Annotated in this window: 52 protein-coding genes (1 of these 52 running past the window's edge); 21 read left to right on the forward strand and 31 right to left on the reverse strand. The window is 34.9% G+C overall.

The window, feature by feature from the left end; genetic code table 11:
- The 9 genes from dnaA (at position 1) to F8M42_RS00045 (ending at position 10,279) form a co-directional block, all read left to right on the forward strand.
- Positions 1–1,416 carry a chromosomal replication initiator protein DnaA gene (dnaA, locus tag F8M42_RS00005; RefSeq protein WP_182187401.1) on the forward strand — a complete coding sequence of 472 codons (1,416 nt, stop codon included), beginning with the start codon at positions 1–3 and terminating at the stop codon, positions 1,414–1,416.
- Positions 1,417–1,659: 243 nt separating this feature from the next.
- Complete coding sequence (dnaN, locus tag F8M42_RS00010) at positions 1,660–2,778, forward strand: DNA polymerase III subunit beta (RefSeq protein ID WP_182187402.1); 1,119 nt, start codon at positions 1,660–1,662, stop codon at positions 2,776–2,778.
- Positions 2,779–2,860: 82 nt separating this feature from the next.
- Positions 2,861–3,967, forward strand: a complete 1,107-nt coding sequence (recF, locus tag F8M42_RS00015; protein WP_182187403.1) for a DNA replication/repair protein RecF — start codon at positions 2,861–2,863, stop codon at positions 3,965–3,967.
- A complete protein-coding gene (locus tag F8M42_RS00020) occupies positions 3,968–4,876 on the forward strand; it encodes a DUF721 domain-containing protein (protein ID WP_182187404.1) in 909 nt (302 codons plus the stop codon). It begins immediately after the preceding gene.
- Positions 4,876–5,133 (forward strand): extracellular matrix regulator RemB, encoded by a 258-nt coding sequence (gene remB, locus F8M42_RS00025; protein WP_182188555.1) that lies wholly within the window; start codon positions 4,876–4,878, stop codon positions 5,131–5,133. Before F8M42_RS00020 ends, remB begins: the two co-directional genes overlap by 1 nt.
- Entirely contained in the window at positions 5,134–6,096 is a 963-nt protein-coding gene (locus tag F8M42_RS00030) for a glycosyltransferase family 8 protein (protein WP_182187405.1), read from the forward strand. It abuts the gene before it with no gap.
- A gap of 248 nt (positions 6,097–6,344) precedes the next feature.
- On the forward strand, positions 6,345–7,514 hold the full coding sequence (sucC, locus tag F8M42_RS00035) for an ADP-forming succinate--CoA ligase subunit beta (RefSeq protein ID WP_182187406.1): 1,170 nt from the start codon (positions 6,345–6,347) through the stop codon (positions 7,512–7,514).
- 21 nt (positions 7,515–7,535) lie between these two features.
- On the forward strand, positions 7,536–8,438 hold the full coding sequence (gene sucD, locus F8M42_RS00040; RefSeq protein ID WP_182187407.1) for a succinate--CoA ligase subunit alpha: 903 nt from the start codon (positions 7,536–7,538) through the stop codon (positions 8,436–8,438).
- A 227-nt stretch (positions 8,439–8,665) separates the two neighbouring features.
- Complete coding sequence (locus tag F8M42_RS00045) at positions 8,666–10,279, forward strand: peptide chain release factor 3 (protein ID WP_182187408.1); 1,614 nt, start codon at positions 8,666–8,668, stop codon at positions 10,277–10,279.
- A gap of 76 nt (positions 10,280–10,355) precedes the next feature.
- Here F8M42_RS00045 and F8M42_RS00050 read toward each other — a convergent pair whose 3' ends face one another.
- From F8M42_RS00050 to rhaB, 10 genes are all read right to left on the reverse strand, one after another.
- The gene (locus F8M42_RS00050) at positions 10,356–11,228 is read right to left on the reverse strand and encodes an aldose 1-epimerase family protein (RefSeq protein ID WP_182187409.1); all 873 of its coding nucleotides are present in this window, start codon (positions 11,226–11,228) and stop codon (positions 10,356–10,358) included.
- A 212-nt stretch (positions 11,229–11,440) separates the two neighbouring features.
- Positions 11,441–12,766 carry an AMP-binding protein gene (locus F8M42_RS00055; RefSeq protein ID WP_182187410.1) on the reverse strand — a complete coding sequence of 442 codons (1,326 nt, stop codon included), beginning with the start codon at positions 12,764–12,766 and terminating at the stop codon, positions 11,441–11,443.
- A 1-nt stretch (position 12,767) separates the two neighbouring features.
- Complete coding sequence (locus tag F8M42_RS00060; protein ID WP_182187411.1) at positions 12,768–13,913, reverse strand: acetyl-CoA C-acyltransferase; 1,146 nt, start codon at positions 13,911–13,913, stop codon at positions 12,768–12,770.
- Between the two features lies 1 nt (position 13,914).
- On the reverse strand, positions 13,915–14,463 hold the full coding sequence (locus F8M42_RS00065) for a biotin transporter BioY (protein ID WP_196596286.1): 549 nt from the start codon (positions 14,461–14,463) through the stop codon (positions 13,915–13,917).
- Positions 14,456–15,025 (reverse strand): hypothetical protein, encoded by a 570-nt coding sequence (locus F8M42_RS00070; protein WP_182187412.1) that lies wholly within the window; start codon positions 15,023–15,025, stop codon positions 14,456–14,458. Before F8M42_RS00070 ends, F8M42_RS00065 begins: the two co-directional genes overlap by 8 nt.
- Before the next feature lie 218 nt (positions 15,026–15,243).
- Complete coding sequence (locus F8M42_RS00075) at positions 15,244–15,561, reverse strand: L-rhamnose mutarotase (protein WP_182187413.1); 318 nt, start codon at positions 15,559–15,561, stop codon at positions 15,244–15,246.
- 28 nt (positions 15,562–15,589) lie between these two features.
- Complete coding sequence (locus tag F8M42_RS00080; protein ID WP_182187414.1) at positions 15,590–16,873, reverse strand: MFS transporter; 1,284 nt, start codon at positions 16,871–16,873, stop codon at positions 15,590–15,592.
- Between the two features lie 138 nt (positions 16,874–17,011).
- Positions 17,012–17,830, reverse strand: coding sequence for a rhamnulose-1-phosphate aldolase (rhaD, locus tag F8M42_RS00085; RefSeq protein ID WP_182187415.1), 819 nt, complete (start codon positions 17,828–17,830; stop codon positions 17,012–17,014).
- Between the two features lie 33 nt (positions 17,831–17,863).
- Entirely contained in the window at positions 17,864–19,099 is a 1,236-nt protein-coding gene (locus F8M42_RS00090; RefSeq protein WP_182187416.1) for an L-rhamnose isomerase, read from the reverse strand.
- 20 nt (positions 19,100–19,119) lie between these two features.
- The gene (gene rhaB, locus F8M42_RS00095; protein ID WP_182187417.1) at positions 19,120–20,544 is read right to left on the reverse strand and encodes a rhamnulokinase; all 1,425 of its coding nucleotides are present in this window, start codon (positions 20,542–20,544) and stop codon (positions 19,120–19,122) included.
- A 317-nt stretch (positions 20,545–20,861) separates the two neighbouring features.
- On the opposite strand from rhaB, the gene F8M42_RS00100 reads away from it, so the two are divergent.
- A complete protein-coding gene (locus F8M42_RS00100) occupies positions 20,862–21,617 on the forward strand; it encodes a DeoR/GlpR family DNA-binding transcription regulator (RefSeq protein ID WP_182187418.1) in 756 nt (251 codons plus the stop codon).
- A gap of 23 nt (positions 21,618–21,640) precedes the next feature.
- On the opposite strand, the gene F8M42_RS00105 is transcribed toward F8M42_RS00100, so the two are convergent.
- Entirely contained in the window at positions 21,641–22,345 is a 705-nt protein-coding gene (locus F8M42_RS00105) for a flagellar brake protein (protein WP_182187419.1), read from the reverse strand.
- Between the two features lie 95 nt (positions 22,346–22,440).
- Positions 22,441–23,310, reverse strand: a complete 870-nt coding sequence (locus F8M42_RS00110; RefSeq protein WP_182187420.1) for a LysR family transcriptional regulator — start codon at positions 23,308–23,310, stop codon at positions 22,441–22,443.
- A 130-nt stretch (positions 23,311–23,440) separates the two neighbouring features.
- Here F8M42_RS00110 and F8M42_RS00115 point away from each other — a divergent pair, with 130 nt between their 5' ends.
- The 3 genes from F8M42_RS00115 to F8M42_RS00125 all read left to right on the forward strand — a co-directional run bounded on the left by F8M42_RS00115 (position 23,441) and on the right by F8M42_RS00125 (position 27,818).
- Complete coding sequence (locus F8M42_RS00115; RefSeq protein ID WP_182187421.1) at positions 23,441–25,183, forward strand: ABC transporter ATP-binding protein; 1,743 nt, start codon at positions 23,441–23,443, stop codon at positions 25,181–25,183.
- Positions 25,180–26,925, forward strand: a complete 1,746-nt coding sequence (locus F8M42_RS00120; protein ID WP_182187422.1) for an ABC transporter ATP-binding protein — start codon at positions 25,180–25,182, stop codon at positions 26,923–26,925. The genes F8M42_RS00115 and F8M42_RS00120 overlap by 4 nt, the downstream gene beginning before the upstream one ends.
- Before the next feature lie 74 nt (positions 26,926–26,999).
- Positions 27,000–27,818: an undecaprenyl-diphosphate phosphatase gene (locus F8M42_RS00125; protein WP_182187423.1), complete on the forward strand. Its 819-nt coding sequence runs from the start codon at positions 27,000–27,002 to the stop codon at positions 27,816–27,818.
- Between the two features lie 122 nt (positions 27,819–27,940).
- Here the strand turns inward: F8M42_RS00125 and F8M42_RS00130 are convergent, their stop codons facing one another.
- Positions 27,941–28,486, reverse strand: a complete 546-nt coding sequence (locus F8M42_RS00130; RefSeq protein WP_182187424.1) for an NADH peroxidase — start codon at positions 28,484–28,486, stop codon at positions 27,941–27,943.
- A gap of 868 nt (positions 28,487–29,354) precedes the next feature.
- On the opposite strand from F8M42_RS00130, the gene F8M42_RS00135 reads away from it, so the two are divergent.
- The 3 genes from F8M42_RS00135 (at position 29,355) to F8M42_RS00145 (ending at position 32,606) form a co-directional block, all read left to right on the forward strand.
- Positions 29,355–29,927: a DUF3793 family protein gene (locus F8M42_RS00135; protein WP_229711367.1), complete on the forward strand. Its 573-nt coding sequence runs from the start codon at positions 29,355–29,357 to the stop codon at positions 29,925–29,927.
- A 16-nt stretch (positions 29,928–29,943) separates the two neighbouring features.
- A complete protein-coding gene (locus F8M42_RS00140; RefSeq protein WP_182187425.1) occupies positions 29,944–30,390 on the forward strand; it encodes a flavodoxin in 447 nt (148 codons plus the stop codon).
- A 218-nt stretch (positions 30,391–30,608) separates the two neighbouring features.
- Positions 30,609–32,606, forward strand: coding sequence for a methyl-accepting chemotaxis protein (locus tag F8M42_RS00145; protein ID WP_229711368.1), 1,998 nt, complete (start codon positions 30,609–30,611; stop codon positions 32,604–32,606).
- A gap of 155 nt (positions 32,607–32,761) precedes the next feature.
- Here F8M42_RS00145 and F8M42_RS00150 read toward each other — a convergent pair whose 3' ends face one another.
- Positions 32,762–33,259 (reverse strand): hypothetical protein, encoded by a 498-nt coding sequence (locus F8M42_RS00150; protein WP_182187426.1) that lies wholly within the window; start codon positions 33,257–33,259, stop codon positions 32,762–32,764.
- A 125-nt stretch (positions 33,260–33,384) separates the two neighbouring features.
- Complete coding sequence (locus tag F8M42_RS00155; protein ID WP_182187427.1) at positions 33,385–35,091, reverse strand: methyl-accepting chemotaxis protein; 1,707 nt, start codon at positions 35,089–35,091, stop codon at positions 33,385–33,387.
- Between the two features lie 301 nt (positions 35,092–35,392).
- Here F8M42_RS00155 and larE point away from each other — a divergent pair, with 301 nt between their 5' ends.
- Entirely contained in the window at positions 35,393–36,202 is an 810-nt protein-coding gene (gene larE, locus F8M42_RS00160; protein ID WP_182187428.1) for an ATP-dependent sacrificial sulfur transferase LarE, read from the forward strand.
- 189 nt (positions 36,203–36,391) lie between these two features.
- Entirely contained in the window at positions 36,392–37,663 is a 1,272-nt protein-coding gene (gene uraA, locus F8M42_RS00165; protein WP_182187429.1) for a uracil permease, read from the forward strand.
- Between the two features lie 170 nt (positions 37,664–37,833).
- Here uraA and carB read toward each other — a convergent pair whose 3' ends face one another.
- From carB to F8M42_RS00205, 8 genes are all read right to left on the reverse strand, one after another.
- Complete coding sequence (gene carB, locus F8M42_RS00170; protein ID WP_182187430.1) at positions 37,834–41,061, reverse strand: carbamoyl-phosphate synthase large subunit; 3,228 nt, start codon at positions 41,059–41,061, stop codon at positions 37,834–37,836.
- 2 nt (positions 41,062–41,063) lie between these two features.
- The gene (locus tag F8M42_RS00175) at positions 41,064–42,131 is read right to left on the reverse strand and encodes a carbamoyl phosphate synthase small subunit (protein WP_182187431.1); all 1,068 of its coding nucleotides are present in this window, start codon (positions 42,129–42,131) and stop codon (positions 41,064–41,066) included.
- A gap of 115 nt (positions 42,132–42,246) precedes the next feature.
- Positions 42,247–43,536 carry a dihydroorotase gene (locus F8M42_RS00180; protein WP_182188559.1) on the reverse strand — a complete coding sequence of 430 codons (1,290 nt, stop codon included), beginning with the start codon at positions 43,534–43,536 and terminating at the stop codon, positions 42,247–42,249.
- Positions 43,520–44,482 carry an aspartate carbamoyltransferase catalytic subunit gene (locus F8M42_RS00185; protein ID WP_182187432.1) on the reverse strand — a complete coding sequence of 321 codons (963 nt, stop codon included), beginning with the start codon at positions 44,480–44,482 and terminating at the stop codon, positions 43,520–43,522. Before F8M42_RS00185 ends, F8M42_RS00180 begins: the two co-directional genes overlap by 17 nt.
- Positions 44,483–44,655: 173 nt before the next feature.
- Positions 44,656–45,282: a lytic transglycosylase domain-containing protein gene (locus tag F8M42_RS00190; RefSeq protein ID WP_229711369.1), complete on the reverse strand. Its 627-nt coding sequence runs from the start codon at positions 45,280–45,282 to the stop codon at positions 44,656–44,658.
- Positions 45,269–45,889 (reverse strand): dephospho-CoA kinase, encoded by a 621-nt coding sequence (gene coaE / locus F8M42_RS00195; protein ID WP_182187433.1) that lies wholly within the window; start codon positions 45,887–45,889, stop codon positions 45,269–45,271. The genes F8M42_RS00190 and coaE overlap by 14 nt, the downstream gene beginning before the upstream one ends.
- A gap of 18 nt (positions 45,890–45,907) precedes the next feature.
- Positions 45,908–46,738: a DNA-formamidopyrimidine glycosylase gene (gene mutM / locus F8M42_RS00200; protein ID WP_182187434.1), complete on the reverse strand. Its 831-nt coding sequence runs from the start codon at positions 46,736–46,738 to the stop codon at positions 45,908–45,910.
- 68 nt (positions 46,739–46,806) lie between these two features.
- On the reverse strand, positions 46,807–47,682 hold the full coding sequence (locus tag F8M42_RS00205; RefSeq protein ID WP_182187435.1) for a LysR family transcriptional regulator: 876 nt from the start codon (positions 47,680–47,682) through the stop codon (positions 46,807–46,809).
- Positions 47,683–48,151: 469 nt separating this feature from the next.
- Here F8M42_RS00205 and F8M42_RS00210 point away from each other — a divergent pair, with 469 nt between their 5' ends.
- Positions 48,152–49,465, forward strand: coding sequence for a threonine/serine exporter family protein (locus tag F8M42_RS00210; protein ID WP_182187436.1), 1,314 nt, complete (start codon positions 48,152–48,154; stop codon positions 49,463–49,465).
- Between the two features lie 61 nt (positions 49,466–49,526).
- On the opposite strand, the gene F8M42_RS00215 is transcribed toward F8M42_RS00210, so the two are convergent.
- From F8M42_RS00215 to F8M42_RS00250, 8 genes are all read right to left on the reverse strand, one after another.
- The gene (locus F8M42_RS00215) at positions 49,527–50,051 is read right to left on the reverse strand and encodes a YjbQ family protein (RefSeq protein WP_182187437.1); all 525 of its coding nucleotides are present in this window, start codon (positions 50,049–50,051) and stop codon (positions 49,527–49,529) included.
- Positions 50,052–50,060: 9 nt separating this feature from the next.
- Positions 50,061–50,744: a triose-phosphate isomerase gene (locus F8M42_RS00220; RefSeq protein ID WP_182187438.1), complete on the reverse strand. Its 684-nt coding sequence runs from the start codon at positions 50,742–50,744 to the stop codon at positions 50,061–50,063.
- A 30-nt stretch (positions 50,745–50,774) separates the two neighbouring features.
- Positions 50,775–51,620: a class II fructose-bisphosphate aldolase gene (locus tag F8M42_RS00225; protein ID WP_182187439.1), complete on the reverse strand. Its 846-nt coding sequence runs from the start codon at positions 51,618–51,620 to the stop codon at positions 50,775–50,777.
- Between the two features lie 15 nt (positions 51,621–51,635).
- The gene (locus F8M42_RS00230; protein WP_182187440.1) at positions 51,636–52,283 is read right to left on the reverse strand and encodes a class II aldolase/adducin family protein; all 648 of its coding nucleotides are present in this window, start codon (positions 52,281–52,283) and stop codon (positions 51,636–51,638) included.
- Positions 52,284–52,772: 489 nt separating this feature from the next.
- Entirely contained in the window at positions 52,773–54,149 is a 1,377-nt protein-coding gene (locus F8M42_RS00235) for a PTS galactitol transporter subunit IIC (RefSeq protein ID WP_182187441.1), read from the reverse strand.
- 22 nt (positions 54,150–54,171) lie between these two features.
- Positions 54,172–54,453 (reverse strand): PTS sugar transporter subunit IIB, encoded by a 282-nt coding sequence (locus F8M42_RS00240; protein ID WP_182187442.1) that lies wholly within the window; start codon positions 54,451–54,453, stop codon positions 54,172–54,174.
- Between the two features lie 4 nt (positions 54,454–54,457).
- On the reverse strand, positions 54,458–54,868 hold the full coding sequence (locus tag F8M42_RS00245; protein ID WP_229711370.1) for a PTS sugar transporter subunit IIA: 411 nt from the start codon (positions 54,866–54,868) through the stop codon (positions 54,458–54,460).
- Positions 54,869–54,966: 98 nt separating this feature from the next.
- Complete coding sequence (locus F8M42_RS00250; protein ID WP_182187444.1) at positions 54,967–56,913, reverse strand: BglG family transcription antiterminator; 1,947 nt, start codon at positions 56,911–56,913, stop codon at positions 54,967–54,969.
- Positions 56,914–57,203: 290 nt separating this feature from the next.
- Between F8M42_RS00250 and F8M42_RS00255 the strand changes: the two genes are divergently transcribed.
- Together F8M42_RS00255 and feoB are read left to right on the forward strand one after the other, a co-directional pair.
- On the forward strand, positions 57,204–57,434 hold the full coding sequence (locus F8M42_RS00255) for a FeoA family protein (RefSeq protein ID WP_182187445.1): 231 nt from the start codon (positions 57,204–57,206) through the stop codon (positions 57,432–57,434).
- Positions 57,427–57,671, forward strand: partial view of a ferrous iron transport protein B gene (feoB, locus tag F8M42_RS00260; RefSeq protein ID WP_182187446.1) — the 5' portion only. It continues 1,813 nt past the right edge of the window; only the first 245 of its 2,058 coding nucleotides appear in the window; the start codon lies at positions 57,427–57,429; its stop codon lies off the right edge, out of view. Before F8M42_RS00255 ends, feoB begins: the two co-directional genes overlap by 8 nt.

Raw genomic sequence — 57,671 nt, forward strand, 5'->3', positions numbered from 1 at the left:
ATGGAGACCGCACAATTACATGCTACTTGGGAAGAAATTCTAAAAAAATTAGAAAACTCACTCTCTCAAATGGTATGCGATACATGGCTAAGACCTATAAAACCAATAAACCTCACTACTACTTCATTAGAATTAGGAACTCCAACAGATTTTTCCAAAGACTGGATAGAAAAACATTATATGCAGCTCATAATAGATGCCAGTTATGAAGTAACAAAAGCTAAATTAGACATAATAATAACCAGTTTTCATTTTCAAGATGAAACCCCTGAAGAAGCTGAACCTCAAATACCGCTTATATATCCCACAAATTCTCCTGCCCATAAGGAAGAAACTTCCACAATAAATTCACGACCAAATATATCTCCTCTGCCAATAACTCCTGGTGATTCATCCTCTTTAAATCCCAAATATACCTTTGAAACATTTGTCACCGGCAACTCAAATAGATTTGCACACGCAGCCGCCTTGGCAGTCGCGGAATCACCAGCTAAAGTCTATAACCCATTTTTTATGTACGGCGGTGTTGGTCTGGGAAAAACTCACTTAATGCATGCTATCGGACACAAAATATTAAAAAATAATCCTGATATGCGCGTTTTATATATTTCCAGCGAAAAATTTACCAACGAACTGATAAATTCCATTCGCGACGGAAAACCAGAAGCTTTCCGACAAAAATATAGAAATATCGATGTTCTGCTCGTTGATGATATACAATTTTTATCAAAAAAAGAACATACACAAGAAGAGTTTTTTCATACTTTCAATACACTGCATGATGCTAATAAGCAAATAATAATATCAAGCGATCGTCATCCACGTGAAATCCAAACACTTGAAGATCGTCTGCGCTCACGTTTTGAATGGGGACTTATCACCGATATTCAAGCACCGGATCTTGAAACTCGAATCGCAATATTAAAGAAAAAAGCCTTATTGGAAAACTTAACCGTACCAAACGACGTAATGGTATACATAGCCAGCCGCATTGACAATAATATTAGAGAACTTGAAGGCGCACTTACTCGTGTAATGGCTTTTGCTTCACTAAATAAACAAGTAATAACCAAAGAACTCGCAGCAGAAGCCCTAAAAAATGTTTTCACCAATAATGAAAACCGTACTGTAACTTTAGAATTAGTACAAGAAATCGTGTCATCATATTTCAAAATCGACATATCTGAATTAGTAGCTAAAAAAAGAACCAGAAATCTGGCTTTTCCACGTCAAATAGCTATGTATTTATGCCGTGAATTAACCGATGCATCCCTGCCGCGCATTGGTGAAATATTCGGTGGCAGAGATCATACCACAGTTATACATGCCAATGATAAAATAAGCCAGGAAAGAAAAACTAATCACAAATTAGATAATACCATCAAAGAATTAATAAGCCGTATACAAAATATATAAGCTTAATTATCCACAAAATGTGAATAATTCATGTATAAGATGTAAAATAAATGTGGATAAAAATAATAATCCCCATAATTTGTTAATATGTGGATTACCTATATCAACTTATCCACACATTATGAACAACAAAAAATCTTACTACTCAACAACAAACTATACTTATCAACATTATCACAGCCCCTATGACTATTACTACTAACCTTATATATGTATATAATAATAATAAATAAGGAGAACAAAATGAAATTTACCTGCCCTAAAAATGAAATCACCAAAGCTATACAAATCAACACAAAAGCCATATCAAACAAACCACAAATGCCAATATTATCAGGCATATATATTCACGCAGAAAACAATACCCTAAGCATAGAAACAACTGATTATGATATAGGCATCATTTGTAAAATAACAGCAAATGTACAAGAAGAAGGAGCCATTGTCGTTCCTGGCCGATACTTTTCTGATGTAATAAAAACACTTCCAGGAGATACAATTGAATTATCATCAAACAATGAACAAAATACTATAACAATAAAGTCTAACACTGCTAAATTTAACTTATTAAGTATGTCTGCCACTGATTTTCCCAAGATACAAAAACTTGAAAGTGACAACAATATAACCATCAGAAGTAATATTCTTACAGATTTGATAAGAAAAACATCTTTTGCCTGTTCTTCAGAAATGGTACGCCCAATATTTACCGGTTGTCTATTGGAATTAAACAATATTGAATTAACAATGGCAGCAACTAATACCCATCGTTTAGCGGTCAAAAAAGAAATAATGGACAATAATGATATTACAGTTTCTTCAAAATTAATCATTCCAGCAAAAATATTAAATGATTTATCATCATTATTAAATGCTGACATTCCAATAAATATTGATATTACTTATTCACATAATCAAATCAGTTTTACTTACGAAAATATTTATATTGTCTCCCGCTTAATAGAAGGACAATTTCCTGATTATACCAATGTAATCCCTCCAAGTTTTGATACTGTAGCTACAATTCGAACACATGATTTGCAAGAAGCTATTGATCGAGTATCATTAATATCCCGATCCAATCAATATAATATAATAAACCTTGATTTTACAGCAGAAAATCTTCTATTATCATCAAATAACCCAGAAATCGGCAAAGCTGAAGAAAATATATCAATCAAATTAAATGGACAGCCAATAAATATATCTTTTAATGCTAAATATATACTTGATGTGTTAAAATATATAGATACAGATGAATTGAATTTTTCTTTTAATCAACCAACTACTCCGGCATCAATAAAATCAATAAATGATGATATGTTCATTTATGTAGTTACACCTGTACGACAGAATAAATAAAAAAATTGCTTTTTGTGTAATTTTTGTTATTAAACATCTTTACACAAAAAGCAATTTTTTATAATTTTATTAGGAAATAACAATGCTTATAAATACTTTATTATTGAAAAATTTTCGTAATTATAAAGATCTTAAATTAGATTTATCACCATCATTAAATATATTTACTGGTGATAATGCTCAGGGAAAGACAAACATAATCGAATCAATTTATTATGCTGCCCTGGGAACATCGTATAGATTAAAAAATGATAACGATTTAATACATTGGCAGGAAGAAAAGGCCGCAATAAATATATGTTTTTCCAGGATAGACATAAAGAACAATATAAAATTTTTATTGACAAGGGGAAAAAGGAAACAAATCATATTAAATGGCGGAGTTATTCGTCAAAAAGATTTACCTGGGACGATAATGATAGTTTTATTTTCACCGGAAGATTTGATGTTAATAAAAGGATCACCAGCTTTACGCCGTAGATTTTTGGATATAGAATTATCACAGACAAATATATTTTATTATACTAACTTGGTAAAATATAATAGAGTAGTCACCCAACGAAATAATTTATTAAAAAAGATAAGGGAAGATCGACGGCTGTTGAATCAGCTCGATATGTGGGACAATCAGTTAATAGACAGCGCCGTTTTTATATGGAAAAGTCGATTTACTGCCATAAAAAAAATAGCTGTATATGCTGCTGAAATGCAGCAGGTTATATCTGATAATAAAGAGGAACTTAAGATTAATTATAAGATAAATAATATAAATAAATATAATGTATCAGACGATTTAAAAACTATTTTTAAAAATAATTTAATAAAAAACAAAGGTATTGATATAAAAAGAGGAACTACAAGTATTGGACCACATCATGATGATTTAGAATTAGAAATAAACAGCATCGATTTAAAAAATTTCGGTTCGCAAGGTCAGCAAAGGACAGCTGTTCTTGCATTAAAGTTAGCTGAATTAGAATATATGAAAAATATATCAGGACAGTATCCGATATTACTGTTAGATGATGTAATGAGTGAACTTGATGAAAAACGTCGTGAAAAAATGGTCAAATTTTTCCAAAATAAAAACATTCAGACATTTATTACAGGCACTGATGCAGTGATGTTTAGTAAAACAGCGGCTGTAAAACTTTATAATGTATCGGCGGGACAAGTAGAGGTGTTATAAATGATAAGAAGAAATAGTAAATCATTTGATTTTAAATCCGTAGGTCAAATAATTCCCAGGGCTATAAAACATCTTTCCAAAGCACCGGAGTATAAATTTTATCTTATTAAATTTTATTGGGAAAATATTGTTGGCAAAGAAATAGCAGCACATGCAATACCAAAAAATTTTGCCTTTGGTGTATTGTATATTGGGACATCCAGCAGTGTATGGGCTAATAATCTTTTATATATGAAATATGATATTTTGAATAAAATAAATACTATATTAAAATATAAAATAATAAAAGATATAAAATTTACTTATGGTAAAGCAGGAAGTAATAAAGAAATACCAGTTAAAATACTGCAAAAAAATGATATGAAAAAATTGCTTTCGGAAATTAATTTAACACTAGCCGAACAAGATAGTATAGATAAATGTTGTCGAAATATCAGGGATGAAGAGCTGGCAAAAAGAATAAAAAAAATTATGTCTACTCATAAAAAAATTGATAAAATAAAACTTATGCATGACTGGCATGAATGCAAGAAATGCCGGTCTTTATGTCCTGCACAGGAAGAATATTGTGATAATTGTAAGAGAATAAGAAAATCGCAAGAGGCTGTGCAGATACGTAAAATATTGATGACAAAACCGTGGGCTCGATATGCGGAAATAAATAGATATGTAAATTGCTCCAGAGAAATGGTAAATGATGCCAGAACGAGCTTAGTACAAAAATTGGCAGCGGATTTAAATATATCATCATATGATGATATACAGGTAAAAACATTGGTAATGCTTTATCGGGCTTTACCACCGGAACAAATTAATAATAAATTGGTGAAGGAAAATATAAATAAATTGAAATATGATTTAAAATATGATGAAATGAGAAAAATAACAAAAAAAGGGAGAATTAAGTGATGTTTTTGCATATTGGTTGTAATATATCCATACCTTTAAAAAATATAATTGTCATATATGATATAAAGAATAATGAAAATAATGAATTCATCGCTGCGATGAGAGATAAACATAAAGTGGTGGACGTATCACAAAGTTCTCCTAAATCATGTATTGTGACAGAAAAAAATATATATTTGTCATCAATTTCCTCAATAACGCTTTATAATCGTTCTTTTATTAATGAATTTTCAAAGGAAAACGGAGATTTTTCTTAGATGGTTAATAATGAAATAATACATATAGCACTGGGGGTCGATGATAAATATTTTGCTTATGCTGGTATTTTAATGACTTCTATTTTATTGAATTCATTTGATAATGAAATAATTTTTCATGTTGCAGTCAATGGTATGCTGTCTGATGAAAATATTAACAGGAAAAATAAATTTAATAATATTTATAAAAAAGCACAAATAAAAATATATGATTTATCACAGCAGATAAAAGACTTGCCAAATTTGTCCGCATATACAGATAAAAGATTTAATAAATCAATATTATTGCGGATATTCATCCCGAAAATATTACCTGATACTATAAAAAGAGTAATTTATCTCGATGCTGATATGCTTTGTATTGATAATATTAATTTTTTGTGGAAACTTGATATACCATATGAGTATATAATAGCAGCATGCCCATATAAAGAAAAAAATGGACAGGAACAAATAAAAAGATTAGGATTGCAGACTGATAAATATTTTAATTCTGGAATGATGATGATAAATTTACTGGCTTGGAAAAAATATAATATAACAGAAATAATCAGTGATTGTTATAAAAAGTTTTATGAATTTTTTCTTTTGCCTGACCAAGATGCTATAAATGTTGTTTTACAAAATAAAATTTATACTATTTCATATAAATTTAATCGTATGATTGCAGCAAATGATCCAACTCTGGATTTACGGGAAAAAGGTGATATTTTGTTGCATTTTGTAAATGACAGTAAACCTTGGATAAAGGGAAATACACCTGAAATGGAAAGATTATACAAATATTATGTAGCAAAATCACTTTGGTCTGATATTAAATTTATTGAACCGGAAACTTTAGAAATGATGCTTTTGGCTGGAAGAAACTATGAAGAGAAAAGAGATTTTGAAAGAGCGGCATATTATTATGGAAATACAGCAAAAAAACTGATGATAGAGCACTTGAAATATAAATATGAATAATAGTAATATAGAGTTACATTTATTTTATACATCTATTTAATTGTGTTATAATGATAAGAAATAAATTATAACAATATATATTTGGTAAGAATGCTGCCGATTAATTGAATTGGAAAGATCCTTTTAATTAAAAGTTTTTAAAATATAGTGTTTTATTATAGACTCTTTGAGTATTTACTATTTTGATAATAGTCAGATAATTTTTTTTGTTATTTGATTAATTAAATTTTATAGATTGGGGTGTTTAAATGAATATTCATGAATATCAGGGGAAAGAAATTCTTCGCTCCTACGGTGTTTCTGTTCCTGTAGGAAAGCCGGCTTTTTCGGTTGAAGAGGCAGCAAATGTAGCCAAAGAACTTGATTCAAAGGTAATTGTTGTTAAGGCACAAATTCATGCTGGAGGACGCGGTAAGGCTGGTGGTGTAAAAATTGCCAAATCAATTGATGAAGTAAAAAATTATGCCAAGGAATTATTGGGAAAAGTTCTTGTAACAAAGCAGACAGGACCTGAAGGAAAAAAAGTAAATCGTCTATTGGTCGAAACCGGCTGTAAAATAAAAAAAGAATTATATTTGAGTTTTACAGTTGATCGCACCACAGCTCAGACTGTTATGATAGGTTCTGAAGCAGGCGGAATGGAAATAGAAGAAGTAGCTTCATCTACTCCAGAAAAGATATTAAAAGAATATATTGATCCATTTATTGGTTTAGCACCTTTTCAGGCGCGCCGTATGGCGTTCAGACTTAATATAGAACCTGCTCTTGTTAATAAAGCGGCTGCTTTAATGATGGGATTATATAGAGTTTTCGTTGATAAAGATTGTTCCTTGGCAGAAACAAATCCGTTTGTTTTAACTGAGGACGGTAATGTTATGGCACTTGATATTAAGCTTAATTTTGATGATAGCGCTTTGTATCGGCATAAGGATATAACAGAATTAAGAGATGAAAGCGAAGAAGACTCCAAAGAAAGAGAAGCTGCTGCTTTAGGCCTTAATTATGTAAATTTAGGTGGCAATGTGGCTTGTATGGTAAACGGTGCCGGATTGGCTATGGCAACCGTAGATATAATTAAACATTATGGTGGAGAACCAGCTAACTTTTTGGATGTCGGCGGGCAGGGTTCAGCTGAAGATGATGCTAAAGCTTTTAAGATAATGACCGAAGACGGTCAGGCAAAGGGAATTTTTGTTAATATATTTGGTGGTATTAATAAATGTGACATAATTGCTGAAGGGATAATAGAAGCAAATAAAATGCTTGATTTAAAGATTCCTATAGTTGTTCGTCTTGATGGAACGAATGTAAAAGAAGGACGGGAAATTCTCAGAAAAGCTAATATTCCTAATGTTATAATGGTAGAATCAATGACTGAAGGCGCAAAAAAAGTAGTAGAATTAGTAAAAGATGCATAATTGACGGAGGTGGAATTTTTAATGGGAATTTTTATTGATAAAAATACTAAAGTTATAGTACAGGGAATAACAGGTAAGCAGGCCTTATTTCATACTGATAATATGCTTAAATATGGAACTAAGATAGTTGCTGGCGTAACACCAGGTAAAGGCGGTCAGGTAGTAGAAGGTGTTCCGGTTTTTAATACGGTAGCTGAAGCTAAGAAAAAAACTGGCGCTAATGCTTCGGTAATTTTTGTGCCGGCTAAATTTGCGGCTGATAGTATACTTGAAGCTATAAATGCTGAATTGGATACAGTTGTATGTATAACAGAACATATTCCTGTTCAGGATATGATTAAAGTACGTCATTATTTAAAAGGTAAGAAAACTCGCATGATAGGACCTAACTGTCCTGGTATAATGACCACTGATGAATGTAATATCGGCATAATACCTGGATCTATCCATAAAAAAGGACATGTAGGAATTATTTCGCGCTCTGGTACTTTGACTTATGAAGCAATGTATCAGATGACTAATGCTGGAATAGGACAGACTACAATAATCGGTATAGGCGGTGACCCGGTAAAGGGAACGGACTTTATCGATGCATTGGAGGCTTTTAATAAAGATAATGAAACTGAAGCTGTATTAATGATCGGGGAAATTGGCGGTAATGCTGAAGAAGATGCAGCTGCCTGGATACATGCTAATATGAAAAAACCTGTGGCTGCTTTTATCAGTGGCCGTCAGGCTCCTCCGGGAAAACGCATGGGACATGCCGGTGCTATTATTTCTGGCGGCAAGGGATCTGCTGCCGATAAAATAAAAGCGCTGAATGCCGCTGGTATAGAAGTTGCTGATACAGTGGCTCATATGGGCGAAACTATGGTTAAGACTTTAAAAAAAGCCGGCATTTATGATGAATGTCACAATTGCTGACAGTTTATTATAAGTTAGTATAGATAATAATTAAGGCACAATAATTTTACTATAAATCTATAAAACTGTATTTAATACCAACTTTATAGATTTAGTTTAATTTTATTGTGTCTTTTTATATGATTAGGTGTAATGCAGTGCTTTTGTTATTTATTTATGATAAAATAGTAAAGTAAAATTTTAATAGGGAATATAAAAATGTTATATGAGTACAAAGGGAGATAGTAATGAAAGAGTTGCAAGATGAGATAAAGAAGCGCCGTACATTTGCAATAATATCGCATCCGGATGCTGGTAAGACAACACTTACAGAAAAATTATTGCTGTATGGGGGTGCTATTCATCTGGCAGGTTCAATAAAGTCAAGGAAAGCACAGCGTCACGCGGTGTCAGACTGGATGGAAATAGAAAAGCAGCGTGGTATTTCAGTAACATCCAGTGTGTTACAGTTTGATTATGGCGGATGTCGCATAAATATATTAGATACGCCTGGTCATCAGGATTTCAGTGAGGATACCTATCGTACTTTGATGGCGGTAGATAGTGCTGTAATGGTGATGGATGCAGCTAAAGGGATTGAAACTCAAACTAAGAAATTATTTAAAGTATGTAAGCAGCGCAATATACCAATATTTACTTTTGTTAATAAGTTGGATAGATTTGGTAAGGCACCGCTTGATTTGATGGATGAGATCGAAAATGTACTGGGGATAAGAGCTTACCCTATGAATTGGCCAATTGGGATTGACGGCAGGTATTGCGGTGTATATAATCGTATAAAAAATAATGTGGAATTATTTGCATCAGATGATAGTCATGGACAAAAAGAACGTGATTCGGTTGTATATTCGCTTGATGATGAAAAATTAATCGAAAATGTTGATACAGATATATATGAATCACTTATTGATGATATAGATTTGTTAAATGCTGCCGGTGAGAAATGGAATGACGAAAAGGTGGCTAAGGGTGAACTCACACCAATGTTTTTTGGCAGTGCCATGACTAATTTTGGGGTAAAAAATTTTTTGGAAGAATATTTGCGGTTAGCACCGTCACCTCAGCCTCATGAATCAACTAATGGCCTTATAATGCCTGATGATGATAAATTTTCAGCATTTGTATTTAAAATTCAGGCTAATATGAATCCGGCACATCATGACAGATTAGCCTTTATTCGTATTTGTTCAGGAAAATTTGAACGCAATATGCAGGTTTTGCAGGTAAGAAATGATAAGGTTATTAAACTTTCTCAGCCACAGCAGTTTTTGGCTCAAGACAGGCAAATAATTGATAACGCTTATCCTGGGGATATAGTCGGACTATTTGATCCTGGAATTTTTAGAATAGGTGATACTATTTGTGATGTAAAAAAGAAGTTTAGGTTTGCTGATTTTCCGGTATTTCCGCCAGAAAGATTTGCCCGCGTCGAAGCTAAAGATACGATGAAAAGAAAACAGTTTATCAAAGGAATTGCGCAGCTTACGCAAGAAGGGGCTGTACAATTATTTGAGCAGCCTGGTGCTGGTATGGAAAGTTATATAGTTGGAACTGTCGGTCAGTTGCAGTTTGATGTTTTGGAATATCGTTTGAAAAATGAATATAATGTTGATATAAATATTACGATGCAGCCGTTTGAAGTTGCCAGATGGTTAGAATTAAAAAATGGTATGGAAGTTACTCCAGAGTCGCTGCGTGGGGCCGATAGGGGCATGTTTGTTTATGATATGAAGAAACAGCCGGTTTTATTGGTCAGTAATGAATGGGCATTGGGCTGGATTATTGATAATAATCCGGATTTGCTGCTGCATAATGTTCCACCGGATAAACAAGAGGTATAGTTTTTGTATAATAATGGTATTTGAAAAATAAAGAACAAAGCTGTGAAGAGTTTTTCTGCAGCTTTGTTCTTTATTTTTAAAGATTTATTTCTATTTCATATTGTGTCGAAAAAGTACTGCCACCGGGTAAAGCATTACTAAAATCACGATCTTTTAGTTCCCCGGCAAAATTTTCCGCATCACAGCGTCCATACCATGGTTCCAGACAAATAAATGGGGCATTTTTATGAGCAGGTGACCATATACCTACTACAGGAGATTGAAAATGAATTGTCAAATATGGATCATTATCTTTATTGAGAAGTGCTATGGAATTTATTTGATAATTTTCTAAAATGTAAGCATCTTTATTAAATACATCTTTAGTAAATTGCCAGATACTGTCTTGTAAAATTAATGGATGAAATTCATCAGCTAATAAAGAATCCTTATTGACTAAACGATATGATAAAGATTTGTCAGTATTGAATTTTAAACGGCAAGTTTTTTCATTATCTGAAAAAGGACAGATAAATGCAGGATGGGCGCCAATTGAAAAATATAATAATTTTTTATCAGTATTGGTAACTTTCCAGGAAACAATTAATTTATTTTCTTGTAGTTCATATTCCTGGGTTAAATTAAATTTAAATGGATATATTGCATAAGATTGTTTGTCTTCGGTAAGCAAAAAAGAAAGTTTATTGTCCTTTTTTTCGATTAACTGAAATTCTTTGTCCCTGGCAAAACCGTGTTGGCTCATTTTATAAGTTTTACCATTATAACGATATTGCTGTTTATTTAAACGGCCAACAAAAGGGAAGAGTATGGGAGCGCTTCTTTTCCAGTAATCAGGATTACCAGACCATAAATATTCTTTGTTGTTGTGCAGTGAATAAAGAGATTTTAGTTCGGCACCTAAAGTATTTACTTTAATTTTTATATATTTATTTTGTAATTCATATAGCATTAATAAATGGCCTCCTATCATGAAAAATATAATTATAATATAAATTTATTATAATTATAGCATAATAGTAGTTAGAATAAAAAAAAGAGGCTGTATAATATGCTATTTTCTTTATCCGGCCTTGGGATGGCAGAAAATCGTGCGGCAGTGGCAGAGTGCAGCTTTATGAGGCTAATGTTGTTTAGGCGACAGTTTTTTTCTTTCTTGAATTTTCATAAAATCATCGATTGTAAAATTGATTTATCAAGTTTTCCACGATCATTTAGAGGGATTTTTTCTAAAAAATATATTTTTCCCGGAACTTCTACAGGATTAAAATTTTTCTGTATATATTGACGTATATGGTTTTTATTTATGTTTTTCCGGGGGATAATAAATGCTGCCAATTCAGCACCGCGTAATGAGTCTTTATATGGCAGAACAACTGCATCTTTGACTCCGAAAATTTTACGCAGATTTAATTGAATCTTGATACAGCTGATTTTGAAACCACCCTTATTAATCCAATTTTGCCGGCGTCCTTGAAATATCAGTTCTCCGTTTTTATTAATATAACCAAGATCATTTACAGTGTATGGCATTTTTAAACCAGTTACGTGATATTTCGTATTGACATAGATAATATTGTTTTTAGTGTAAATTTCCACACCTGGAAATGGTCGGCCAAGATTGCGGGAATCTCTATCTAAACTACGACATTCTGCATAGGTGATATAATTGAGCTCACTTGCTCCATAATAAAGAATAATTTGGGCATTAGTAAAATACTGATGCAAATTGTATAAATCTTTTTTATCTAATAATTGAGAACCGGTAAATATTAGATTTACGGTTACAATTTCCTTTTTACAAACCTGTAACAATAAACGTAATTTGCTGGGAACAAGATATAATACACTCACTTTACTGTCTGAAATAAGTTGAAGCCAACTGCGGCAATGAATAAAATTGCTGGTAATTATTTGCCCGCCTTCATATAAAACTGATAAGAAAGTATTCAGGTTTCCTGTAAAACTAAGGCTGCCTTGCAGAAAAACACGACTGTTTTTTTTTATTTTAAAAATGATATTTTGAATTGGGAAAAAATCAGCCCAGCTTGCATATGTCCTATACATTACCTTAGGCAATCCGCTGGAACCAGAGCTTAATACACCGAGGCAACAATCAATTTTTGGAATGATATTATCAAATATGAGAAAATTTTTTTCTAATCCTTTTGAGCCAAATTGTAAAATTCCCTGTAGATGATTTTTATTTATAATTCCTTGTATTTCTGATGATGATAAGCCTTTATGTAGTAATATAGGTATGTATCCTGCTGCTTGCACTGCAAAGAAAGAAATCACCTGCTGATAGAAATTTTGCGAAGAAATGAGCAGACGACTGCCAGATTTTAGTCCTGTGAATTTTATTTGTTGAAATAAAGTATCTGATTGTTGTTTTATTTGTCTATAAGTGTAACTTTCGTTGTCGATCTGGATAAAAATATCCGTTGGATGATTTATGTTTTTTTGTACTAGAAGCTGATAATAATCCATTTTATCTCCTACATTGTTCTATTAAAAAAGCTGCCCCCGTACCGCCTGCACCTGCTATAGCGGCAAGTCCGTACTTCCCTTGTGATATACATAGGCTGCGCATTAAATGTAATGCCAATATTGCACCGGATGCTCCATATGGGTGTCCATAAGCTAAAGCTCCGCCCAATTGATTATAATGTCCGGTAAGCTTTGGAAAACGTCGGGCAAATAATACATCAATGACGGCAAAGGCTTCGTTGAATTCGATGGAATCCATGTCATAATAAGATAAACTGTTATAAGTTAGAAGTGCGTCAGCGGCTCGCATAGCTCCGCGAGGACTTTCTTTTGGAGGTCCGGCTTTCTCTAGGGCATCTAAAAGACGAAAATTTGGTTTGATATTATTTTTTTTGCAATAATTTTCAGAACATAGAATAATAAAAGCCGCTCCATCATTGGTGTGGCAGGTATTTGCTGCTGTTATTGATGTGCCAGGTCCTAAAATAGGCGGCAGCCGATTCAATAACCGTTGGTTTATTTTGTCGTGCAGACCATTGTCTATTGACCAACCATTAATGGGCACGATATAGGATTCCAGTAATTTTTTGTCGCGCGCCAGACAGGCACGTTGATGGCTTTTAAGTACCCAATAGTCAAGCTCAGTTTTTTTTATCTGTTCAATTTGTACAACTCTTTCTGCCCCTTCCAGCATAACCATGGGTGAAAGTTCACCTGGTGAAAATTGAGCAGTTTTATAGCAACCGCCTGGTATCTGCATATAACGGTCGTCTTTTGTATCATAAATACGCAGTGGTTGTAGGGATGAACTTTCCATACCTCCGGCCAGAAATAAATCTCCATTTCCACAGGTGATTTTCATTCGAGCAATATCTATTGCAGCGGCAGAAGAAGCACATTGCATATCAATTGTACAGGCAGGCACATTATCAGAAATGCCAGCCTCCAATGACATGAGACGTGCTATATTGCCACCGGTACCGACTGCATTTCCGGCAAATATACCATCAATATTTTTAAGTTGGTATTTTTCAATTAGTTTTTGTAATACTTTTGCACCAAAATGTTCTGGTCGTATGTTGCGGAATTTTCCATTTTTAACTACTATAGGTGTACGAAGACCACCTAATATATATACATTTTTCATTTTAAATGTCCTTGGTAAATATTCTGTTGAGTTTTATACCAATCCAGGCAGCGGCAAAAGATTTTATGATATCACCAGGAATAAATGGAAATACCGCCATGACAAGTGCCTGCCAGATATTTATATGTAAAGACAGCATCATTCCTACAACTCCGCCAATATAAGTAATAGGGATACCAATGCATACTGCTGCAAGGAAGTAACGACGCAGTGAAATTAGATTGCCTTTTAATGAGCTGACTATTGGATATGCGACAGCGAATGCTAAAATAAATCCTCCTGTTGGACCTAAAATTTTTCCCAGACCGGCTGTACCACCTACAAAGACAGGTAATCCTACGATTCCAAGCAGAATATATCCTGAAATGACGATAAAAGTTTGTTTTGGTGTCAGCAGAAAAGCTGTTAAATTCATGACCAACGTAAGTGCTGTGACCATACCAGGGGTAAAAGGCAATGGAAAAGATATATATGCGGATACGCAGCATAGTGCAATACATACAGCCATTTTTGTTAAATTTCTTATAGAAAATAATGTCATTTTATCCATCAATGTCTCTCCTGTTTTTTGCTGGTTTGCCCATTATTAAATCAAAAACTTTCCTTTTTTTTGAGTATACTTCTACATGTTTTTTGTTTAATTGGTTCCAATAAAGCGACTGCCCGGCTAAAGCTGCATTATAAAAACGCATGGTAAGATCTTCAGAATCTATTACTGTATTTAATACTTCTGATAATAATAAAATACCTGGTATAATAGCATCAGGACCTTTATGTATAGGATTTTTGTCACCCATAGTTTGTACAAAATCAGTTATTTCTGTTGGTGAAAAAATTCGCCAGAATATGGCTGAAGCGGGGATATCGGTATTATTTAAGACAGTTCTTTGAGGTATGCAATGCAAAATAAGTGATGTTTCCAAACGTGCCTGCATGTTTCCTTTTTTCATGGTGCATGCGGTTTTTATAAAATGATGTCGTTTTTTTAGTATTGAAAGACCAGTTTCATTATATTTATTTTTTCCATATTGCCAATGCAGTTTTGCTATAGAAGAATTACTATATTGTTCTCCTTGCAATATAGTAAGTTGTTTGGCTAAGTCCATTAACATACGTATTCCTCCCTTAAAAATTTATTATACGAGTGAAAAACATTATAGTCAACCGTTTTACATTAACTGGTTTACTTAATATAAAAGCTGTTATTTGGGCAGACTTTTATAATATAAGGGGAAAATCGCATGAAATAAAAAACAGCCTATCAAGGTGATGCAATGATAGGTTGTTTTTGTAGGTATTTAAAATTGACAAATATGTGTTTAGTTAGATTTCAGGCAAGGAAAAATATTTGCTGCATCTTAGGCTGGGCTCCAGTTTGTGGGTCCATTTCCATAAGCATTACATCTTTCATATATTCATTCCATTTATCTACAATTGGACTGTCAGCTTGATATTTTTCAGCATAAGCGATACCTTTTTCGCATTCAAAATAACCAAAGACTTCATTACCGGTATTCCAGATGGTATAATTATTTATTCCTGCGTCTTTTAAAACTTGTTTCATTTCTGGCCAGATATTGGCGTGGCGTTTTTTGTATTCTGCCAGTTTACCGTTTTTTATTGTGGCTTTCCAAGCAAATCGTTCCATTTTTATATACTTCCTTTTTAATGACAGGTTATTGTACTTCATGTCCATAGCGTTCAATTTCAATCTGTTTAAGTGTTTTACCATTTGTATCAGGTGCCCATATAGTACCTACCAGCCAGCTGATAAAAGCAAAAGCGACCATAAGCATAGCTGCATATCTAAAGCCGAGAGAATTCATTATTACAGGTACACAAAAACCCCAGACGGCAGCTGCAATACGGGTGATGAAGAAAGTTAAACCTTGGGCTGTGGCACGATATTTGGTAGGAAAAAGTTCGGAACACCACAATTGATAAAAAGCCTGCTGTCCTGAACCGTTGTTTATACCGGCAAATATTGTAAACATAATGAGCATCCACATGCTGAGCATATCTGGCGGTAATACCCATACTCCCCAGCCAATGACATAGATACCGCCGATTATTGTGTATAAAAGACGGCGGCTTACTTTATCACCTAACTGCATAAAAATGAAATAAGTGCCTACAAATGAAATTACAAACGATCCGACTGACATTAGTTGGGACATACTGTTAGATAAATTACCTACATGTTCATATATATAGGGCATGAAAAATCCCCAGGTACTGGCACATAGATTCCATACTGAATACACTCCGCACAGAAATAAAACAGTTTTTAAATTTATACCGGATAATAGCGTGGAGTAAGATATTTTTTCTACTTTACCTTCGGCAAGAAGTTTTTCTTCGGCTAATTTGGCAGCACGCCAATCTTTTGATTCTGGCATTTTTAGACGTTGATACCATACCCAGGCTGCGACAATAATCAAATGACCAAATACGATTCGGCTGCCTATCATGCCATATTGATTTATCCAGGCTGAAATAAGTAAGACTACTGCCGGACCGAGGGCCCAGGCAAATTGAGCGGAACCGCAGTGTTTAGCCCGATTTTTGGCTGGGGCTTCTTCCGCAATTAAGGTCCAGGAAGCGACTATATCGGCACCTACACCAAGTCCTACGATAACATATCCGATTAGCAACATAGGATAATTAATACCGAAAACTATGAGAAGCATACCAATGATATAAATTAATAAATCGTAGGTATAGACGAATTTTCTGCCGTATTTATCACAAATTCTTCCGCCGATTAAGGCACCGACTGCTGCAGAACCAGCGTTTGAAGAAAGTGCCGCTAAAAGCCCCATCTGGTAGCCATCCATACCAAGATAGGCTTGCCATAAGCTTAACCCGGCAGCTCCGGCAACAATGGAACCGGCATCAATATAGCTGGTCATGGCAGCTAATATTGTTTTTTTCCAGGCAGAGGGTTCTTTATTGTCCATTATTAATCCCCATTTCTTTTATGAAATTATTAATATTTACTAAAATTATGAAAATAGAATAGTTAATAAATGCTGTGTTTATTTATATGGCTGTATGCAAAAATTATTTGATACAGTCATATAAATATTATTAAATGTTTAACTTAAAAAATTTTCATTGAGATGAATCTTAAAGGCTTCAGCTAAATCGCAAAAATTTTGGTTGCTGATAGTTTGTTTTTTTCCACCCATAGAGTGTACTTTAACTGATATTTCAGAAGCTTTTTCTATTGTATCCATAAAGCCGAAAGCTTCATCAAAATTATTACCGGCGCAAAATGTACCATGATGTGCCCAAATTACGGCATTATATTTTTTCATTAATTTGCCTGTAATATCGGCTATGGCTTTTCCACCGGGAACCATCCAGGGAATCACGCCTATACCTTCGGGAAATATAACAGGTACTTCTGTCATCATTTCCCATAATTCATGGGTAAATGTTTTACTATCCAAAGGTAAAATAAAAGTCAAAGCGATGGCATTTACCGGATGTGCATGATAAATAACTCTGTTTTTATCATTAGTTACAGTTTTTTTTATTCCATGGTTCATAAGGTGTGTAGGTAATTCACTGGTAGGTACGCCGCCATGTTCCAATCCCCAAATAATACTGTAATTTTTTCCTTTATCATCTATTTTTATGATTGCTATATTATCAGCCGGGCATAAAATCACATTTCTCATGTATTTTCCACTGCCGGTAACGAGAAAGTATTCTCCTGCTATATTAGGAACTTCGGTGCCAATAGGCTGCCAATTGGTTGCTGATTTTAATTCAGGCAATATTTTATTTATTTCATCATTTTTTATTCGATAACTGAGATTACCGCCATTCCTTTCGTGCCAGCCTTTTTTGAAAGCGTCATCTGTCAGGCGGATAAAATCTTGTATAAATTTTGCATCTGTAATAGGCATAGGTTGCTCCCTCTTTAATATGTGGTATAGTGATCAGCGATGGGAAAGAATATCATTTTCGTAACGTTTTATTTCTTTAAACCAGGATTTTTTCTGGGGAACATTTTGTATTTTACAATAATGATCCCAAACATCACCAAATGGATAGGTTTTGATTTCTTCCATTGAGGCCATAAGTTCTGTAAAATTACTTTCATCCTGCATTTTTTTCAAAGTTTTATGCGGCATTAAAAGAGCAAATAAAAGTGCTTTTTCCATGTTGCGCATTCCTATGACCCAGGCAGCGATACGATTAATGCTGGCATCAAAGAAATCAAGGCCAATAAATGTTCTGCCGAGAGCATCGCAGCGGACTAATTCCTTAGCTATTTCTTTTAATTCGTCATCAAATAAAATAACGTGGTCACTGTCCCAGCGTACCGGTCGGCTGACATGTAAAGCCAAGTATTTATTGAAGAGAAGCATTGTGGAAATTTTATCGGATACGGTTTCAGTAGGATGGAAATGACCGGTATCGAGCAGGCAAATTTTATTATTTTGTGCAGCATAGTTCATGTAGAATTCATGTGAACCTACAGTATAGGATTCTACACCAATGCCAAATACCTTACCTTCAATACTATCGACCATATATTTTTCATCATAATCAAGTTTAAATATTTCATCTAAAGAATTTTTCAAACGACTGCGTGGCCCCATTCTGTCGGCCGGTATGTCTTTATAACCATCAGGAATCCAGATATTGTTTAATGATGGCATTGATAATTCTTTGCCAAAATATGCAGCAATTTTACGGCTGGCTTTACAATGTTCTATCCAAAAATCACGAATAGATTTGTCAGGATTTGACAATGTAAGATTGTCAGATGCTTTAGGATGGGAAAATAATGTGGGGTTAAAATCCAGCCCAAGATGGTTTTCTTTGGCAAAATCTACCCAGGCTGCAAAATGCTTCGGTTCTAATTTGTCACGATCAATTTTTTCGTCAGTTATGGCATAAGAAGCATGGAGATTTAGTTTGTGGTTGCCGGGAATAAGTGATAAAGCTTCTTTGATATCACTCATTAATTCTTCAGGATTGCGGGCTCTGCCGGGATAATTACCGGTAGCTGATATTCCTCCGGTGAGTTGCGTAGAATCAAAACCGAGAACATCATCTCCCTGCCAGCAGTGCATGGATATGCGTACTTTTTTTAAAGTATCTATAGCCTTGTCTGCATCAACACCAATTTGTCCATAAGTTTCTTTTGCTGCATCAAAATTTGTCATTTTATACACTCTCCTGGTTATTAATTTTCAAAAGAAAATTCATCATTATTTACTTTCTTTACTTCAAAGGAACGCGCTATTATCATGCGAGCCTGAGGTAAATCAGAAAATTCTTTTGTTTTGAGCATTTGAACGGTAATATTACCAATTGCTGTAGCTTCTATAGGACCTGCATAAATGTTTTTTTTCGTATAATGAGCTGTAAGACGATTTAAAAATCTATCCTGGCAGCCTCCACCGACAACATATATAGATTTATAGGAATTATTGGTAATATCTTCGATTTGCTTAACTACAGTGCCATAGTATTTAGCCAGACTGTTGTAAATACAAAATAATAATTCACACTGTGTTTGTGGCTCTGGTTGATTGGTTCTGTGGCAATAATTGCTGACTGCTTTGATCATACTTTCAGGTGCCAGAAAAGAAGTGTCATTGACATCTACTATAGATTTAAAATAACGACCGATATATGCTAATGTAAAAAGTTCTTCATAGGTATATTTATGTTGAAATTCTTTCCTTATTGACTGCATCATCCATAATCCCATGATATTTTTAAGATAGCGATAGCGGTAATGATAACCACCTTCATTAGTGAAATTCAGCAGGCGGCTTTTTTCTGTGCAATCAGGAATAAGACGTTCAATTCCCATTAATGACCATGTACCAGAACTTATATAAATTGATTGATCGTTATTAGTGGGAACAGATATAACGGCTGAACCGGTATCATGAGTGGCCGGCAGGACAACTTCGCTGTTAAAGCCAATAAGTTTAGCAATATTGTCTTTGAACATGCCAACAGATTCTTTTGGTAAATGGAGCTTGCCAAAAATTTTTTTAGGGAATCCCAGCATATCAATCATTTTCCAATCCCAGTCTCGTTTATTGGCATTAACAAGTTGGGTTGTTGTTGCATTGGTGTATTCATTTTTTATTTGTCCTGTTAAAAGATAATTCAAATATTCCGGGATCATTAAAAAATGTTCGGCCTTTTTTAAAATTGATGATTGGTTTAATTTAATATAATATAAATGATAGATTGTATTTATCATCATTTTTTGTATACCGCTGCGTTTATATAATTCTTGTTCACTTATTATTTTATATACTTGATTATCCATGCCGTCAGTTCTGCTGTCGCGATAAGCAACGGCATCACCCAGCATGGATTTATTTTTATCCAAAAGAATAAAATCTACACCCCAGGTGTCAATGCCGATGCTTTTAGGTATTCGATTGAGTTCGCCGCATTTTTTTATGCCGGTCAAAACTTCATTGAATAATTTTTCTAAATCCCAGCAAAGATGACCGTTTTTATTTTTTAGATGGTTTTCAAAACGATAAATTTCTTCTATGCGTAATTTATCATTATCCATCCAGCCCAGAATATGGCGGCCGCTGGAAGCGCCAATATCAATAGCCAAATAGTATGATTTCACTAATAATACCTCATTCCGTTTGTTTATTTAATAAAATTAATATTTTCACATAATTTGAAATGATTTAATAGTAATATTATCTGTTATTTTGTTTGATTTTCTTTATTGATTAAATATTAATATTAAAATAACTATTTGTCAATATATTTATGTTGTTTTTTCTTCTTTTTTATTTGAAAATGTATTTTATCTAATGATTCAGTATTTGTGGCGCATTATATAATGATGTATAATGAAATAAATTGTTTAAAGCTATATTCATTGTATTTTTTATGTTGTTTTTTGTTTGATTTATCATATGAAATGAGGAGTATAATATGTTAGGGATAGAACGCCGTCAAAAGATACTTAGTAAAATACAACAAGAACGGAAAGTATATGTTAATGAATTAGCAGGCATATTTAACGTAACAGAAGAAACTGTAAGACGTGATTTGGAAAAATTGGAAAAACAAAAATTCTTACATCGTAGTTATGGCGGTGCGGTACTAAATGAGCATACTTATGATGATATTTCTTTTTCAAAACGGATAAATCTTAATCTTGGTGAAAAACAGAGGATCGCGCAAAAAGCCAGTGTTCTTATCAATGAAAAGGATTCTATAATGGTAGATGCCAGTACTACTTGTTTGGAAGTAGTGGAGCTGTTAAAAAATGAAAAAGATATAACGTGGATAACTAATTCGATAAAAATAGTTTATACATTGATTCATAGCAGCGCCAAAGTGATTGCCTGCGGGGGTACTTTGCGTAATCATTCTTATTCTTTGACCGGTGCAGATGCAATAGATATACTTAATAAGTATTGTGTTGACATTGCGCTTATTGGCTGCAAGGGAATATCAATGCAGCAGGGAATTACTGAATCTAATGAAGCAGAAAGTGTGGTAAAAAATAAAATGGTCGAACAAGCCAGAATAACGATTCTGCTTGCCGACCATTCAAAATTTGATAATAACGGTTTTGCTAAAACACTTGATTTTAAACAAATAGATTATTTGGTGACCGATGTGGAACCTTCGGATAAATGGGTAGATTTTTTAAAAAAGAAAGATATAAAACTTATATATTGATGATTTAAAATCTTTTAGGATAATCAGGTTTTTTGCTCTGCTTTTTTCTTAGCATTTTTTCTTATTTGAGCGAAAACGAAACGATTGATCTTTTCTCTGACTGGAAAAGCAATATCGATGAATTCTGTTCCAATAGAGTATAGATCCTTGGAATTTTTTACTTTTGAACAACGCATGACTTTGGCTTTTTGTCTGCATTTGTCGTTATCCAAAGAAATGAAATCAAGATTGATAATGATATAAGCTCCCGGTTTTATATAGGAATTGCTGTAAAAAGCCAGGCCACCGCCGCTTATATCAATAGTTTTAAAGGTATTTATCTGGATGGAAAAATTATTGGCAGTAAGTTCGGCGATTGTCTTTTTTTCATTTTTTTCAACTGTAAAAATAGTTATTGGGCGTTCCAATGATGCCCTGACAAATTTTCTGTTTTGTTCTCGCAGCAGTCTGTGAGGTGAACGGACACTCAGCGTAATTAAGTGTCCGTTTTTTATATAAGTGCACTTTTCCTGAAATACATAGCAGCATTCTTCAGTTTTCAATTTTACAGTGATGTCGTCATCTTTTTGGAAATGAAGGCTGGTTTTGTCATATTCTTCTGACAGACTAAAGTCAATCTCACTATTCATAATGAGTTTGATATTTGCCTTATAAAATATACTCTCATTATTACGGCTTAATTCAACGCTTAAGACTTTGTCCAAGACAGCTTTTATTTTATCAACCATGATAATCTCTCTCATCCATAAGAAATTTTTATTTAATACAATAATATAATAACATAAATTAAGGATGATTGACGAGTAGCAACGGAGAGATTGTATTATGATGCGGTAAAATATTCAATGAATTTTTCGGCTAAAAGAGATAAATATCTATCTTTCATCCAAATAGCGGTTATTTGTGTAGTTAAACTTTTTTCTTTGATAATTTTTATCCGTAGGTTTTCATGTGCAGCCAGGGTAACGGCAGAATGAGGTACAATAGCTACGCCATGTCCGGCGTTAGCCCAGAGTATGCTCGTCCGTGCATCGTCGTTTTTGCAAAAAATCAATGGTTTAAAACCATATTTTTCACAAGTATCATTGATAAGTTTTTCGAAACGACGGTAAATTATTAATGGTCGATTTTTTAATTCATCAATAGTAATGTTTGCTGAATTATTATTCCAATCATAGTTTTTATTCATGACAGCAGCCATGGGTTCTGCGGTGGAATATTTGCAGTTGAACAGAGAATTTTTGAATGGCGTGCGAACGATGCCGACTTCTATTATTCCTTTCATTAGAAGATCAATGAGAGTGTAAGTATTTCCTTCATGTATTTCGAATTTTACATCATTATATTCCTGATGAAATCGTGTCATACCTTTATTAAGCAGAATATTACCAGATGAAGATACTGTTCCAATGGTGAGTGTTCCACGGAAGCCATGTTTGAAATCATCAATTTCTTTTATCGTGGAATCAGTGAGATCAAGTATTTGTCTGGAACGGGCTGCCAGGATTTTTCCGGCATCAGTTAAAGTAATTTGCCGAGGTCCTCTTTTAAAAAGTTTGACGCCTAATTCATTTTCTAGAAGTTTTATTTGATGGCTTAAAGGTGGCTGGGACATGCAGAGTTTTTTTGCGGCAGCTGTAATTTGTCCCTCTTCGACTATTGTAAGAAAATAGTTCAATTGTCGTATATCCATTTTTTCTCCCATACTTTTAAAGTATAAAATACAGATAAAACAAATATTTTTAATATGGATTAGCTAATGATATAATCATACTAATAAAAGATGATATTGGCAATATATTAATGATTAAGGATCTGATGATGTGTTTAAATTGGCAGTTTTTCTTAAAGCGTATAAAAAGGAATGTATTGTGGGTCCTATTTTCAAGTTGTTTGAAGCCATATTAGAACTTATGCTGCCGACAATGATGGTGTTTGTTATAAATAATGGCGTGGCCAAACATGATCTTATATATGTACTTCATATGGGAGAATGGATGCTGGGAATGTCCGTTTTGGGTTTTTGCTGTTCTATGGTATGTCAATATTTTGCTGCACGTGCTTCGCAGGGGTTTGGGACTACCCTGCGAAATACGGTGTTCAATCACATTCAATCACTGTCTAATGCCGAGATTGATGGATTTGGTACGGCATCATTGATAAATAGAATTACCAATGACATTAATCAACTGCAGCTGGCAGTGGCGATGATGATCAGGCTGGTGGTAAGAACGCCTTTTATCTGCATTGGTGCAATAGTAATGTCGATGCTGCTGGATCTGCGATTATCTCTATTACTTTGGGGTGCAGCACCCATATTTGCGGCAATTCTTTATTATGTGGTAAAAAAATCATCTGTTCTTTATAGTTCTTATCAGAAAAAATTGGATCGTACAGCATCGGTAATAAGAGAAAATTTAGCAGGTGTGCGGGTAATAAGAGCTTTTTCCAATGTCAAACGAGAGAAAAAAAGGTTTTACAAAACAAATGATGACTTGATGGATAATGCTCTTTCCATCGGTAAGGTTTCAGCTCTTTTAAATCCTTTGACAACATTTGTTATGAATATGGTAATAATACTGATATTATGGATAGGAAGTTATCATATTGATACCGGTAATCTGGCTAAGGGTGAAATTATCGCGTTTGCCAATTATGTTACGCAGATTTTATTGGCGTTGATTGTTATTTCTAATTTAGTGGTGATTTTTACTAAGGCTTTTGCTTCGTCAAAACGGGTATGCCAGGTTCTTGATGCAGTATCATCTTTACCAAAGACGGATAACGGGTTACCAGAAAAAGATTCAATAATCAAAAATTGTGATTTTATTGAAATAAAGAATATGTTTTTTAAATATAGCAGTACAGGTGATATGGCTTTATCCAATATAAATGTGACGATAAAATGTGGTGAAACAGTCGGTATTATAGGCAGCACCGGTTCGGGTAAATCCACATTTGTTAATTTATTGCCGCGTTTTTATGATGTTTCTGAAGGGCAGATTTTTATTGAAGGCCGTGATGTACGTAAATGGCCATTATATAAATTGCGTAAAAAATTTGGTATTGTACCGCAAAAAGCAGTGCTTTTTACAGGAACTATTGAAGATAACCTGCGCTGGGGCAATGAAAATATAACAGATGAGAAATTGTCTGAAATCATTCGCACAGCTCAAGCCGCAGAATTTATTGATGAATTGCCGTTGGGGTTGAAAACTATGGTAGAACGAGGCGGAATGAATTTTTCTGGTGGACAGAAACAAAGACTGACCATTGCCCGGGCTTTGGCAGGTAATCCGGAAATACTTATTCTTGATGATTCAACGAGTGCACTTGATTTTGCTACAGATGCTGCTGTACGATCGGAAATAAGAAAGAATTATCAGAACACAACAGTATTTATAGTGTCGCAGCGAGCCAGTTCAATAAAATATGCTGATAAAATATTAGTGTTTGATGATGGAACTTTAACCGGATGTGGAAAACATGCCGAACTCATGCAGCAATGTCCTGTTTATCGTGAAATTTGCCTATCCCAGCTTTCTTCTGAGGAGGCATATGCATGAATAGATTAAATTCTGTTGCAATAAAGCGTTGTGTAGCTTATGTTGGCTATTATAAAAAATATTTTCTATTTTCTTTGTTGTCGGCTGTAATAAGCGTTATTGCCAGCCTGCTGGGGCCATTATACATAGGCCGTGCCATTGATGCAATGGTTGGTACGGGGACTGTTGAATTTTCAATTGTTTTTTCGATATTGAAACTGTTATTGATAATATATTTTTTAAATAGTTTTTTTACTTGGACACTTACTTATTTTACTAATGCAATATCTTATCGAACAGCTAATAGATTGCGTCATCAGATTTTTTCCAAGATAAATAGGCTGCCGATAAGTTTTTATGATAAAAATTCACATGGTGATATAGTAAGTCGTTTTGTAAATGATGTTGATGCTGTTTCTGATGGGATGGTACAGGGAATGGCAAATATGCTGACCGGTATTGTCACTATATTTGGTGCAGTGGGATTTATGGTATATATTAGTCCTAAAATGACGATTGTTGTAGTTTTTTCGGCTATGGGCACGTATTTCATGGCAAGGTTCATAACGAAGAAAACGCAAAGTTTATTCAAAGAACAGGCCCGTTATTTAGGACTGCTGAATGGTTATGCTGAAGAAGCTATTGCCGGACAGTATATAATAAAGGCCTTTGTTTATGAAAAGAAATCTTTGGATAAATTTGCCAAATTAAACCAACATTTATATGAAAAGGGTGTACGGGCACAATTTTTTGGTTCATTAACTAATCCGTCGACCCGATTGGTCAATAATATAACGTATACGATTATAGGTGTTATTGGCAGTGTTTTGGCTATCATTGGACAAATAACTGTGGGGGATATCGCCAGTTTTTTGATTTACTCTAGTTTATTTGCCAAACCATTCAATGATATTACGGCAGTATTCACTCAATTACAAAGTGCTGCCGCATCGGCCAAACGAATATTTTATATTTTAGATTTACATGAAGAAGAAGACAGGGCGTATAGTAAGTCAATGCGAATTTTTAATGGACAGGTGACTTTTGATCATGTAAGTTTTTCTTATAATGTTAAACAGCCATTAATAAATGATTTTAATTTGAATGTATCCCCAGGCAAACGAATAGCAATTGTTGGACATACCGGAGCCGGTAAGACTACTTTAGTAAACTTGTTGATGCGATTTTATGAATTAAATAAAGGTAGAATATTAATCGATAATGTGGATATAACAACTATGCCTAGAGATGAACTGCGTCATAATTTTGGTATGGTTTTGCAGGATACATGGCTGTTTACTGGCACAATACGGGAAAATATAGCTTATGGTATGCCTGACGCTGATAATAAACGGATAATAGAGGCTGCTAAGGCATCTGATGCACATAGTTTTATTCGTCGCTTACCTAATGGATATAGTACTTTTATTACGGATGCCGGTGCTAATTTGTCACAGGGGCAAAAGCAGCTTTTAACGATAGCGCGGATTATGCTTATTGATCCGCCAATGTTGATTTTAGATGAAGCGACGAGTAATATTGATACACGTACAGAATTGCGTATACAAAAAGCTTTTGTAAAAATGATGCGAGGACGGACGAGTTTTGTTATTGCTCATCGTTTATCAACAATTCGTGAGGCCGATGAAATTATAGTTATGGATAAAGGTCATATAGTTGAGTGCGGGACACATGATGAATTATTAAATATGAATGGAAAATATTCACAATTATATTATAGTCAATTTGTTCAACAAAATTAATTAGTCTATTTTCATATAATTTTCATATAAAGAAGGTAAAATGTAATAAATAAATTTTCAAAAGGAGTCTTAAATTGAACCTTTTACAAACCTTTATTTTAGCGATAGTCCAGGGAATCACGGAATTATTTCCTATAAGCAGTTTGGCACATAGCGTATTAACACCTTATGTGTTCGGGTGGAATTTAAATGAAGAATTTTTGAAACAGAACTTTTTACCGTTTATGGTGATGCTGCATTTAGGGACGGCACTTTCGTTGTTCTTGTTTTTTAATAATGAATGGAAGGATATTCTAAATAAGCTTTATCATCATAAATATCATGATAATAGATTACTGTATTTAATAATAGTAGGAAGCATTCCGGCGGTAATCATTGGTTTTTCGTTTGAAAAAATATTGCGGTTCATGTTTAGCAACGTGACAAATGCTTCATTTTTTCTCATTATGAATGGTTTTTTATTATATGCCGGAGAGAAATTCCGTAAAAGAGGTACAAAAACTCTTAATGAAATGACGTTTAAGGAAGCATTTTTTATTGGAATATGTCAATGCATAGCTTTTATACCTGGTTTTTCCCGTTCCGGTGCAACAATAACAGGTGGATTTATTGCCGGGTTGAAGCATAGTGAATCATTGCGATTTTCAATGCTTTTGGCCGCACCAATAATTTTAGGGGCTGCTGTAGTGGAAATTCCTCATCTTGTGGAAAGCAACATTACAAATACGCTGTCAATATCTATTGCTGGTGGTGTAATATCGGCTGTAATGGCTTTTTTATCAGTTTGGTTGATGACAAAATGGTTTCATAAAAATGAGTATACAGCAATGTTTCCGTTTGCTGTATATTGCTGGTTAGTTGGCGGGGGAATATTAATAAGCCGGTTTATGTAATGATAATTGAAAAGGATTTATAAAAAGCCATAAAAAACCACATGCAGGTAAAATGCATGTGGTTTTTTATGGTTTTTATTTAGATGAAGATAAAGGGGAAAATTTATTTCAAGGGGAGAAAATTATTTGTTAAAATAACGTTTAAGTAAACCATTGAAACCACAGCCATGACGGGCTTCGTCTTTAGCCATTTCATGAACAGTGTCATGAATAGCATCAAGGTTTAATTCCTTGGCTAATTTGGCAAGATCAAGCTTGCCTTGACAAGCTCCATGTTCAGCTGCGACACGCATTTCAAGATTTTTCTTAGTGCTGTCAGTAACGACTTCACCCAGAAGTTCTGCAAATTTGGAAGCATGTTCGGCTTCTTCAAGACCATAACGTTTATAAGCTTCAGCGATTTCCGGATAGCCTTCACGTTCAGCTACACGGCTCATTGCCAAGTACATGCCAACTTCAGAGCATTCACCGTTAAAGTTTTGACGTAATCCTTCCAGTATACGTTCGTCAACGCCTTTGGCAATACCAACACGATGTTCGTCAGCAAAGACTAATTCCCCGGCTTGTTCAATAAATTTAGAAGCAGGTGCTTTGCAGATAGGACATTGTTCAGGAGGTTTTTCTCCTTCATAAACGTAACCGCAAACGCTGCAAACCCATTTTTTCATAATAAATATTCCTCCAATTATATGTAATATTATCCAGCAGATATGCACTGTCTTTCTTTTAACACTATTTATTATAACAATAATATAAAAAAAATAAATGCTTATATTTTGCTAAAATAATAGATTTTTATCACTTATAATTAAGAATTCAACGATTTTCAATTTCAAACGCAAATATTTGTTTTTTTATAATTATTTATAGTAATGAATAACTAATATTATTTATGCCAAGAAAATATGATTTTAGATGACCAACAATTAAAAAAAGTTATTAACAGTTATATTTTCAGTATATTAGTCTTTATTATTATAATATATTATTAATAATGTTTTAATATTACAAAAGCTATAACTATTATAAATTAAGTAATGTTATTATGTTACAGTTTATTTATGTGATGATTATAAAATAAGATTGATTTTGAATATGATTATTTTTATCGTAATTTATACACAGCATTATGTTAAAAAAAAGATAATTGTTGATAAAGTGTCTTAGTAAATAAATTAGTAATTTTGCGGTATTTTAGCAAAAAGAAATGAAGTTAATATATTTTAGTCACAGGCTGTGACTAAAAATGTGGATAACTAAATTGACATTAAATTATACTTATAATAGAAATAAGGAAAAAATTTGAGTATAATTTTTGAATGATTTATACAAATACTAATAATATTATAGCAAGTTTATACACATATTTATTCAGTTATTAACAGATAATGAAAAGGTAATAGTATGGGTAATATTATTTTGAACATATATCATGAAGAAATATTTATTGTTACAGAAAAATATATTGAAAACTATTATCAATTATAATATAATTCAAGTATAGTTGATAATGATTTTCAATATGGAGGCGGTTAAGTGGAACCATTAAAGGATTTTGAAATGCTGTTATCATTTCATTGTGCACCGACACTGGCTGGTATTAAGTCGGGAAGTTTGATTTCGATCAATAAAAATAAAGTACATAATTTTACACAGGTTCAAAAAAAATATAGGAATTGCCTTAAATGCAATAATATATATATGTTTACATTATCTGAGTCATTGAATTATTATTTGGTTTTTATTTACAATAAAGAGATACTACATAAAATATTGATGGAAAAGGAAAATCAAAAATTTTTAATTAATTACGGTTATCAAGGTTTTGGTAATGTAGCGCGATGTCTGCATTATTTAAAAATACGTATGCATTTACAAAAAGGATTTCCGCATGAGATAGGTCTTTTTTTGAACTATCCGTTACAAGATGTACAGGGATTTATTAAAAACAATGGGCAGAATTTTAAATATAGCGGACAGTGGAAAGTTTATTCCAATATTGATGAAGCTGAAAAATTATTTTTTCAATATGCTAAGTGTTGTAAACGGTTTTGTTCTTGTATTGCTGCGGGACAAAGCCTTACAGATCTTATGGAGAAGGCTGTTTAAGAAGGGAATGGTATAAATGGGAAAAATTGCAATTGTTTATTGGAGCGCATCCGGAAATACAAAACAAATGGCTGATGCTATAGCTGATGGGATTAATCGAACTGGGGAAGTAGTTGAAATTTTTTCGGCGGCTGATTTTCCGACAGAACGTGTGGTAGAATTTGAAAAAATAGCTTTTGGCTGTCCTGCTATGGGTGTAGAAGAATTGGAACAAGATGAGTTTGAACCGGTTTTTACTGAGCTGGAAATGCATCTTACAGGGAAAATAATAGCCTTATTTGGGTCATACGATTGGGGAGATGGTGAATGGATGCGTACATGGCAGCATCGGATAAATGATGACAAGGCGGTTCTGTTTGAGGGAAAAGGAATTATCGTACATGGCACTCCGAATAAGGATGATAAACAATTGTGCAGAGCTTTTGGTCAGCGATTGGCACAAGAGATGATTAATAAGAGATAATATTGATTGTTATTGTAAGGTAAATATATGTAATATAGATACTTTTATTATTATTTTTATCTAAAAACAATAAAATTTGTCATAAAATTAGATGTTTTTATGGACAAGTTATATTTTATGTATTATCCTAATTTATAGAAATGAAATTTATGTTCTGTCAATGAAGACTTGGACGAATATGTCCGAGTTTTTTTATTACAATGGATTGGTGGGGACGAATGATGAATCTAGAAAAAAAATTAACGGTTATATTTTCTGTGTTGATGACTGCAATTATAGTAGTAATTTCTTGTGTGGCATATTTTTATGCCGAACGGGCTTTAAAAAATCAGATAGAAGGAAAAGCAGCAGCAACGATGGATTCTTATAGTAACAAACTTAATGGTTGGCTGACTAACAAAGCTGCGATATTAAGGACAAAAGCAGCAACAATACATCAATTGACTGGTAACGAGTCGGTGACATTTCCAATGGTAAGCGGAATTAAGGAAGCAGATGAGGATATTAGCGATTTTTATTTTGGCACGGCGGCGGATGGGGCAATAATTGATGGCTCGGGATGGACACCACCGGCTGGTTTTGATGCGCGTACTCGTTCATGGTATAAAGATGCGATGACAGCGGGAAATCTGACATTTAGTGAACCCTACTCAGATGCAATTACTAAAAAAATTGCCATATCGATAAGCATGCCGATAAAAAATAATGCAGGACAAGTAAATGGTGTTTTGTCGGAAGACGTGTTAATTGATACGTTACTGAAAAACGTCAGCGAAATACATCCGTTTAAGGACAGCAATGCCTTTTTGCTCAATGATAAGGGTACAATAATGGCTTATCCGAACAAAGATTTTGTAGATAAAGACATCAAACAAGTTGACGAATTAGCACCGCTTAATACAGCTCTTGGTAATGCGAATATTGATAACCAAAATAGTGGTATTGTTACATACTCTATGAATGGACAAGAAAATTTGTTGGTATATGAAAAGATACCTGCGACAAAATGGCTGTTAGGAGTAAATATACCTACAGCTGTAATTTATGCACCACTTATTGCACTCAGATGGATATTTATTATTGGCACAGTATTGGCTTTGTTGATAGTATTGGTAGTAACACGGATGGTCGCTAAGCGTATAACCTTGCCATTACAGGTATTATCCGGACATGTAGAAAAAATAGCTGCAGGTGATTTTACTCAAAAAATAGAGATAACCGGACATGATGAAATAGCTATTTTGGGAAAAGATTTTAATAAGATGCGTAATGAATTGTATTCTTTGATTAAAAAGGTTCAAGAAAAATCTGATACTATAGCAGCGTCAAGCGAAGAACTTACGGCAAGTGCGGCCCAGACTACGCAGGCGGCTAACCAGGTGGCAGTATCGATAACAAAAGTCGCTGATGGAACCAATAGGCAGACCGAGTCTACCAATGAAGTGGCTGCTACAGTTGCTCATGTAAATAAAACAATTGAGGAAATTGTAAACAATAGTGTTGAGGTTGCGAATGAATCTACTCAAGTAGCAGAACATGCTGATAAAGGCAGCCGTGATGTTGATTCTATGGTTAGGAATATGGAAGAAATAGAAAAAGCTGTACAAAATTCAACCAGTGTAATAGTAAAACTTGGTGAACAATCAAAACATATTGGTCAGATAACCGATACTATTTCAGGTATAGCATCACAAACTAATTTATTGGCGTTAAATGCCGCTATTGAAGCAGCTCGCGCTGGAGAACAGGGGCGGGGATTTGCTGTAGTTGCTGAAGAAGTACGTAAGCTGGCAGAAGAAGTGCAGCAGGCAGCACAGAAAATTGCTGAAGAAATCAATATGGTTCAAAAAGACACTGAATCGGCTGTACAGGCCATGATGACCGGGAACGAAAAGGTAAAAGATGGTGTGGCAAGTGTTGGGATTGTGGGCAATAGTTTGAAATCGATAGCCGATTTAATCCATACCAGCAGCAAGGGAATAAAAAATATTCATACTTCATTGCAACAGATTGCCGATAACAGTGAAAAACTTAATATGTCAATAAAATCAATTGACAATATAAGCAAGACAAATTCTGATGAATCACAAATGGTTTCAGCAGCGGCGCAGCAGCAGCTGGCATCTATGGATGAGATAACTTCAGCAAGTCAGAGTCTGGCTCAAATGGCTCAGGAATTACAATCGGCTACTAATGTATTTAAAGTCAATATGTAAGAAAATGGGGCTGTCGTATGCAAACATTTTCATTCATAAATATTGTAATATCATATCCCCTTATATGCGGACGGAAGACCGTTACAGTGGTGATAAATTGCATTTTTATGAGATCGATGTCGTTTGTGCGACAGCTCCATTTTTTATTAAAAGTTTCATGAACGGGTTGTTAATTCCTGGTTGTGTTTTTTGGCATATTCTACTAAACAATTGTATATTTTTTCCTCATCACTGCCTAAAATTATATCCTGCCATATGCTGCGGTTGATGGTACCAATCAACATACCGTTAGCATCGAAAAATGAAATATTGCCTTGGAATAATTTTTTATTTTTCTTATCATATTGGTAGTGTCCAACAGAATAGGAAAGTGTGGACCAGTCTGTATGATTATCGATCTGCTGTAATGTTTTAACCATATCCTGTGGATTCCAATAAATTTTTTGAGCATTAAAATCTATTATGTTTCGGTCTGTTTTTATATCATCTCGTTCGTTTTTAGGAACGGTTTTACCATATGAAATAGTCAATGTATCAAAATAATATCTATATTGATCTGTGGTTATTATTTTTTGCCAGCGCGGTTCTGCTGAAGCAAAAGCTGTTAATGAAAAAACAAAAATAAATACAGCGGCCAGGAATTTTTTATTCATATACTGTTTCCCCACTCTCACTAATTGGATTATTTTATTGCTTAGGGGTAGTATAGCACAAATAAATTGGCAATTCACCTGCATACTGCAAAGTTTGCTGGAGGGATTCAATAGTAGAGAAAATATTAGATTTGAAATTGTTTTACTTTGTCGGTAAGCTCTTCGGTTATGGCAGCAAGAGAATTACTTGCTGAACTTATTGCTTCCAGTGATGATGATTGCTGCTGAATTGAATTTGAAGCGGATTGTACTTGTAAATTGACATCATTTATTTCTTCATGCATATGGTTTACTTTTTTGATCACATGGTGGGAGGAATCGGTTAACTCAGTTATGTTCTGGGCAATCAGTTTTATTTGTGAAGACATTTCGCTGCTTATGGACAGCAATTTTTGAAAAGATTTTCCTGAATTATTGACATCAGCACTGCCAATGTTGATTTCTTTGCTGTTCAACATCATTAATTCAGTGGTTTTATCGGTCATTTCACATATAGAGAGTATTATTCTTTCAATTCGCTGGGCAGCTGTCTTTGATTGTTCGGCTAAATCCCTGATTTCACTGGCTACTACGGTAAAGCCGGTACCATATTCACCGGCATGGGTGGCTTCAATCGCTGCATTAAGTGCCAAAAGATCGGTTTGCTTTGCAATATTGGCTATTGTGTCGATTATTTTGACTATTTGTGACAAATTCTCATTGAGATTATTTATTCGGCAGACTAATTTTTCATTGGTGGTGGAAATGGAAGACATTTGCTGTACCGTCTGCCTGATGGAATTGTCACCGATATTGGCGATTTGGGCAGATTCTTCTGCTTTAGCCACCGATTGTTCAGTTTGATTTGATATTTGAGCCATATTTTTAACCATCTTATTGACAACTTGTACGGTGTTGGTGACATTGATTGTCTGTTCTTTGATGGAGCCAGCAGTTGTTACGGAAGAGTTTACAAACTGATTTATCATTTGTGCTGATTGAGAGGCAATAACTGTTATCTGGCTGGAAATATCTGATACTTTTAACGTTATTTGCTGTATGTTTTTTATTAATATACATATTTTGTTTAACATGATATTATATGATGCAGCTATCATTGAAAATTCATCTTTACCGGTGATGTCTAAATGTTCACGAAGGTTACCGGAAGCATTTTGATTGCTGACATAAAGAAAACTATTGACAAATTTATTAAAATAACGACCGAATGAAGCTGCGATGACTATTGTTACGAGTATAGATAGCAGCACTGAAACAATTACGGCAGTAATTGCTTCTTTATATTTGATATTGCTGTCATTTACGGCTATGTTTACATAGCCCTCATTAAGTTGTTTGAATTCTTCTGCCTGTGTCAATAAACTACTGTAATATTTACCAATACTACCTGTATTGGATAGTTCTTTTTCGGCAGAATCATCGATTTTATTGTTGATTATTGCCGTGGCAGTGGTTGTTTTATAATTTTGCCAGGTAGCTGCCATGTCACTGATGTTTGCCAACTGACTTTCATTGGGAAAATTTTTCATTTTAGTTATTTTGTCATCTATTTCTTGAGAATATTCATTTAGATCTTTAATGATATAGTTTTCATTTTGCTGTGAGAAATGGCTGCTTTTTCGATACCAAAGCAGTTTATATGTGGTTGCGTGATAGGCTTCAATTAAACGCACAGTTTCTTGCATTGCAGTCATACGCGGCAGGTTGGAATTGGCCATAGTCTGTAAATAATTATTAACTGTTTTTAGGCAAAAACCAGCATAGATACCGACAAAAGCGGTAAATAAGATAATTATGGCAAAAGTTATTGTCAAACGGAGCTTTATTTTCAATATATTCACCTGCTATTTAAGGGCTGGATTTAAATTCCCTTATTACGCTAACATAAATGCAGCTGATTTTTTTTAAGAAAAAGTAAAATCCGTGTAAACTTTTTTGATTTTGCTATTATCCACAAATAATGGGTTACTTTTAATCTCTATAAAATATAGGTGAGTTTTGCTATAATAGTATATAAGGTGTTGTTAAAAATGTGGAAATACTATTATTTATAATTATAATAGTCATTGTCTGGCATGAATTTTATAAAAGTATCTGGATGGTTAAAATAAAAGGTAAGTTATGAGGTGCTGTATGGATAAGTTCGATGAATTGATCAATATATTACGTGGTTATGGAAAATTAGTCATTGCTTTTTCCGGTGGGGTAGATAGTTCATTGCTTACCCAGGCTGCCTATCTGGCATTGGGGAATAATGCTGTGGCCATTACGGCTGATTCACCACTGCTGCAGGATAGTGAGAAGCAGGATGCTGTTAAGGTGGCGGGCATGATAGGAATAAAACACATTTTGATGAATAGTGATGATGTTGGTGTACCGGAGATTGCAGCTAATGACAAATATCGTTGTTACTACTGTAAGAAATTCAGGTTTACTAATATGTGCAGCTGGGCCAGGGCAAATGGGTTTAGGTATGTAATTGAAGGGTCAAATTTAGATGATAGGGGCGATTATCGCCCTGGTATGAAAGCTGTTGAGGAATTGTCGGATATGGTGAAATCACCATATTTAGAAGTTGGTATGGGGAAAAGAGAGATCCGTGCATTAGCTAAGAAGTTTGCCCTGCCTGTTTGGAATAAGCCAAGCCAGGCATGTCTTGCTTCCCGTTTATCATATGGGTTGAAATTGACACCTGAGCGTCTTGATCAAGTGGAACAGGCAGAAAAATTTCTTCATAAGTATGTGGAAGGACAATTACGGGTGCGCCATCATGGCGATTTAGCACGTATTGAAGTCATGCCGGACGAAATGCCTAAGTTAATGTCAAAAAAACTGCGTTCTGAAATATATAAGGAATTAAGTGAACTAGGGTTTACATTTGTAACCTTTGACATTAATGGTTATAAAATGGGCAGCCAAAATGCGGGAATTAGCATAGAATAAGTTTTATGGAATTTTGATGTACCTTGTAATTTTACTGTTGTTGTGGCAGAATGAATAAGGTGAATATGTTAATTTTATAATAAGAATGCCTTGGGATAAGTGATTTACCGCTCACTCCAGGGCAATTGTATTGTAATAAGGTAATTTATCTGTAATTCACCAATAAAACTTTATAAAGGATGTAGGAAGATGAAAAAGTATTATGATGTCGAAGAGCGGGTGCCTTTATTGGAAGGGATACCGCTCAGCCTGCAGCATTTATTTGCTATGTTTGGTTCGACTGTACTGGTTCCATTTTTGCTTAAGGTAAATCCGGCTACGGCATTATTTATGAACGGCGTAGGGACTATTTTATATTTGGTAATTTGTAAAGGTCGGCTGCCGGCTTATTTGGGATCAAGTTTCGCATTTATTTCACCGGTTTTAGCAGTAATCGGAACAGCCGGCATGAGTTATGGTGATGCGCAGGGTGGATTTATTGCTTTTGGGATATCATTTATCATTTTATCATTAATTATCGGCAAGGTTGGCACAAAATGGATTGATTTTGTTTTACCGCCGGCAGCAATGGGATCTGTGGTAAGTGTAATAGGCTTGGAGCTTGCACCGCTTGCACTCACTATGGCAGGATTTATGGGAAATTCATCATCTGCATCTAATATTCCTAATCATTTGGCAATGATTGCATCAGGACTCACCTTGATAATTACTATTTTGGCTTCAGTTTTGGGGCGTGGTTTTATTGGGATAATTCCGGTTCTCATTGGTGTTGTAGCCGGTTATATAATTTCATTTTTCCTTGGAATTGTCGATTGGTCAGGAGTACAAAGTGCGCCATGGTTTTGTGTTCCTACATTTTATGAACCACATTTTAATCTCAGCGCAATAATGATGATATTACCGGCATTATTCGTCGTTTTTGCAGAACATATCGGACATTTATTTGTGACCGGCAGCATTGTGCATCGTGATTTAATAAAAGATCCCGGTCTGCATCGATCTTTATTTGCTGACGGACTTTCTAATATAATTTCTGGGTTTGTTGGATCTACACCAAATACTACATATGGAGAAAATATGGGAGTGATGGCGATAACTCGTGTCTATAGTGTATGGGTGATCGGTGGAGCGGCAATATTTGCTATTGTGTTTTCTTTTATTGGGAAAATTGCCGCGATTATTCATGCCATTCCTGTTCCGGTGATGGGGGGAGTGAGCATATTATTATTTGGTATAATTGCCTGCTCGGGAATTCGTATATTGATTGAAAAAAAGGTGGATTATACTAAATCAAAAAATATGATATTGACGGCAGTTACCCTGATAAGCGGATTGAGCGGAGCAACGCTTATTATCGGACCTGTGCAACTTAAAGGCATGGGATTGGCAACAGTCACTGCCATTGTTTTAAGTATGTGCTTTGGAATATTTGAAAAGCTTAATATAGATAATAAAAATTAATGATGTTTATATAGTATAAACAGGTATATAGAAATATCCCGGTCATTACATTAATGAATAATGTAATGACCGGGATATTTTATATCAGGTTTGAACTTTTACAGTAAAGTAGTTTATTTAAATGAAGTTTATGATCTGCACAAGTTAATTATATGATTTTTAGGGATAACCTATGCAAGATCATCACCACCGCCGACATAATCCTGTAATGCCAGAGTGTAGACAAGACGACGTTCCCGCATAAAAGAAAGTACGCGTAATACCTGCCATGCCGTATCAAGTGCAGTTAAACAGGCAATACCGTGTTCGACAGTGGAACGACGTATTTTAAATCCGTCTTTGGCAAAGGTTTTACCTGGTGTCAGTGTATTTATTACCATATTTATTTTTCCGTCTTTTATCATTTCTAAAATATCACCTTTGCTTTCATGGACCTTGCCAACTACATCGACGTCAATGCCAACATTTTTTATAGATTGTGCGGTACCCTTTGTTGCTACCAATTTAAAACCAAGTTCACTGAAAGCTTTGGCAAGCTGCTGTCCTTCTTCTTTATCTTTATCGGCAACGGTAAATAATATTGTTCCGTGAGTGGGAATGTTCATGCCAGCTCCGGTTATGGCTTTATATAATGCCCGTGAATAGTGATAATCGATGCCCATTACTTCTCCGGTGGATTTCATTTCAGGCCCCAGAGAAATATCGACATCCTGCATCTTAGCGAAAGAGAATACAGGAGCTTTTAATGCTACATAAGGCTTTGGTGCGATAAGACCAGAATGATAACCCATTTCAGCCAGGGTGTGACCTAAGGCTGCCCGTGTAGCTACATAGACCATATTGACATTGGTAACTTTACTGAGAAATGGAATGGTACGGCTGGAACGCGGATTTACTTCAATTACATAAACATGCTCGTTTAAAATTACATATTGTACGTTCATTAATCCTTTGACATTGAGTCCTAAAGCCAATCGTCTGGTGTAATCCACAATAGTGTAAATAACTCTGGCAGATAATGTTTGCGGCGGATATACAGCGATACTGTCACCGGAATGAATCCCAGCGCGTTCGATATGTTCCATTATGCCGGGAATGACTACATCGGTACCATCGCAAATAGCGTCAACTTCGACTTCACGGCCTTCCATATAATGATCGATCAGTACTGGGTGCTGTGGTGATACTTTTACGGCACGAGCCATGTAATCGCGTAATTCTTCTTCATTATAAACTATTTCCATAGCGCGTCCGCCCAATACATATGAAGGCCGGATAACGCAGGGATAACTGATATCTTCGGCAGCTTTTACGGCACCTTCCACAGTGGTGACACTTTCACCGCGAGGCCGTAATATATGTGTTGTTTCCAGCAATTCATCGAACCTCTCCCTGTCTTCAGCGCGATCAATATTATCTACTGATGTCCCGAGTATTTTTACACCGGCTTTTTGCAGTGCACCAGCCAAATTTATGGCGGTTTGACCGCCAAACTGAACAATTACACCCTCCGGTTTTTCCTTATCGATAATGTTGAGTACATCTTCCGGGGTCAATGGTTCAAAATAGAGTCGGTCGGATATATCAAAGTCAGTACTTACTGTTTCCGGATTGTTGTTTATTATTATTGCTTCAATGCCCATTTTTCGTAAAGCCCACACAGAGTGAACTGAGCAATAATCAAATTCTACTCCCTGACCAATTCGGATCGGACCTGATCCTAGTACTATTACCTTCCTTTTGTTGGAAATAGTCACTTCATCTTCCTGGGCATGGAAAGTTGAATAGTAGTAAGGTGTGGCTGCTTCAAATTCAGCTGCACAGGTATCAACCATTTTATAACATGGGAAGATATTAGCATTTTTTCGCATGAATCTTATCTGTGGCATTGTTTTACCGGTCAGTTCGGCTATTGAGCGATCGGCAAGACCAACATTTTTGGCAGCTGCTAATAGTTCCTTGGTTAGTTCTTCATGCAGGATACGATTTTCGATAGTAGTGATGTTTTTTATCTTTTCGATAAACCATTTATCTATTTTGGTTATGGCGTTTATCTGGTTTACATCGGCTATATCGCGTCGCAGTGCTTCAGCAATGACAAAAATACGTTCGTCATTAATGAGTGACAGACTTTTGAGGACGGTGTTGTCATCCCAATGTGCTATATGTTCCATAGAGAGACGATGAACGCCTATTTCCAGTGAACGAATGGCTTTTAATATAGCACCTTCAAAATTGCGGTCGATGGACATCACTTCGCCCGTTGCTTTCATCTGGGTGCCGAGAGTATGATCTGCTAAGACAAATTTGTCAAATGGCCAGCGGGGAAATTTGACTACGCAATAATCAAGAGCCGGTTCAAAGCAGGCTTTGGTTTTTTGGGTTACGGCATTGGTGATTTCATCGAGATTGTAGCCGATTGCTATTTTTGCCGAGACTTTTGCTATTGGGTATCCGGTGGCTTTTGAGGCTAGCGCAGAAGATCTGCTGACACGGGGATTTACTTCTATTACATAATAATTGTTTGTTTTGCTGTCGAGTGCGTATTGTGCGTTGCAGCCGCCTTCAATACCAAGTTCACGGATTATGCGTAGTGAAGCTGACCGGAGCATTTGATATTCGTGATCGGTCAGGGTTTGTGAGGGGGCTACGACAATACTGTCGCCCGTATGCACGCCGACTGGGTCAAAATTTTCCATATTGCAGACAGTAATACAGTTATCATTACCATCACGTATTACTTCATATTCTATTTCTTTCCAACCGGCAACAGAACGTTCAATCAGTACTTGACTAATCATGCTGTATTTGAGACCGCGGATAACGATTTCCTTAAGATCGGTTTCTTTATCGGCAATGCCGCCTCCGGTACCGCCCATTGTATATGCTGGACGGACAATTATAGGATAACCAATTTTATTAGCAAATTTTATCGCATCATCTACATTGTCGACTATAGTACTTTCTGGTATTGGCTCGCCGAGTTTTTGCATAGTTTCTTTAAATAGTTCGCGATCTTCTGCTTTTTTTATGGCGTTCAGCGGTGTACCGAGCAATTCTACTTTATATTTTTCTAAAATACCGTGTTCAGATAATTGAACGGCAAGATTAAGGCCTGCTTGACCGCCTAATGTGGCTAAAAGCCCATCAGGACGTTCCTTACTGATTATTTCTTCTAAAAAATCTACGGTAAGTGGTTCTATATAGACACGGTCAGCAATATGTGTATCGGTCATTATAGTTGCCGGGTTGCTGTTGACTAAAACTACTTCAAGGCCTTCTTCTTTAAGTGCACGACAGGCTTGTGAACCGGCATAATCAAATTCTGCAGCCTGTCCTATTATTATTGGGCCGGAGCCGATTACCATTACTTTTTTTAGATATTTTTTTTTCGGCACGATTATATTGCCCCCTTCTTCATCATTGTGCAAAATTCATCGAATAGGTAGGTATTATCATCGGGTCCGGGAGAAGCTTCCGGGTGGTACTGCACAGAAAACAGCGGCAGAGTGTTGTGCTGCATTCCCTCTACTGTACCGTCATTCATTGATATATGAGTGATACTGAAGGGCAGATTTTGCAGTGAAGCTTCATCTACGGCATAACCGTGGTTTTGTGAAGAAATATATACGCGGCCGGTGCGCAAATCTTTTACCGGTTGATTGGAACCGCGGTGGCCAAATTTTAATTTATAAGTGTCGGCACCGCAGGCTAAAGCTATAAGCTGATGTCCCAGACATATGCCAAAAATGGGTTTTTTACCGATAAGCTGCTTTATTACGGCAATTATTTCCGGCACATCTTTAGGGTCGCCGGGACCATTTGAAAGAAATATTCCATCAGGGTTAAGATCAAGGATAGCTTTGGCACTGGTGTGCGCAGGAACAACAGTTACTTTGCAGCCCCGGGCATGTAGTGACTCCAACATGTTCCTTTTAACACCGAAATCCATTGCTGTAATGTGCAGACCATTACCTTCCAACACATATTTTTCCGGCGTAGTTACTTTGGTCACTGTTTGTCTATCAAAAGGAACAGCCATAAGTTTTTTGCATTCTTCTGCTGAAGCATTTTCAGCAACTATTATACCTTTCATTGTTCCAGCGGAGCGCAAACGTCGGGTCAGTGCCCGTGTGTCTACATTATATAAACAAGAAATACCGTTATCATTAAGAAAATCACTTAGTTCATTTTCTTTTTGCCAATTACTGCCACTTTCGCAAAGTTCTCCGATTATGAAACCACGGGCAAAACATTTACGGCTTTGGTTAAATTTATTGGCTGTGCCGTAATTGCCAATAAGTGGATAGGTCAATGTTATTATTTGTGAACAATAGGATGGATCTGTCAGTATTTCCTGGTAACCAGTCATTCCTGTATTAAATACAACTTCACCGGTAGCCGTTTTTTCACTAAGCAGGTCACCAGTAAATACACTACCGTCTTCCAGTATTAATTTACCCTTCAAATAAAAGCACCTCCGAAGATTATCAGTATGCATATTCTCATATCACAGCCTTTTGACGAAATAAATATTATCGAAAGGCGATGCATGAATTAGCTTATTTATATTATAATATATTTTAATCTATAATTATACCATTTTGCATAATTATTCTTCCAGAAACTATGGTCATGATGGCTTTACCCTTAAGTTTTCTGCCGACAAATGGGGAGTGGGTGCCTCTTGTATAAAACTTAGTATTATCAACTGTCCATTCTTTTTGGGTATCGATTACGGTGATATCCGCCGTTGAATTTTTACTTAACGTGCCTTTATTTAACTTGAAAAGTTTGGCGGGTCCTGCCGTCATTTTTTCAATAAGCAATGGTAGAGTAATTTTACCGGTGTGGTAAAGATCGGTCAGAAGAACCCCTAAAGCGGTTTCAAGTCCGGGAAAACCGCTTGGGGCGTATTGATATTCTTTATCTTTTTCTTCCTCAGCATGAGGTGAATGATCTGTTACGATAGCATCAATTGTACCATCAAGTAGCCCGGTTACAGCAGCATCAGTGTCTTCTGTTGTGCGCAGCGGCGGATTTACTTTTGTGCATGAATCGGTGATATCGACCATATCTTCAGTCATGGTGAGATGATGCGGAGTGACTTCTGCAGACACCTTTATGCCGCGCTGTTTAGCCTGACGGACGAGTTCAATGGCGTGCCGGGTACTGATATGGGCGATATGGATTGGGGCATCAGCATATTCAGCCAGCAGAATATCACGCATTACGGCAATGTCTTCAGCTACTGTTGGACGACCATTTAAACCGAGCATAGCGCTTTTTTTGCCTTCATTCATTACACCGTCTTCTACGAGGGATGTTTCTTCGGCATGTGAGATGATTATTTTATCGAAAGGACGCAGATAGTCGAGACCATTTAATAGGACTTTAGAGTTTTGTACATAGTGACCGTCATCGGAAAAAGCAACAGCTCCAGCCTGGCTCATGTCACCGATTTCAGCTAATTCCATACCTTTTTGCCCTTTGGTCAGTGCACCGATGATTTCAATATTAACAATGGCATCTGTTGCGGCACGTTGTTTAAGTCCTTTTATTATAATGGAACTGTCCACAACCGGTTTGGTGTTGGGCATAGAGGCTATAGTAGTATAGCCTCCGGCTGCTGCAGCACGTGATCCTGAGACAAAATCTTCCTTGGCTTCCTGACCAGGTTCACGCATATGGGTATGCATGTCAATTAAACCGGGAACGACGATTTTGTCGGTTACATCAATTGTTTTACCGTCATCTATAGATAAATTTTCTCTTATATCAGTGATTTTACCATTTTCTATAAGAACGTCGGCAATTTTATTTATGTTGTTGGCTGGGTCGATAACTTTGCCGCCTTTAAGCAATAATTTCATCATGTTTTCCTCCTGTTAAAACAAGGGCTAAAAGTGCCATGCGCACAGCTACACCGTTTTTTACCTGTTCTTGGATGGCCGAATGAGTACTGTAGGCGATCTGGGGAGAAATTTCCCAGCCTTTATTCATAGGACCGGGGTGCATTACTAGGACATCTTTTTTGGCTAATGATAATCTTTGTTCGTTGAGGCCGAAGATGCGGGCATATTCACGGGTCGATGGGAAAAGACCGGATTTTTGCCGTTCTGTCTGTATGCGCAATACATTTATGACGTCAGCATTTTTAATAGCATCTTCAATATGATCATGAATAAAGATGCCTTTTTCTTTGTACAAGAAGCGTGGTATCAAAGTACGTGGTCCTGCCAGATGTACTTCTATACCCATTTTTCGCATCCCCCATATATCACTTCTAGCTACACGGCTATGAGAAATGTCACCGAGTATAGCGTATTTTAATCCTTTAAAATCACCTTTATACTGGCGGATAGTAAATAAATTTAAGAGCCCTTGCGAAGGATGGGCATGTGCTCCGTCGCCGGCATTGATTATTACGGGTTTTACAATTTTTGCTGCGTATTCGGCAGCACCTTCTGCTTTATGCCTCATAACGATGGCATCAATGCCCATATCTTCTATGGTGAGCAATGTATCCCGTAAGCTTTCTCCTTTGACGATGCTGCTGGAACCGGCAGTTATGTTTATTACGTCTGCCCCTAAATATTTTCCGGCTAGTTCAAATGATGTGCGTGTTCGTGTACTTGGTTCGTAAAATAAATTTACGATTGCTTTGCCGCGCAGGGTAGGAACTTTTTTGATATCGCGATGAATAATGTTTTTCATTTCCACTGCCGTTTGAAGGACTAATTCGATTTCTTCCCGGGAAAAATATTCCAGACCCAGAATATTCTTTCCACATAATGAAGCCGTTTTGTTTTCCACCATAGTTGCTCCTTTTAAATTTATATATAAAAAAAGCTTTCTTATGCGCAAGGCATAAAAAAGCACAGCTATCTTGATGATATACTTTTGATTTCCCTTTCAACCTCGCTGGATTATATTAAAGGGCCATATTGCATTTTTCAAATCATAGCACATAGATATTAGGTTGTCAAATATTAAAATTCTTTATCGCGATATAATTTTTGATAGGATTTCTTGTTATTTAACACTTTCTGGACATAATCACGTGTTTCTTTAAACGGAATTTTATTATAGTCGTCAAAGCTGCTGTTCCAGCTGTATGTATTGCGCCATTGCTCTATTTGTCCGTGTCCGGCATTATAGGCAGCAATCGTTAAAATTTCATTGCGGTTAAATTCTTTCATTAAAAAAGATAGGTACCATACGCCATAGTGAATGTTAGTTTCAGGATCATAGAGTTTGTTGTCGTTATAAGTTTTATCATCAATATTGCTGGCTATCCATCGGCCCGTTTCCGGCATTATCTGCATTAAACCAATAGCGCCGCGATGCGATTTTGCATCCGGGATAAAACGGCTTTCTGCCAATACTATTCCTGCAACTAGGGAATCATCAATATTGTATTGTCTGGCATATTTTTCAATAGTAATTTCATAAGGATAAGGATAAAGATATTTTTTTTCTACTTTTTCGATTACATGTGTTTGCAGTCCTTCGTAAATACCAGCAAAAACCACTGATAAAAATATCATAATTATAAGAAAGCCTTGTGCTGTTTTTAGTATATAATCGAGTGTCGATTTGTGATTATTGCTGTTCATTTATTTTCTCCAGCTTTTGCTGTAGAGCTGTCCATAATTTATAAGTATTTTTTTTATTTATAAGTAACGGATTGCCCGTATTGATTACCTTGTCGGCATATTTTATTTTGCGTGATAAAGGCATTTGAGACTGTATACGATGCCTGGCTTCAGCAAAGGTGTAACTGTTGCGTTGCCGTAGACGGTTAAGCTGAGTTTTTTTGTCAACATAGACAACCCATGTTTCGTCGACAAATCTATCCCAGCCAATTTCATATAATAAAGGCACATCTAAAATGACAATTTTTATGCCCAAATCGGTTAGTCTGGTGATTCTTTTTTTTACTTCAGCTAAAATAAGCGGATGGCTGGTTTTGTTTAACCAATTTTTTTCCGTAGAATTTGAAAAAACGATATTACCGATGAGGCGGCGATTCAAGGTTTTATCATTAAGTAATATTTTCTCGCCAAAATGAGCATAGTACGCTTGCCATAGTGAATTTTCAGGACAAGCTAATTCATGGGCTATTTTATCAGTATCAATTATGCTGGCACCAAATTCTTGTAAGAATGAGCATATAGTTGTTTTTCCGCAGGCAATGCCGCCTGTCAGACCAATTTTATACATATGATGCACCTACGTTTATTATCGTAATTTTTGGCATTTTGGGCAGTAACAGGTACCACGCCCGCCAACCTTAATTTTTTCTATTATTGTACCACATTTTTGACAGGCCATTTTGTCACGACCATAAACAAATAAATTATTTTGATGGGTACCCTTGTTGCCGTCACCGTTCACATAGTCACGAAAGGTAGTGCCGCCGTCGCGAATACCATCGCCGATTACTTTATTTATAGCTGTATGCAGCAGCTTTATTTGATTGAGAGAGACTGTATTACAATTTTGTTTGGGATTTATACCAGACAGAAACAAAGATTCATCAACATAAATATTGCCAAGTCCGGCAATATTTTTTTGGTTTAACAAAAAAGGTTTAATTTTTCCGTGAGAGTTTTTTAATTTTTCACGCAGATACTTTAGTGTAAACTCTTTGGATAAAGGTTCGCAGCCCAATGTATATAAACCGCTGATTTTATTTATTTCTTCTGGTTTTATAGCATATAGTGTTCCTAAGGTACGTGTATCGGCATAAATCAATTTATCATTATTATCCAGATTAAAAATTATCCGTTTGTATTTGTCTTCTGAAGTGCCTTTTTTTACATAGCATAGACGTCCGGTCATCCGCAGATGGAAAATAGCCATTACTCCATTATCCAGATGCATGATTAGATATTTACCGCGCCGTGTCAGATTATTTATTTTATTGCCAGTCACCCGATGCTTATAAATATCAGGATCGGGAAATTTTATCAATCGTGGTAATAAAATATTGATACTTTTAATATTTTTGTCTCGAATATTTTTATTTAATGTGCGTCGTATACTTTCTACTTCAGGCATTTCAGGCATGATAGTCGTCACCTCGTTGATTTTTAAATAAATAATAAAAGCCGCAAATTACGCGGCTTAGTATATGTTTATTGGTCGCTGGAAAAACTGTCGAGAGCAAATTTTTGAAATTTATAAACCAATGGTGGTAATATTCTGCTGGTATCCCAAGCTATGCCGATAGTTCTGCGGCAATGTGGTGATGATAGCTTTAGAAATTTGAGATTTAGTCTGTCCAATCCGGGAATCATCGGAATAAGTGAGACACCAAGATCGGCTGCAACTAAATTAGCTACTGTTACTATCTCATCACCTTCGAATTCGATGTGCGGTATGACACCGGCCATATCAAAAAGTTGATTTGCCAAAAGGCGAAGTCCATAAAATGGTTTTAAAGTTATAAAAGATTCCTCGGCAATTTCTTTTAAAGTAACGGTAGTTCGTTTGGCTAAAGGATGATTCAAAGGAACAATGACAAATAGTTCTTCAGAGCATAAAGGCAGCCAGCCAACTGTTTCGCTCATTAGTATATTAGAACATATACATAAATCGGTTTTTCCCTTTATCAGTTGTTCGGTCAGTATGGTTGAATTGTCCTGATTAAGTCTGAATCGGCATTGAGGATAGGTTTTTCTGAATTGGCTTATAAGCCGTGGAACGATGTAGCTTCCCAATGAATGAAGAAATGATAGATTTATTGTTTGACGATCTGAATTGTCAATTTCCATTTTTGCGGCTGTTTCTTCTTTGACTATCCGCTCTGCATGAGTCAGCAGCATTTCACCGTAGTTGGTCAAAGTTACTTCTTTGGCGTTGCGGTTCAACAGTTGGACACCAAGTTCTTTTTCTAATCGTATAATAGAACGACTTAAAGCCGATTGCGTTATTGATACCGATTTAGCGGCTTTGGTAAAGTTACCGATATGAGCAATGGCCAAAAAATATTCTAACTGTTGAAATTCCATTTATATCCCCTCAGGTTATGATATTTAATCATAATAATAATTACTGTATGCATCTGTGATGAAAAATTAAATCAATATAAATTATAACATAAATTAGCAGATTATATATATTATATTAATAGTAAATATTTTTATTACATTTAGGAATATTATAATATAAATTATTATGGTAAATTGAAATTACTGTTAAATATGTGTAAGATAATATATATGAGATACCATAGAACAGGGGACAGTGGAAGTTTTAATTATTGTATTATGTATTATGGGTATTATTACGATAATTATAAATCATATAAATTTAGTTGAAAAAAAATATATACCTCCATATAATAAAATTCGGTTGATAAATATATAATGGCGATTAATACACAATATATATAAAATAAAATGTGTTTATGATTTCATATAAAGGTTTTGTTTCATTATGTATATATTATACAAAATACATTATTAGAGGAATGATAGTATGGTAAATAGATTGGATGTAAATGATCCATATTTTGCAATAGATAAGAAATTGGCACTTATTTTGAAAACAGGGCAAATATTGATGGAGAATGCTGCTGATACGAATCGTATTACACGCACTATGAAGCGGGTGGCAGCTTTTATGAGAATTAATCTCGATGCGTTCCATATTCATATCACATATACAACTATAATGGTGAATATAAATGGTGATAACCAATCGGTTACTAAGTTTCAAAAATGTATAAAACATGGTGTAGACATGACAAAAATATCCGCAGTCAGCAAATTATCATGGCGTGCTATAAAGAAAAATTATACATTGGAAGATTATGAACGAGATTTAAAAGCAATAATGTATGCAAAAAAACAATATTCGCGGGTATTTATTGCTTTGGGGGCAGGATTAGCATGTGGTGGTTTTTGTAAATTATTTGGTGGGGATTGGGCAGCATTTTTGTACACGGCCGTTTGTGCCTCATTGGGGTTTGAAGTTCGCCGATATTGCCGTAAGTTTTCGATAAATCCTTATGCCTCAATAGCAATTGCATCATTTGCGTCTACAGTATTAGCATATTTTGTTCATTTTCTGCCAGGGTCTGTGACACCATGGCATCCACTTTTAGCATGTGCCCTGTTTATTGTTCCGGGGATACCATTGATAAATTCAGTAGAGGATATGCTGGACAATTATATTGTCTCCGGTATGACCAGAGCGGTAAATACAATATTGATGGTGTTCAGTATGAGTTTTGGCATAGTATTTGCCATTAGGTTATGTCAGGTAGAAGATTTTACGATGATAAATACACAACCGAGTGGTCCATATTTAGTTTATGGTATTGCAGCGGCAATTGCCTCAGTAGGTTTTTCAACGATTTTCAACGTACCAAAACGTTTATTATGGGTGGTTGCTTTGGGGGGAATGATTTCGGTTTGTACAAGGAATTTTATAAATATTGGATTGGGAATGGGATTACCTACAGGATCATTTGCCGGAGCAATGATAGTCAGCTTTATAGCTATAAAAGCAGTTCATTATGTCCATACGCCCATTCATGTAATAACGCTTCCCTCAGTAATTCCGATGATTCCTGGAGTTTTTATGTATCGATTGATGTTCGGTATTATTAATATAAATATCATAGATGTAAATTCTTTTATAAAGGTGTTTCAAAGTGGTATTACAGCCAATCTTACTATATTAGCAATAGCTGTAGGGGTAGCTATTCCGCATATGTTTGCCAGGAGTTATCTGGGCAGAGGGAAAAATGAACATTTTAAAAGAGTTCTGCGCAGAAGAAGCAGGTAATTTTATATTATTAATATAAAATTAGAAGGGACAAATGTTTTGTAATTTGTCCCTTCTAATTTTAACAATCTCCAATTATGATAATTTTACACTTTCGTGTGCGAGGTCTGGTCCTGTCAAAATCGACAAAATAAATATATCCTGTAACGCCTACACCTAATGTACCACTATCTACATCAAATATTTGACTTGAACCAATTAATGTAGCTTTTAAATGGGCATCACAATTTAATAACGCATTACGGTCCCCTCCGGGTAAATAAGAGTCTGCATCGGGCCATGCTTCTACTGCTTGATAGTGCTTTTTACCGGGATAGTTATATTGGCCTTGAGATGTATTATCAGGAATTATCTTTTTTAAGGTGTTATTTAAATCTATCTGTAAAAATTCATCACCATTTTTATCATAATCGTGCACAAACTCTTCAAAAAAAACAGCACATGTTGTATGTGGTGATATTATGGTACAAATTCCATTTTGGATTTGGCTTTTTTTAATGCTTTCTTTTACGGACGATGTAATATTTATAAATGTAGGTCGTTCGCCATGTGATTGTAAAGCAATGGTTTCCTTGTAAACAGTCATTTTAATCTCCTATTCATTTTCTGTTTTTAAAATGGCATCAACCATTTCCTGTACTCTGAGTACAGGATTAGGAGCTTTTAAAATACCACTTGTTCCTCCTGTACCATCGGCTCCTAGTTTGATTACGTTGTAGACATCTTGTGCAGTAGTTATACCAGAAGCAATCATGACGGAAATATTAGAATTGATAGATTTGATTTGCGAAGTGGTTTTCAATACATAGTTATTATCAGCTATGTGCCCAGTCCCAATTAAATCAGTAGGTTCACATAACAGTATATCTGGATTTAATTTAGCTATAGAGGTGGCTTCAATCAGTGAGTCTGCACATGCTATTGATATTATGCCAAGTTCTCTTGCGCGAATAATTGAATTTGAAAGATGTGAAATTGTCAGGGAATTTTCGGCATGATTGAGGAATACGGCTTCTGCACCGGCGTCTTGCAGTGATTCAGGAAGTACATGTCCCATTCCACGACCAGGTTTCAGATCATCCATGTGTTGTGCGGTTATGATAAGATGGTGAGTATGTTCTTTTATATAACGGATGTCGGTAAAAGAACACGTAAAAAAGATTTGTATATTGCTTTTAGCGGCAATATTGTCTATTGATTCGGCAAATTTTAATGATCTTAAACCGTAAAGATATGATTTGGGATTGACCACTAGGAAAGGGTGTCTAATTTTTTTCATTCGTAAATCCTCCAAACAAAATTACTGATATCATGATAAAGACTGTGTGTGAAAAATCTTGTAATAATGAGCTAAAGTATCGCTCATACTCTGCGATAGAGAGTTTTTTACATCGAAATAGTTATTAGTGTCAGTTTTTTTCAAATAGGTGTATGCATTTGCTATAAAATCGGTATATATATTTATTTTGGTTATACCATTAAGGGCACACTTTTCAAGATTGTTGTCACCTGAAGATGAACCACCATGCAAAACTAATGGAATAGATATATTTTGGGATAGTTCTTTTAAACGATCGAAATTGATTTTAGGTATTCCTTTATAAAGGCCATGCGCTGTTCCTATCGATACAGCCAAGCTGTCAATTCCGCTTCCTTCAACCAATTGTTTTGCTTCTGTTACTGTTGTGTAAATACTATTATCATCAACATCTGTTTCGCCTTGACCAATATTCATGCCGGTTCCCACATGACCAATTTCCGCTTCTACTGCGACATTTCTCTTATGGGCAAAATCAACTATTTCTTTGGTTATCGCTATGTTGTCAGAGAGATTTTTTTGTGAAGCATCTATCATAACGGATGTAAAACCAAGTTGGATAGCTTTTTTTATAAATTGAAAATCCATGCCATGATCCAAATGTAATGCAATTGGAACATTAGAATTTTTTATATAAAAATGTCCCAGCATAGCAGCTTCTTCAATGCTTTGATATACTGAATGTGCTTGTGCATATGATAAAATTAATGGTAAATTCATTTTCTCGGCCGTTTTTATGTGTGATATAACTGATATTTGATCAATAAAATTTGCTGAAGGGATGGCAAACCCTTTATTCTTTGCATTTGATAACATTTTTTTTGTTGAGACTAGCATTTTTTATTCCACCTTTTATCTTTTATCTTGTCCATAATGATTAAAAACTTCGATAGCTTCATATATTTGTTTTCTGGTAAGTTGAGATATACTGTCACTAGCTGATTTGGCTATCATATATGTTTTGGCAGCTTCCTCTAAATATACACATGAATAAAGGGCTTGTTTTAAGCTGTTGCCTATTGTTATAACACCATGATTTTTTAAAATTACAGCTAATCTATTATCTATATTTTCAACTGTTTCAATACCCATTTGCTCACTGGCAGCTGAGCTGAATGGACAAACTTTTACGTTTCCTCTGGTAGCATTGGCTAAAGTGGTAAGAACACATGGAAGCTCATCAGCTATCAAACTGACAGCCGTTGCATATGGTTGATGTGTGTGGATAACAGCATTAACTTCCGGCATATGACTGTAGATGTATAATAATGCGGTAGTGTCCACAGATGGGCGTCGTGTGCCTTCTAAAATATGACCATTTATATCCATAACAATAATATCGTTTCTATTTAGTTCTTCGTAGATCATACCTGAAGGTGTGACTAGAATTTCTCCAGAGGGCATACGTTGACTTACATTACCGCCGGAAAGTGCAATTAGGCCATATTTGTCAATTTTTAAACCAGTATTGATAATTTTTTGTTTTTCATTTTCAAACAATGTTTTTACCTCTTTTATATAATTTTATTGCGAGCAATGCTTTTTAATGAATTTGGGTGTATTTTATATTCTAAATTTATTATATATTCATATAAGTCATTTCCATTGTGGAAACTGCGGGTGTTTATCCAAAATCGACCTTTGCCGAATAAGGGGCGATTTATTCTAAGAAACATATTTTTTGAGTATTGTGAGTCTCTTACTTTAAAGTATTTTATTTCATTATATTTATAATATTGGATTTTTCCCATGCATGAAAATGCAATGTAATTATTAGTTATAATAACTTTATCAGGATAACTTCCAGTTAAAAAGGTGTTATAAATAGTGTATAGACAAATTATACCTATTAATATGGCCGGGAGACTGTATTCAATGTGAGTGAAAAATACTGCAATACAAGTAAATAGACCGCAGGCAGATATTACTGATGGAATTATGATTTGAAAGATACGTTCCTGTGAAGAACAAATATATATTTTCATAGTTTTATATACCAGTGTCATCTTTTAGAGAATGTATTTCTTTAGCTTCTTTTATTATGCGTGTTCTATTTAATATTAATAAGATAATGGCTATTACAGTCAATAAGCTTACTCCAATTACACCTAAATCATTTAGATGTACAATAAGCCATGTGAGAGGGTTAGCTCCGTCACATATACTAGAAATGGCCATTGCACCTTCAGGCATTTTAAATTTGGCATTAACTGCTGCAGTTGTTATCAACGGAGAAAGGTTGGTAGCTATTAAAAGTCCTGTAGCAATCGTGATTATACCGGTTATTAAAGCCCTAAATCCATTTCCGTTTACCATAGGAATAATCAAAACAAACATGAATGGAATTACAGCTAAATCAGCAAAAGGAAGAACTTTGTTTCCTGGCAATATAACGGCCATGAATACAGTTAATGGCACTAGGATTAAGGAAACGGCTAATGTGACAGGATGGCCTATCCCTATTGCAGAATCAAGACCGATATATATTTTCCCTCTATTTTTGAACCTTTTTTCAATAAATTCAGATGCGGCATCTGATATTGGCAGTAGTCCTTCCATAAGCATAGCGGCCATCTTAGGAATTAATACAAGTACGCCTCCCAGGGTTATGCCTAAAGTTAGAACACCACCGATTTGATAACCGGCTACAATGCCAATCATTATTCCAAGTACGGTTCCTACCAGAATTGGTTCGCCGAAAACGCCAAAGCGGTTCTGTATTTTATTTAAATCAATATTTATATTTCTTACACCGGGAATACAATCAAATACTTTATTTATTACCCAGGCAATAGGAACATAAGCACCGGTAAATCCATGGGGAAGCGATATTCCGGTTAGACCGTTTGTTTTTTCCAATGCTGGTGCCGTATAATCGGCAATAACCATTATTATTATCATATTTAATATAGCCGCAATAATACCAAATATTTGGCTGTCTGTAATAATAGCAACCAAGGCTCCGGTAAATGCAAAATGCCAATAGTCCCATATATCTACATCAACAGTTTGTGTAGTGTTGGTAAAAAGCATGATTATATTTATCAATAAACATAAGGGGATGATTATTGTGCCTAATGTTGAAGCAAAGGCTATTGCAGCAGCTGCCGGCCAGCCGACGTCTATAACTGAAAGACTTAATCCGTATCGTTCTACCATTTGCTGAACAGCTGGTCCGAGACTGGAACTCATCAGGCCGATAACTAAATTAAGTCCAATAAATCCAATACCGACAGTTAAACCGGCTCTTATTGATTTCCCAATACCGGCTTTAAGTATTACTCCTAAAATGAATATAATTATGGGCATCATTACAGAAGGTCCCAGTCCTTGTATGAATTTAAAAGCAGATAATACTGTATCCATAAAGTTCACCTCACAAAATTAATTATTTTTCCAATTCTTCTAATATTTTTTTTATGACATCATCTAATCCTCGCCCCGTTAAAAATGGAATTCCCATTATAAATGGACATTTAACTTCTGAAACGGTTGTAGTGGCTATACATAGGTCATAGCCAGATGATTTGGCCGGAACTTCTGCTACTTTACATTGGGATAATTCATATTTTCCCTTAAAACCACGATCATCCAATATACTCTTTAATTTATTTAAAACTGCGGTTGAAGTACAGACACCTGCTCCACATGCTACAAGAATTTTTTTCATGATATTAGTTCTCCTTATTAAATAATGATTTAAAATTATTTATTAATAATTTTTTAGAAGTGCTATTTATTAAATTATGCAAAATTACTTTGTTTTGTAATTGATTCATCAATGTTTGCAAAAATTTGATATGCCCATGGGCAGTTTTTATTGCAAGCATAAAAATTATTTCGACATTTACCTTGCTATCGGGCATGCCCATCGCCTGAAAAGTGACAGGTTTTTTTAAAATGGCAATACTAATGGCTGATGAGTTGATATGTTGAGTATCGGTGTGAGGGATAGCTATACCAGTTTCATCAAATTGTAACCCGGTAGAAAAAATGCGCTCTCTTTCTAAAACTGCCGGGATAAAGCTATTTTTTACAACACCTTGCTTAGCTAAATTCACAGCCATTTGCTTTATAGCATCCATGTTGTCAGCGGCATCTAAATGTATAAATAAATATTCGGGTTTTATATTCATGTCAAAAATTGACGTTATAGTATTTTTCATTAAAACACATCCTGATTTTAGTATTTTAATTCATTGATTAATGTGGTGAATGATCGTGTCTTTAATAAAATTTCACCACTGCTGCCTTCAATGAAATTATTATAGATTTTTTTAAATATACTTTCCCACACACTATAAAGATTTTGGGGAATACTAAGTAAAAATATAATTTGCACTTTTTCTTTATTCCATATTATTGGGTTTTTTAATACTGCAACTGCTATTGCCGGATTTTTCATTTGATTTGTTAAAGGATGGGGGATAGCTATAAAATTGGAAAATTCGGTAGAAGCAAGTTTTTCCCTATCAAAGATAGATTTTTTGACATTTTTATCAATAAAACCAAGTTGTAGCATTTTGTTAGTAATTTTTTCTATCACTTCTTTAGATGAATTTGCTTTTAATAATGGGATAAATAAATCTTTTTTAAAAAAATTATTCAGTGGTATTTCATCACCAGTGCAAATTTCGTTTATTTTTTGTTCAACTCTAGTAAGATCATATTCTGTCATTATAGGTTCTACGCGGATGATTTTTTTTGAAATTATATGGGTTATAGGTACGGTAGTGAATATAAAATCTGTTTCTTTTATTATTTTTTCATCAAGTTCATAACAACTCATTACTTTTTTTATTTGCAAAATATTGCCAAATCTTCTTTGTAATTTGCTTTTAAGTAAAAGTGCAGTGGAAAGTCCTGCACCACAGACGATAACAGCAGTTTTTCCCATTTCATCATTTAGTTTATTTCTTTCTAAGGCAGCTCCAAAATGAATGGCAAGAAAACCTATTTCATTTTCGTTAGTTTGTACTTTTTCTTCTTGAGCTATTATTTCACTTGCTATGACTGCCATATCGAAAGCAAGCGGATAATTGGTTTTAATAGATTTTAAGATATCATTTCGAATATTCATATTAAAACGAAGTCTGCTTATTGCCGCTATCAGATGGATGGTTATTCCGGATACTAATTCGCTGTCATCGGATAAATCTATACCAGTATGCTTATAGATTTTATTTAAAATATCTGTTAATAATTTTTTAAAATCAGATCTTTTTTTTGCTGATACTATAAATTTTTGACTGGCAATGAAATGTTGTGTAAGATAAAAAATTTCATTACGGATATCTATTCCCAATTGTTTTTCAACTGTATTGAGTATTTCAGATGCAGGTTTATAGTATTGAGATGCTTGAAGTTTGCTGCGTTCATTTTTAGTGTATTCTACAGTATTTCCCTTGCCAGAACGGCGCAAAGTAATAACAATATGGACTAATAAGTTTTTAAAGGCGATGTCTGTTAGATGAATATTATATTTTAAAATAATTTTTAATAATATGTGCTTTATTGTTTCTATTTCTTGATGTGGGAATATGTCATTGAAAAATTGATTGTTGGATAGATTTAATAGATCATCCCGGTTGAAAACATACTCGGATATGCAATATCTTATTTTGGTTTCATCGCCCATTATTTTTATGCCATTTTTTCTGTCGGTAGTTAAATTGAGATTAAAACGAGCTATACTTTTTTTTATATCACCTAGATATTTTTTTAATGTGGATAGACTTATAAATAACTCTTCTGCTAAATCTTCTTGTTTTACAATTTTATTGTGTAAAGAGTTTAATAAGATTCGAGCTATAATAAAAGAAATACGATCATTATAATCTGCCGGAACAATATTTGTTCCCCTATACTCTCTTGATGTGTTAATGGCATGAGTGTTGATGAAAATGTCATATTTATCGTTATCATCAATCGACAATTTGTAACCACTACCAGGTTCGGCAATGATATGGGCACCATTATTTTTTAAAAAATATTCGACTTCTTTTATATCATTTCTTATAGTTCTGGTACTCACTCCTATTGAATCTGCCAGATATTTACCAGTAATGGTTTTGTCATTCTTATTAAGCAAATTTAATATCTGTAAAATTCTTTTATTTTGAATAACCATTTTTTTATCCTCCATCTGAATGTATTATATAAACATTATTCTGATAATTCCAGTTATTAAATTTCCTCAGACTGCGGCAATAAAAGATTTATTTTTAGCTGGGTTATATAATACAGATTTATTATTAAGTTGTAGACTGATATGATTTTCTTTGAAATCCGATAAAGATTGGGAGATGGTAAAACGTTGATTTTATTAATGTATTCTATTATACTAAATTACATAATAATACCTTGTCGATAGGGAGTTGTCGGCAAGGTATTTCATTCTTGCACATGGAGAGGTAATTAATGATTTTATCTGATGGTAGTATTAATGCAAGTTATGTCGTTAAAAATATAAATTTGGCCAACAATATTGAACGACGTTTAGAAATGCTGGGAATGACGACTGGTGTAAAAGTGGTCATTTTAAATAAAAAACATAATGGGGCGATTATTTTAAAGGTGCGTGGTACGCGATTTGCTTTGGGAAGGGAAATTACTGATGGAATAGAGATTGGAGAATACGAAAATGAGTGAGGATATTCATGTAGCTTTTATCGGTAATCCTAATTGTGGGAAAACTACTTTATTTAATGCATATACCGGAGCACATTTGAAAGTCGCTAATTGGCCTGGGGTTACTGTAGAAAAAAAGGAAGGAGCGTTGAAATATCATAATAACCATTATAAATTGGTCGATTTACCGGGCATTTATAGTCTTACTTCTTATACCATGGAAGAAAAATTATCCCGTCAATATATATTGGAAGATGA

Origin of the sequence: Pectinatus frisingensis (genome assembly GCF_014076555.1) — a bacterium.
Lineage (GTDB): Bacteria > Bacillota > Negativicutes > Selenomonadales > Selenomonadaceae > Pectinatus > Pectinatus frisingensis.

Coding starts and splice junctions, on each gene's coding strand:
- F8M42_RS00215 (WP_182187437.1), bottom strand. CDS start 50,051: ATGACTGTTTACAAGGAAACCATTGCTTTACAATCACATGGCGAACGA.
- dnaA (WP_182187401.1), top strand. CDS start 1: ATGGAGACCGCACAATTACATGCTACTTGGGAAGAAATTCTAAAAAAA.
- recF (WP_182187403.1), top strand. CDS start 2,861: ATGCTTATAAATACTTTATTATTGAAAAATTTTCGTAATTATAAAGAT.
- F8M42_RS00180 (WP_182188559.1), bottom strand. CDS start 43,536: ATGAAATTATTGCTTAAAGGCGGCAAAGTTATCGACCCAGCCAACAAC.
- F8M42_RS00145 (WP_229711368.1), top strand. CDS start 30,609: ATGATGAATCTAGAAAAAAAATTAACGGTTATATTTTCTGTGTTGATG.
- F8M42_RS00225 (WP_182187439.1), bottom strand. CDS start 51,620: ATGCTAGTCTCAACAAAAAAAATGTTATCAAATGCAAAGAATAAAGGG.
- coaE (WP_182187433.1), bottom strand. CDS start 45,889: ATGTATAAAATTGGTCTGACAGGCGGCATTGCCTGCGGAAAAACAACT.
- F8M42_RS00185 (WP_182187432.1), bottom strand. CDS start 44,482: ATGGTGGAAAACAAAACGGCTTCATTATGTGGAAAGAATATTCTGGGT.
- F8M42_RS00100 (WP_182187418.1), top strand. CDS start 20,862: ATGTTAGGGATAGAACGCCGTCAAAAGATACTTAGTAAAATACAACAA.
- F8M42_RS00250 (WP_182187444.1), bottom strand. CDS start 56,913: ATGGTTATTCAAAATAAAAGAATTTTACAGATATTAAATTTGCTTAAT.
- F8M42_RS00130 (WP_182187424.1), bottom strand. CDS start 28,486: ATGAAAAAATGGGTTTGCAGCGTTTGCGGTTACGTTTATGAAGGAGAA.
- F8M42_RS00030 (WP_182187405.1), top strand. CDS start 5,134: ATGGTTAATAATGAAATAATACATATAGCACTGGGGGTCGATGATAAA.
- uraA (WP_182187429.1), top strand. CDS start 36,392: ATGAAAAAGTATTATGATGTCGAAGAGCGGGTGCCTTTATTGGAAGGG.
- F8M42_RS00055 (WP_182187410.1), bottom strand. CDS start 12,766: ATGGATTATTATCAGCTTCTAGTACAAAAAAACATAAATCATCCAACG.
- F8M42_RS00205 (WP_182187435.1), bottom strand. CDS start 47,682: ATGGAATTTCAACAGTTAGAATATTTTTTGGCCATTGCTCATATCGGT.
- sucD (WP_182187407.1), top strand. CDS start 7,536: ATGGGAATTTTTATTGATAAAAATACTAAAGTTATAGTACAGGGAATA.
- F8M42_RS00120 (WP_182187422.1), top strand. CDS start 25,180: ATGAATAGATTAAATTCTGTTGCAATAAAGCGTTGTGTAGCTTATGTT.
- F8M42_RS00255 (WP_182187445.1), top strand. CDS start 57,204: ATGATTTTATCTGATGGTAGTATTAATGCAAGTTATGTCGTTAAAAAT.
- F8M42_RS00220 (WP_182187438.1), bottom strand. CDS start 50,744: ATGAAAAAAATTAGACACCCTTTCCTAGTGGTCAATCCCAAATCATAT.
- F8M42_RS00060 (WP_182187411.1), bottom strand. CDS start 13,913: ATGAAAAATGTATATATATTAGGTGGTCTTCGTACACCTATAGTAGTT.
- larE (WP_182187428.1), top strand. CDS start 35,393: ATGGATAAGTTCGATGAATTGATCAATATATTACGTGGTTATGGAAAA.
- F8M42_RS00045 (WP_182187408.1), top strand. CDS start 8,666: ATGAAAGAGTTGCAAGATGAGATAAAGAAGCGCCGTACATTTGCAATA.
- F8M42_RS00075 (WP_182187413.1), bottom strand. CDS start 15,561: ATGGAACGATTTGCTTGGAAAGCCACAATAAAAAACGGTAAACTGGCA.
- F8M42_RS00190 (WP_229711369.1), bottom strand. CDS start 45,282: ATGAACAGCAATAATCACAAATCGACACTCGATTATATACTAAAAACA.
- mutM (WP_182187434.1), bottom strand. CDS start 46,738: ATGCCTGAAATGCCTGAAGTAGAAAGTATACGACGCACATTAAATAAA.
- sucC (WP_182187406.1), top strand. CDS start 6,345: ATGAATATTCATGAATATCAGGGGAAAGAAATTCTTCGCTCCTACGGT.
- F8M42_RS00110 (WP_182187420.1), bottom strand. CDS start 23,310: ATGGATATACGACAATTGAACTATTTTCTTACAATAGTCGAAGAGGGA.
- F8M42_RS00020 (WP_182187404.1), top strand. CDS start 3,968: ATGATAAGAAGAAATAGTAAATCATTTGATTTTAAATCCGTAGGTCAA.
- F8M42_RS00090 (WP_182187416.1), bottom strand. CDS start 19,099: ATGACAAATTTTGATGCAGCAAAAGAAACTTATGGACAAATTGGTGTT.
- rhaD (WP_182187415.1), bottom strand. CDS start 17,830: ATGCCTATTACAGATGCAAAATTTATACAAGATTTTATCCGCCTGACA.
- F8M42_RS00065 (WP_196596286.1), bottom strand. CDS start 14,463: ATGGATAAAATGACATTATTTTCTATAAGAAATTTAACAAAAATGGCT.
- remB (WP_182188555.1), top strand. CDS start 4,876: ATGTTTTTGCATATTGGTTGTAATATATCCATACCTTTAAAAAATATA.
- F8M42_RS00210 (WP_182187436.1), top strand. CDS start 48,152: ATGGTAAATAGATTGGATGTAAATGATCCATATTTTGCAATAGATAAG.
- F8M42_RS00140 (WP_182187425.1), top strand. CDS start 29,944: ATGGGAAAAATTGCAATTGTTTATTGGAGCGCATCCGGAAATACAAAA.
- F8M42_RS00080 (WP_182187414.1), bottom strand. CDS start 16,873: ATGGACAATAAAGAACCCTCTGCCTGGAAAAAAACAATATTAGCTGCC.
- F8M42_RS00240 (WP_182187442.1), bottom strand. CDS start 54,453: ATGAAAAAAATTCTTGTAGCATGTGGAGCAGGTGTCTGTACTTCAACC.
- F8M42_RS00245 (WP_229711370.1), bottom strand. CDS start 54,868: ATGGATGCTATAAAGCAAATGGCTGTGAATTTAGCTAAGCAAGGTGTT.
- F8M42_RS00235 (WP_182187441.1), bottom strand. CDS start 54,149: ATGGATACAGTATTATCTGCTTTTAAATTCATACAAGGACTGGGACCT.
- F8M42_RS00070 (WP_182187412.1), bottom strand. CDS start 15,025: ATGTTAATGGACTTAGCCAAACAACTTACTATATTGCAAGGAGAACAA.
- F8M42_RS00105 (WP_182187419.1), bottom strand. CDS start 22,345: ATGGTTGATAAAATAAAAGCTGTCTTGGACAAAGTCTTAAGCGTTGAA.
- F8M42_RS00050 (WP_182187409.1), bottom strand. CDS start 11,228: ATGCTATATGAATTACAAAATAAATATATAAAAATTAAAGTAAATACT.
- dnaN (WP_182187402.1), top strand. CDS start 1,660: ATGAAATTTACCTGCCCTAAAAATGAAATCACCAAAGCTATACAAATC.
- F8M42_RS00150 (WP_182187426.1), bottom strand. CDS start 33,259: ATGAATAAAAAATTCCTGGCCGCTGTATTTATTTTTGTTTTTTCATTA.